Below are 57,671 nucleotides of genomic sequence, written 5' to 3'. Positions count from 1 at the left end.
AGCGTGACCCAATTTTATTGAGCAGGCTGTGGTTGTGATTCGGAATCACTTTGGCCACTGTCTTTTCTTCTCTTCTCTTTAACATCCTGGTCTCCTTGAATTACACCAGCAAGGTTCTGTAATAGGTTTTCACATGCTCAGAGAGCTGATAACCCTTGGCTTTTTTCTCAGTGCCTTCAGCAGCCGCTTGCTCTGCCACTTCAGGCTGTTTGCTAACCACCAGTGCAGCACCGGCAGCAGCTACGCCCACACCAGCGCCTACCAGGAATTGGCGTCTTGCTAGCTTGGGTTGGTCTTGGCTTGTTATTTTCTTGGTCATCTCATCACCTCCAATCAAACGGCACTTTCAAAATCGAAAGACTGTGTTTCAACATCAAAGAACACGCGAGCCAAGCGGCCCACGGTTTTATAAAAATCGGTATTGGCTGCTGCCTCAATGTCATCGGCCATCTGGGTGTACCAAGTGGCCATGTGGGCATGGAAGAACGCGCGCTGCTCGGGAAACGCAACGGGCGGATCATCGGCCAGAATCAGGTAGCGCATTACTTCACACAAAAATGCAATGTGGTCTTCTGTCTCAACCAAGGCTTCGTCACGGGTCAGTCCGAACTTGGCCAAATCGTCGCGTAGCAACACAAGCGGCTTTTCGTTCAGAAAACCAGACATGTAATAAGAGCCATACAACATGACTTCAGGACGACCGACACCAATAAAATTATCGACAAATTCCTGATTGATTTTCTTGGCATCGAATTGAGTAACTGCGCGAATCAGCTCAGAAAACTCAAAACCCAAGGGGGTTGTGATATCGAGGGTCGCGCGATCTATTTCACGAAATTTGGCCAAAAATTCGTCGGTCACATTGCCAGAAAACAATTGCGAAAGCAGACCGTAAAAATCGGCGCGGGCCCAGTCTTCACCAGCAATCAGGTTGTCGTCTTGTTGCGCTGGGGCGATCATTTCTTCACCTCAAAAATGGTCATTTCGTCTTTGGCGCTGTACATGTCGGTAACACGGCAATCGGCGCACATTTTCAGGCGATTGGCATTGCGTTCAAACATGCTGTGTGCGCTCAATTTGGCGAACATGTTGTCAATCATGTGCTTGGTGCCAAAAGCCTTGCCACAGCTAATGCAGTGGAAGGGTTGCGATTCATTCAACACACGCTTTTCACGCGCAGCCGGGCCTAGTAACAACTGGGGCACCAGCTCCATGGCATTTTCAGGGCATGTTTCAACGCACAGGCCACACTGGACGCAATTGCGTTCAATAAAGCGCAATTGCGGCATTTCAGGATTATCGATCAATGCAGACGCCGGGCAAGCGCTGGTACAACTCATGCACAGGGTACATTTGTCTTTGTTTACCATTACTGCACCAAAGGGCGCTGCAGCCGGCAAGGCGATAGGCTCTGCGAAACTTAAACTTGCATGCTTTTGTGCATGTTCCGCAAGGTGATCAACTGCAAACTCCATGCGAGTGCGCTTGTTCGATGACATCTCGAAGCTTGCAGGCAAAACCCCCGTTGCGTTTAACTGACTTGGCTCAAACAATTGTTCGGTTTGGCCAATATGCAACAAACGCACACGACGCTGCAGGCCAATGGATTCAAGCAAGGTGTTTACCCACTCCACCTGCGCGCTTAATGGCTCGCTATAATGGCTGGCTTCCACTGCAGACTGCATAATGGTGATTCGATCTGCACCAAAAGCCAACGCAGACAACCAGAGGTCTGGCCCGACACTAGCGCTGTGATTCAATTCAAGGGGCAACAGGCTGAAATCTGAGACAGGTGTTTTGCTTGACGCTGGCTTGCTGGCTTTTTTGGCTGCTTCAAGCCAATTGTGCTCAAGTTCAGGACCGTGAAAAACCAGTTCCAACTTCTTCCCTTGATTGGCGCGAAATGCCTTAACCGCGGTTTTTACTGCACGCCCCTGAATGGTGGCTGGGCTTAATGCAAATTGAATCGCACCTGTTGGGCACACGGTGGTACATGCGCCACAACCCAAGCACAAATGCGGGTTCACTTCAATTTTTTCACCGGCAGACTTTATCGCCTTGGTGCTACAAGCATCAATACAGTTGTTGCAACCGTCTTTGTTGGATCGGCTGTGTGCACAAATGCCCTGCTTGTACTCGAAAAACTTGGGTTTTTCAAACTCACCGACTGTTTGCACCGCATCCAGCATGGCTTCAAGCATCAGTTGCTCGCTGTCGCCCACATGCCAGTAGCCCAGGGGAGCTTGGCGGTCTGCAAACAAACCCGGCATGGTGCAATCGATCACCATGTCATATTCACGGGCCGATACCGAATTCATGTCACCAAACGAAATGGCTTTAAATTCGCCGCAAGCCTTGATACAAGCACCGCTTTGGTCGCAACTGTTTAAATCGATGGTGAATGAATCTTTTGAAATGGATCCAGTTGGGCAGGCATCGACACAAGCGCCACAACGCGTGCACATTTCCATGTCCACAGGGTTGATTTTGCGTGTGGAAAGTGAAAAAGCACCCAAATAGCCTTCAGCGGACTCAACGCCCAATGCCAGCACATTCAAGTTACGCTTGCTGGGCAAGACCACCCCGGTAGGGTCTGCGGTCAGCAGGTCTACGGTCAGGTTGTTGGCAAGGGTCTGAGCATGGTGCAGCTGTTTGTCATTCTTGGCCACAATGGCCACGCGGCCTTGCGATTTAAACAATACCGCAGGAACAGGCTCAACCTGAAAATCAGTTTCATATGCAGCAAGAGCGGCCAATGTAGCCACCGCGTCGAGCGATGACTGTGCAGAGGGCTGTCCGCGCATTAAGCCGCGAAGATTAACAAACTCGATGTTTTGAACCGCAGCACCTTCAGCAACCGATTCGAAGACCGCTTGCTCTTGGGTACAACCGACGAAACAGCGGGCGCCGCTGGTTTTGTTCTTGGAATCAAGGATTGTGGTGATCCCGTCGCGACACGCGCGCTGGGCAGACAAAAAGCGTATACCGTCAACTTTGGCGTTTTGCAACGCCTTGTCAACCATTTCGCCACTGCCCTGGCAACCACACACAAACACATCCGAGTTGGTCATCTGCTACTTCTATTTTGGTTATTTGTTATTAAATTGCAAAACTTGTGCCAAGCAACGCCCAGAAATTTTCTTATTTAGAATCATTGCACTAGAGAGCCGCGCTTGCGCCCAATAACTAAGGGTGGTGCATTTTGTCTGTATCGATCTGGGCAAAAGGTATGACAAAATGTACCAAATCAACGTGGTTTTTGCTCAAGGTTTTCAAACGATCGTTCTTCTATTAATTGTTCAGAATCAGCCACTTGCAAACCATCAGGGATTACCCTAGGCCCTTCTGGCTCTTCATTCTCGGCCACTGCCAGTGGCTTCTCAACATTCGGTTTGTCCAGCACATTCTCATCCACCTCAACCGGGTCTTGAACCGTCGAAACCAACTCTTTCACCTTGGTTTGTATGTCTTCGGTATTCAACACATCCAAGTCAGGTCGACTTAAAAGCTGCTTGGAAAGAGTCATTTTTCCAATGTCTTCCTGGGTAAGCGGCGTGAACTTGTTGTAGTCATCGATGTAGATATCAAGACCATCCATCACATTGAACTCTGGTCGAGAGAACAGGGCCTTGAAGGCCTTGTTTCGGAGCTCTGTGGACACCTTTTCCACCATAAATGCTTTGATGTCCCCACCTTGTTCCACCGCCAGAAGGTCCGCCTCCGTTGGCAAGGGCAATTCCGGTGGCGGGGTAGCCTGCAGCGACTCGGTGTCGACTACAGCATCATCGGCGGGTAACTCGGCAAGTTGACGGGCCTCGGTGACTTGTTGCAAGGGCGAGGACTCGGCAAGTTTTTCCTGCTCTCGCGCTTCCAGCTTTCTCTTAGACCAACGGCTTAAAAAATTGTCACTCATCGCTTATCCACGCTCTTCGGGTTTCAGAAAGGATTGTGGGCGCCGCCGTTGTTTTGGCTCAGGCTGGTATTTTGCCTCCACCAACTCGCCCAACCAGCGCGCAATGGGAGCGGGCATGGGCAACGTTTGAACTTCCTCATTTGAATCCATCAGCCGTGCAGCTTCGTCGTAGCTCAAAGTTGCTTCGAAAACAGTGGGCATTAAATTTTTGTTGTCCTCCGGATAGCGCACACCAAAAAAGACGAAAGGTGTGTCGTTGTCCAAATTCAAGAAGTAACCTTGCAACTGGTCTTGGAACACCTGTGCGGTCAGCGTTTGAACGCCCTCTTCCTCAGCTTTGGGCATTGGCACATCTGCGGGTCCCATTTCAATAACCTGCCAACGAAACGGCTGCCAAGGCGACTTTTGCGCAACCTTGCCTATTTTTACATTCAAAGCCAGTTCAGCCAGCACCAAAAAATTTGCACTCAAAAAACACCTCTGCGAGTTGCCCGTGCCCGTCAGTAAGGGCACAATTCATGGTTAATAGATTAGAAGATACAACACAAGTATCACAATAGGAGTTTGCCCCATGGGGCGAGGGATTGAACGATGACAGACCGAGTTATTCAACTGGTCCAAGACAATTCGCGCGTAATTCCACTGAATTTCAGCGAACCGCACAATCAAGAAGTACCCGCAAAAGATCATTTCAATCGCAGGCTTCATGACTTGCGCATTTCTGTCACGGACCGCTGCAACTTTCGCTGCGTGTACTGCATGCCCAAGTCAATATTCGACAAAGACTATCAGTTTCTGCCGCACAAGGATTTGCTCAGCTTTGAAGAAATCGAGCAAGTGGCCCGCCAATTTGTGGCGCTTGGCGTCGAAAAAATTCGCCTGACCGGCGGCGAACCCCTGCTTCGCAAACACATTGAAATTTTGATTGAACAACTTGCGCGCCTGCGTACACCTGGCGGCAAACCAGTTGAAATCACCTTGACCACAAATGGCACCCTGCTTCGAAAGAAGGCCAAAATCCTGAAAGAAGCAGGTCTGACCCGTGTCACGGTAAGCCTCGATGCAATCGATGACGCAGTGTTCAAGGCAATGAATGATGTGGATTTCTCGGTTGATGAAGTATTGGATGGCATTGAAGCGGCCTATGAAGCCGACCTGGGCCCGGTGAAGGTCAACATGGTGGTAAAAGGCGGCATGAACGATGACCAAGTGCTGCCCATGGCCAGCCATTTCAAGGGCAGCCCACACATATTGCGCTTCATAGAATACATGGATGTGGGGAGCAGCAACGGCTGGAAAATGGACGAGGTGGTGCCTTCAGCACGCATCATCAACATGATCTCGCAGGGGCTTTCACAACTGCAAATGGTGAACCCCAACTACACCGGCGAAGTGGCCGAGCGCTGGAAATACAGCGATGGCAGCGGTGAAATTGGTGTTATTTCCTCAGTTACCCAGGCGTTCTGCAAAGACTGCTCGCGCATTCGTTTGTCCACTGAAGGCAAGCTGTACACCTGCCTGTTTGCGAGCAAAGGCCATGATCTGAAACCCTTGATTCGGTCCGGTTCCGAAGCGGCGCAAATTGACGAGCAACTGAACCACGCCATCCGGAATTTGTGGTCTGTTCGCGCAGACCGGTACAGTGAAATTCGTACCGGAAACACAATCCAACCCAAAGACAGAATTGAAATGTCGTACATCGGTGGTTAAAGGCATGGCAACACACATTCAAACCACCGACGCGAGCATACCCAGCACAGTCGAAATTACCGCCACCAACGAACGTGGCGAACAAGTGTCAGTTCAAATTTCAGGTGAGCATCCACTGACGCTTTATTTCGACAAAAAAGAGCTGCTTACCATCATGACCCTGGGCGCACAACCGGAAGCCTTGGCCTTGGGCTGGTTAAGGAATCAGCGCCTTGTTGCAGACCCTTCTGAAATTGCCGCAATTCATGTGGACTGGGAAACGGAAAGCGTTGCAGTCACTTCAACTGTGCTGAAAACCACGGGCCAAACGATTTGGGAAACTACAGAGAAAGCGCAGAAGCTGGAGAAGAAAACGACCACTTCAGGCTGCGGGCAAGGTACTGTGTTTGGCGACCTGATGGAAGACCTCGACAAGGTACAACTAAGCAACGCATACAGCTTGTCGCAAGACGTGTTGTACGGCGTGATGGACCATGTACGAAAACACGAATCGATTTACAAGCAAGCCGGTGCGGTGCATGGCTGCGCGCTGTGTTCCAACAGTGGCGAAAATCGCGGAGAAATTCTGCTGTTTGTTGAAGATGTTGGGCGTCACAATGCAGTCGATGCAATTGCAGGCCAAATGTGGTTGCATGGCATGACTGGCGAAGACAAGATTTTCTACACCACCGGACGCCTAACTTCCGAGATGGTCATTAAATGCGCGCAAATGGGCATACCCGTTTTGGTGTCGCGTTCAGGGCTTACGCAAATGGGCTACGAAATTGCTCAAAAACTAAACATCACTATGCTGGGGCGCTGCCAAGGCAAACATTACCTGCTGTACACCGGGGCGCATCGGTTCAACACACTTCACGACACACTATACGCATGAGCATTTCTTTAGACGATATAACCGGGGTAATTCTGGCCGGCGGCATGGGTCGCAGAATGGGCGGCATTGACAAAGGGCTGCGCAATTACAAAAACGCGCCATTGGCCTTGCACGCCATGATGCGCCTAAGTAACCAGGTTGGCAGCATCTGCATTAACGCCAATCGGAATATCGGTGTTTATGAAGGGTTCGGGGTCGAAGTGGTGTGCGATATTCAACCCGACTATGCAGGGCCACTGGCCGGCATGCAGGCGGCATTAAGCAATGCAACAGTACCGTTTCTGGTTACCGTGCCCTGTGATGTCCCCGCCTTCCCGACTGACTTGGTGAAAAAGCTCAGCGAGCCATTCGAAAACAATGTGAGTTTGATGTTGACTGTGGCGGCGACCAAAGGCCGCCATCACCCGGTGTTTTGCTTAATGCGCACTGAACTGCTGCCCAGCCTGGAAGAATTTCTGCGCAAGGGTGGAAGAAAAATTGATGCGTGGTATGCCAACATTCCTCACCAGGCGGTTGAGTTTGGTGATGAAGCCGCATTCCACAACGTAAACACCCTTGAAGAACTCAAAGAACTTGAACAGAAATCCTGAGTGGTAAAAGTAAACAATGCAAACTGATTTTCAAACCGTTGACCAGGCCCGGCAAAGTATTCTTGATCAACTCAAGCCGATCACAGGTACACGCACGGTTGCAATTCGCGAAGCGCTTGATCAGGTTTTGGCCTTTGATGTCCTTTCGCCAATTAACGTACCCGCACACGACAATTCAGCGATGGACGGCTACGCCTTAAATGGCACCTGCATTCAAACCGCGGGCATGACTTCCCTGAAAATGGTGGGCACAGCCTATGCAGGCAAGGCCTTCAACGGCACATGCAACACAGGCGAATGTGTGCGCATTATGACGGGCGCGGTAATGCCCCCCGGGTGCGACACTGTGTTGATTCAAGAAAACGCGACCGTGAATGGCGACACCATCAGCTTTCCGCCGGGCGCTGTGAAAGCAGGCGACAACCGCCGATTGGCAGGCGAAGATTTGACCGTGGGCAAGCCCGCCCTGCCCGCTGGCAAAGTACTTCGCCCCGCTGATTTGGGCTTGCTGGCCTCATTGGGTATTGCGGAAATTGCGGTACGTAGAAAGTTGCGTGTGGCGTTTTTTTCAACCGGCGATGAATTGCGTTCGCTGGGCCAGGCGCTGGACGAAGGCTGTGTGTACGACAGCAACCGATACACCCTGTATGGCATGCTGACCCGCCTGCGCTTTGTCGAATTGCTCGACATGGGGGTGGTACATGATTCCCCGGAAGCACTTGAACAAGCCATGCTGCAGGCCATGGAACAAGCCGACGTAATTCTTACCTCGGGAGGAGTTTCAGTCGGCGAAGCCGATTTCACCAAAGAAGTGATGGAAAAGCTGGGCAGTGTGAATTTCTGGAAAATTGCAATGCGCCCGGGTCGCCCCATGGCTTTTGGTCAGGTTCAAAATAAAGCCAATGGCGATTCCGCCTATTTGTTTGGCTTGCCGGGCAACCCGGTTGCGGTCATGGTGACCTTTTACGCTTTTGTGCGCGATGCCCTTTTCAGGCTGGCCAGTGCACGCAGCTTGCCGGTGCCCATGGTGACCGCCAAATTGGCTCAGGATGTGCGCAAGCGCCCTGGCCGCACGGAATACCAACGAGCACGCTTGACAATGGAAAACGGGGTGCTGACCGCACACATGACTGGCTCGCAGGGTTCGGGTATTTTACGCAGCATGTCGGAATCGGATGGCCTGCTGGTGCTGGAACATGCACAGGGCGACCTGAAAGCTGGTGAAACGGTTCTGGCCTTGCCCTTTGAGGGTTTGCTGTAAGGCTTGGACTAATCGCATAGGGTGATACCCCCATCAGGTGGAGTGAACCAAGTGAGTGATTTTCAGGGCTGAATGCAAACGCTACCATGGGCGCTCTTGATTTCAGGCCCCTGACATGCTCCAAGATCCACGCCCAATAAAACCGCTGCAACACGCACTGTGCGAGGTTCTGGAAAATCTTGGCATTGAATTCCTGCCCAGCCAGTGGCAAATGCAGGAAGCATTGCTTGAACCGGCTGAAGAAGCCGAGCTCGCACAACTGCAAGCATATCTAAAGGCTTGCAATATTCCCCACCGTATTTTCAATGGTGTGGAACCCCAGGAAATTCAGCACTTGGGGCCCAATACCATTGCAATGACCCACACTGGGCAACCCGGATTGCTCAAGGACCTGGAAAGTACCGGCAAACCGACAGTGTCATTGTTGTGGGCACTGCAAATTGAGAGTGGCAACACCAAAAAGCAACCCTCGAAACAGGCAATTTTAGAAGAACAGGCACCTGCAAGTTTGTGGGACTTCTGGCGCAAATTGCGTGAAAGCAAATGGCTGCGTGAAGCACTGAATTTTGAAAATGGCAGCTTCAAACCTGTTATTTATGCATCCCTGTTGATCAATATTCTTGCGCTGGCCGGCCCGCTTTTTTCATTGCAGGTGTACGACCGAATTATTCCAAACCAAGCCTATGCATCCATGGCCGCCCTGCTGCTCGGCGTTGCAATTTGCCTGGGCTTTGAACATGCACTGAAACATGCCCGCCACCGTTTAATGGAAATTGCGGCCACATCCATTGATACGCGCTGCACTGGGCGCCTGTCGCAATCGTTGCTGAATGTACCGATTCACAAAACCGAACCCACCATACTGCTGCAACACCTTCGATCGTTTGAACACCTTCGGGAATTAATTACCGGTGTGTTTTTGCTGGCACTCATCGACCTACCGTTCCTTGTGCTGTTTCTGGCCGTTATTGGTTTGATTCACCCTTTGTTTCTGTTGCTGGCAGGCGGTGTAATTGGCCTGACCTTGCTGTTTGTAGTCAGCTCACACCGCAGCCTTTCCCGCTTGGGGCAAATCCAGATGAAGCAATCGCGTGAAACCCAAAGCCAATGGCTGGATTCACTTGCGTGCCTGGACAACATTCAGGCCCATGGTGTGCAGCAAGCGCACAGCAAACTGCTGAACAAGCTCCAATTGAAAGCGCGCATGGGCGGCAATGCGGTGCGCGATCAATTGTTTCTGGTCAACCAGCGCATTCACCTGCTGCAGCAAGGCAGTTGGGTCATCACGATTGCCATGGGTGTTGTTTTAATTGTTGAAAAGCAAATGACTGTGGGTGGCTTGATCGCTGTGTCCATGCTGACCATGCGGTGTTTTGCGCCAATTCAGAAACTTCAGGGCCACTTGGTTCAAACCCATTCAGCACAGGCAAGCTTTGAAGAACTTGACAAGTTTTTGGGGCAGGAAATTGACACTGCCAATGCGCGCTCAGCACTTCCTTCGATTGAGCATTTGTCGCTGGACTCTGCCAGTGTATTAAAGCCCGGGCACACAGCGGAATCAGGTCAAGCTTCAAGTTTCATTTTGCGCTCGGTCAGCATGAATTTGCCTGCAGGTAGCCGCATCGGCATTATTGGCCCCACTGGTTCAGGCAAAACATCGGTGTTGAAAGTACTTGCGCAGCAGCTGCAATGTGACCAAGGCACTGTTGCGGCCAATCACTTGTCGATCGATCACTACCACCCCGGTGAATACAGCAGCAAAGTGGGCTACGCATCACAACCCCCGGTATTAATCAAAGGCAGCCTTTTAGACAACATTCGTTTCATGCGCCCACAAATTGACACCACCAATTGCTGGAAAATTTTGCAAGAACTTGGACTAAAGGATTGGGTAGAACAACACCCCGATGGCCTGCACATGCAAATTGAAAGCCAAGGCAACAATTTATCTTCTGGCCAAAAACAGGCCGTGTCGCTGTGCCGCGCACTGGCTGGCGAACCACAACTTGTACTGCTGGATGAACCTACAGTTTGCCTTGATCAATTCATGGAAAACAAGCTGGTTCAGTACCTTCAAAAACTTGGGGACAAAACCATTCTGGTGTTCACCACGCACAAGCTTTCTTTGCTGGCCTGCGCTAATTCACTGGTGTTGATGAATCAAGGGCAAATTCACAGCCAGGGCCCCAAACCGCAGGTGCTTCATGATGCAAATGCACTTGCCAAAAACCGTGAACAGAAATCGCAGGCCTAATCATGAAAATCAAACCTAAATTAAAGCAAGTCAAAAACTGGTTCATGGGCCGAAGCGGTGAATATCACATGCCCGCAGAAGCGTCTCTGGATCAATCACGTCTGTGGGCAGAGCAGCAAGTACTCACCAAGCGCCTGGTGCACTGCTGCGCCTTCACCCTGCTGGCACTACTGGCTTGGTCAGCGATTGCCACAGTTCCCCAAGCAGCGCATGGGGAGGCACGCGTGGTGCCCTCTCAGCGCCTGCAAGTTATTCAAGCAGTAGACGGCGGCATTATCAATGATGTCTTTGTGCGTGAAGGCCAACTCGTAAAAGCAGGCGACAAGCTGGTGCAAATCGACATCACGCGTTTTTCTTCCAGCCTGAAAGAAAAAGAAGCAATTGATGCCTCATTCAAGTTTCGTGAAGCGCGCCTGTTGGCCCAACTCAACAAGACCGCACTGGAACTTCCTGAAGAACTCAGCAAACTATTCCCGGAAATGTACTCGCAAGAATCCAAGTTGCTTCAAAGCAAGATGCAGGAATGGGACGCTCAAACTCAGATTTATGAACAACAACTAGACCAGCGGCAACGGGAACTTGATGAAGCTCAAAGCAATGCAGCCGCGGCCAAGCGCAGCTTGGTAAGTGCTGAACAAGAACTGGCCAGTATGCGGCCTTTGTTAAAAAGCGGCGCTGTGTCGCCCATTGAAGTACTTCGGCTTGAACGGGATGTGTCAAAGGCGCGTGGCGACTTCGAAGGCAGCAGCGCACAAACCAACCGGTTGTATTCTGCAATTCGGGAAGCCCGGCAGAAAATTGAAGAAACCCGACTGAAACAGATTAACGAGGCGCGCACGGAATTGTCTGAAGTTAAGGCAAGGCTCGCCAGTCTTGAGCAAAACCAGATCGAACTAAGTGACCGAGTAAACCAAGCCACCTTGAAAACACCTGTGGATGGGTTGGTGCAGCGCATTTTGTACAACACGCGTGGCGCTGTAGTGCCCGCTGGTAAAGAAGTAATCGAAATTGTGCCAATTGATGAACAATTGGTATTTGAAACCCGAATCAACCCCAAAGACATTGCCTTCATACGGCCGGGTCAAAAAGCCAACATTCGGGTTACCGCGTACGACTATTCAATTTACGGTGCACTGGAAGGCACTGTAGACAGTATTTCTGCGGACAGTTTAATCGACGAATTCGGTCGCCCCTACTTCAGTGTCAAAGTGACTGTGCCACGCTTGGAAGTGAATGAAAAAGTGCGACTGATGCCAGGCATGGTGGCCAACGTCAGCATCGAGACTGAAGACCGAACCGTGCTGTCGTATCTCACGAAGCCGATCGTACGCGGCTCGATACAAGCTTTTACGGAACAATAAAATATCTCGGCTTGGGTTCCATAACTACAAAGAGTTAACTCTGCATCCTCCTGATCGAATCACCTGTTTTGCGCACAGGTAATTTGGAACCAAACTCGCGAGTCGGTCACTTATCAATGACACCGCACCCGAGGATTACGAGGATTAGTATGAGCGAAAAGCCAGTTGTAAATGCCCAAGAATGTGACCCAAGTACGCTAGGATTGGCCAGAAAGCCACGCCCTGCGATGAAGCGCAAGCCGCAAACTGAGGTGGTTGTTCAACTTGGCCCCTTCACCGAAGGGCAAATTACTGCGCCTGAAATGGTACGCCCGCTTGAGGGTCCGACTGAATGGTTGATTAATCCCAAAACCGGCGAGATCGTTCCTTTCGATGCAGGTACGCCCCCGGAAAAAGATGTCATTCGCAAATACATCACCGTCGGCGCACAAGACAACGACGTGCCCGAAGACCTGCCGAAGCTCAGCGAAGGTTATGTGATCGAGCGTGTAAACCAGGAGCCATTGCCCAGCCTGGATGGTACTGTCGGCGAAAATGGCGTGGATACAGTGCGCGTGGTTGAGAGAGAAGGCCCGGCAAGCGTCGATTGCGAAAGCACACCACCGACTCCACCAGTCAATGAAAATGAAGAACCACCACCCGTTGAACCTCCACCTGTCGACCCCCCTCCCCCGGTAGATCAAGAGGAGGACTGCGAATGCCCACCCCCCCCATATTGCCCACCACCTGCTGAAGAACCCGAGGTTTGCGACCCCCCCCCCCCATATTGTCCGCCGGTGGATGAGCAGGAAGAATGCGAAACGCCTCCTGAAACACCGCCGGTGACACCACCTGTAACGCCCCCGCCCATGAATCCACCCGTGGACGAACAGGAGGAATGCGAGCCGGTCCCACCCCCTTATTGCCCTCCAGTGAATGAGCAAGAAGAATGCGACACACCCATTGATGCAGTAAACGATTGCGCCACGACGCAGAAAAATTGCCCAGTGACAATTGACGTGATGCAAAACGACATTGGTTGCGGCGACATGGAAATTACTGAAGCTTCAGCAGAAAACGGTTCAGTTGAAATTAAAGACGGCAAATTGCATTACACGCCCAACGAAGGCTTCTGCGGTGAAGACGTAATCAGCTACACCATCGGCGATGAAAACTGCATGACTGACACAGCACACGTGTACATGACTGTTGAGTCTGGTTACAACTCGGGTTCAGACAGTGTTTGTGATGATATCGCCGGTGAAAACTCCAATGCAGATTGTCCCACCGACTATTCCCAGAACGACGGCAAAACCAATATGCATGACCACGAGTATTCGTCGGAATCCTACGAGTCATCTAGCGACTCACTTTTCGCAGATGCCAACAGCAAACTGCAAGAGATTCTTGACAGGGTCAACAACGTAACAGAAAGCAAGGCTGGCTGGAGCAGTAACTTCGGCCCAAACAGCATGGAAGCTTCTGCCTGTGCACCTGCTGAAGAACCAGCAGCAGTTTGCTGATGCAATTTATTAGACGAGTCAACATGAACAAACGCACCACACCCAATACATCCTTGAAAATCCTGCCCTCGGCGATTTTGCTGGCGCTGTGCGCCTTCAACATGCCATCAGGCTGGGCTCAGGAAAGCCAAGCGATCCCTGAAGTACAAACACTGTCTCCGGTGGAAAACACACCTGAACCAGCCGCGGCAAGCACGGATCTCAACCCACTGCAACAAAGCGTTATAAGGGGTTTGCAAAACAGCCCCTCGCTCGATGCAGACGTGCATGCACTGGAAGCACAAATGGAAGAAGCGAATGTGGTGTATGGCACCCTGCTTCCAACAGTTGATGCCCGTGGCTCGACAGGTCGTGAACGCACTACCATCGATGACACAAATTCACGTACCTACAACGCCAATTCCTACGGTATTGAAGCACGCCAGAACCTGTACAACGGCTTTGCATCGCATGCCAGGTACTTCGCGGCGCATTCAGGTGCCATGCAAAGCTACTACCGCTACCTGAACAAGGCCAACCAGGTTGCTTTTGATGCATCCAGTTCGCATGTGGATGTATCTAGGTTTCAGGCGCTAACCCGCCTTTCGGAAGACAACCTGAAGTACCACCAAGAATTGATGAACCGCATCGAAGAAAAGGTGAAAAGTGGCGTTACTCGCCAGTCTGACCTAGAACAAGCGCGCAGCCGTTACACATTGGCACTGGGGAATTTGGCCACCGAAAAGGCAAATACATTTTCGTCGATGGCCAACTACCAGCGAATTACTGACAGCGTATGGCCGGTGAATGAGGCTGGTGAATATGTGGTCAACGCCAACTTCGAAGTTGAAAACAAGGAAAGACTGGTTTTCGCTTTGAACAACCACCCCTTGCTAAAAGCCTCGAACGCATCAATCAGTGGTGCCAAACAAGAGATAACCGCCGCCAGTGAGGGCTTTCACCCCCGTATCGACTTGCGCGCAAAAACGGACATGTACAGCAATTACCTGTCAACTTTCGATGAACGCCAAATATCATCAATTGACCTGCTGGCCTCGATCAACCTGTACCGCGGTGGCGCCGACACTGCCTCGCGCAACGCTGCAATCAAACGCCGCATGCGCAGCCTGGATGACAAACTTGTTGTGTGCCGGGCAATTCGTCAATCCACGCAAACGTCTTTGTTCGACGTGGTTAGCTCACAGAAGAAGCTGAACTACTTCCGTGAACAAGCGGCAGCAATTACCAAAGCACGTGCAGCTTACGAGCAGCAGTTCGCAGTAGGCCGCCGTAGTTTGCTTGACTTGTTAAGCGCAGAGAACGAGTACTACCAAGCTCAGCGCGCGTTGATCAATATTGAGGCTGACTTAAGTATTTCAAAATTGAAATTGCTTGCGGCAACCGGACAACTGATTACGCTTTTTTCTGTGGATGAATTGGTGAATGCCGATGAACCCACAAAGCGCAACGTTTTACTTTACAAGCAACAAGCTGAAAACGGTGCGGAAGCTGATGGCTGCCCGGCAAGCTTAATTAATCTTGAAGACTTCGATTTGCCAAACATCGGATTTGATGAGGCTTTGAAATCAGTGGATGCCAGCCAAAGCCTTGCACCCATTGAATTGGCGCAGCTTGATAACGGCGTTGCAGGCCAAAAAGTTGCTTCGTTTGGAGATCCTGCTGAAGTATCAAAAAGCCTGATCGACAAAACAAATTCGTGGGCGAAAGCGTGGGAAAACAAAGATGTGAACAGCTACATCGCTTTTTACGCACCGAACTTCAAACCCGAAGAAGGCAGCTATGAGTCTTGGGTCAGCAACCGCAGGGAGCGAATTGCCAAAGCCCAACAAATTAATATCGACATTGCTGACCTGCAGGTCGTGCCGAGCTTCGACAAGCCGGATGAGTATGAAATCAGTTTTGTTCAGGACTACCGTGCGAAGTTTTATCAGGAACGATCAAAGAAGGTGTTGACCTGGAAAGAAAGCAAAGGGGTTTGGCAGATTATTCGCGAACAGAACATGCCCATGAGCGCCATGACAGGTCCAAACAAGAAAAACATGAATTTGGCTGAAGCGCCAACTGAGTAAATAGTCGACTAAGCCTGACGGCAACGCACTTTAAACTGAAAGGCTGTGGGCCAAAACCCGCAGCCTTTCATACATCACGCATTTGGAAAGGCTCAAACTGCCTGCCTCAGAAAAAATACCGAAACCGGGTTTGTTCACACCTTCCCGAAAGTTATCCAATGCATCAAACTCACCGCCCTGTTGCACGCCACCAGCACTGACACGGCTTGCACGTACTACACCAACTCCGTTTAACAGCAATCGGCGCAACGCCGGTACACATACATCTGGAATGTTTCCATGCCCAGGGGCTGCAACTACCACAGACGCTGGCTTTCGGTTCAACAGGTCATTCAATTGACGCAACGCCGCATTGCCGGGCGTGCAATACACCACAGGTACTTCCATGGCTTCAAACAAAGGATGTTGGCTGGCATTTGATTCGAATAACAGTGAGTACTGGCCCTGCAAGCCCAGGTCGTCGGGTGAATTCAAACCAGTCCAGTTGACAAGCCATTGCGCATCAGCGGGCACTGAATAAGGACCATCAAATACATCCAGGCCCGAAGTGCTTTGTTTTTCAACACAATGCGCTGGTGTAAAGAGACCCTGCATGACCAAACCGAATGGAATTTCGTTTTGGCTTGCTTCCACACATTGAATCAAAAAATCAAGGGTCTTCCCAATGTTGGAGGGCCCATCGGCCTGGTCATGATCGGATGGCAGCATGGCGCCAGTGAATAAAACCGGTTTATTCATCAAGTGCGAGGGCAGCGTCAGGTGCAGAAAATACAACGTGTCTTCCATCGTATCGGTGCCATGGGTCACAACAATTCCGTCAACTTCGGAAGACTCTAGCAGACGAATCAGTACTGCTCGCAATTGAAGCATGTGCGCCAACTCAATGTTTTGGCTGCCAATGCTGAAAGGCTGTTCGAAATGCCACTGCGCGCGGCGCAACAAACCGGGAATGGCCATGACCAAACTTTCACCGCTGCGCCTGGCTGAATCGTAGGCATAGATATCGCCCGCGGCACTGGCCTCGGTCAATTCACCCGCGATGGTACCGCCAGTGGCCACAAAAGCCACTCTTGGCAAGGAATCAATTGTTTGCGGTCGCATCATCGTCATCCAGCAGGTCTGGCTTTGAGTCTTTGAATCCTAGAACGCTGAGCGCATCTTTCTCGGGCAATTCGTCCACACCCTTCAACTTGCGTTGCATGGCGCGGGAACGTATTTCGGCACCTTCAATGTTCTTGGCTGCTTTCTCGAGCGTGTCGCGGGTTTTGGCCAGAATGTCGCCAAACTTGCTGAACTCGGTCTTCACGGCACTCAGCACAGTCCACACCTCGCTTGAACGCTTTTCCAATGCCAGGGTTTTAAAGCCCAGCTGGAATGCATTCAGCAGCGTGGTCAAGGTAATTGGGCCAGCCACAGTAACGCGGTGAACGCGCTGCAAATCGTCAACCAGGCCGGGGCGCTTCACCACTTCGGCATACAAGCCTTCGGTGGGTAAAAACAAAATACCGAAATCGGTGGTGTACGGCGGGGCAAGGTATTTGTCTGCAATGGTTTTGGCTTCCGCGCGGATGGCCATTTCAAGGGCCTTGGAAGCCACGGCCACGCCGTCAGCATCCGCGCGGTCAAAACACTCCTGCAAGCGTTCGTACTGCTCTTTTGGGAACTTGGAATCAATGGGCAGCCACACAGGTTGATCTTCTTCTTTGCCGGGCAGGCGCACTGCAAATTCCACGATGTTGTTGCTACCCGGCACGGGTTTGATGTTGCGGCCAAACTGCGAGGGCGTCAGCATTTGCTCAAGCAGAGCTTGCAACTGAACCTCGCCCCAAGTGCCGCGACTTTTTACGTTGGTGAGTACGCGTTTTAGGTCGCCCACGCCAGTGGCCAGGGTTTGCATTTCACCCAAGCCTTTGTACACCTGCTCCAGACGCTCGCTGACCTGCTTGAACGATTCGCCCAAACGGGTTTCAAGCGTGGCATGCAATTTTTCATCCACAGTTTTGCGCATCAACTCCAGCTTGCTGGCATTGTCTTCTTGCATGTCTTTCAATTTTTGCTCAACCGACAAGCGTATTTGAGTGAGCTGGTCTTGAATTAGCGTATTGGTGCGGTGGAGAGTTTCAGAGAATTGGTTCAGCTTTTCAGATTGCAACTGGTTACCTTGGGTGAACTGCCCCACGATTACCTGTTGCAAACCGTGCGCAGCCTGCTGGCTTTCCGTGCGGGCCTGCGCAAAAGTTTGTTGCAATAACTCGGCTTGCTTGCTTTGCCTTGATTCAATGTCCTGGTTCAACAAACGCAACTGTTTACCAAGTTCTTCAGAAACAAAACGTTGCTGCACCTGGGTGTCCATCACTTCGTCCAGATTGGCCAACACTTGCTGGCGAAACTGGGCAAATTCAGCGGAGCTCTCTGCGGACATCTTTCGATACACCGCCCACAAACCCAACAACACCAACACGAGCAATACCAGCACAGCCCAAATCAAAGTACTTTCAAATCCGCCTGCCAATGAAGCCTCCATGAACTTATTCGCCCTTGATGGAAATGGTGCTTAGGCCCTTAGCGCTGCCCTCGGGGTCGGGCTGGTTTCGCATCCAGTCGGCGGTGCGGAAAAATGAAAGCATCAAGCCCTCGATTACTTTTTCAGGCAATGCCATGGCGCGCAGGGCATTCACCATGCACAGTAGCCATTGATCGCGGTCTTCGCTGGAGATGGGAAACGGCATGTGGCGCATGCGAAGGCGCGGGTGACCAAACTGTGGAGAATACAAATCGGGGCCACCCAACCAGCCGGACAGAAACAAGTAAAACTTTTCGCGGGAATGATCCAGATGCATGGGGTGTAACTTGCGAATACGCTCGAAGTTGGGATTTTGGTCCATCTCGTCGTAAAACAAATCCACCAGCTTGCGCACACCCACCTGCTGGTCTTCTGGCGTGTTGCCGAAGTAAACGATGGGTGCAACCGGTGATTGGGGTTCCGCGTCGTTGTGTGTGCTGGTGGAATCGTTGTTGCTCATGGAATTGCCGGCCTGAATGTCGATTGGGATAAAGCGGATAAACAAGTCACATTGTAACCGTGACCTGCCCTGTAATATCCGCTGTTACCCGATTAGGCGCTGGCTTGCCTAAGCGTTTGCATGACTGGCGCGCGGCACACCTTGTTCACCGACCAAGCCCCGAAAAACACTGACACCACTGACCCAGCAATAACGCCTGCAACGATGTGCATGGGCGACAGGAAATACTCAAATTCGAACACGAAGTGCGCCACACCCCAGCCCAAGCCTTGCGCCGCAATGGCGGCCACCAAACCCGCCAGTGCACCCAAAACGGAAAGCTCGAGCCACGCAGCGCGTTGCAACTGGGCTGTGGATGCGCCCATTGCGCGGTAAATTGCAGCTTCTCGAGTGCGAACCCGTGCCCCTGTCATGACGCACGCCACCACCACCAAGCCGCCTGCGGCCACGGTAAACAGGAAAACAAATTGAACCGCCTGACCCACCTGCCCTAAAATTTTACGCAGTTGGGTAATTACCAACTCAGTATCGAGCACTGTGAGGTTTGGGTATTCGCGCACCAGTTCGCGCGACACAGGCACGGCATTGTCGCTCTCCAGACTGACCGATGTAATCCAGGTTTGCGGGAAGGTTTCCAGCACCTTGGTTGGAAACACCATGAAGAAATTTACTTCCATGGAATCCCATCGCAGTTCGCGAATGCTGGTAATTTCTGCGGTGAGTGGCGTGCCTGCAATGTCGAATGTCAACTTATCGCCAAGAGTAATACCCAAGCGCTCGGCCACTCCGTCTTCGACAGACACCTCGGCCTTCACCTGCGTTTCATCGAACCAGTTTCCGGCTGCAATCGTGTTGTGCGTGGGCAGTGTATCGGCAAAGCTTAAATTCAATTCGCGTTCTACGGTGTTGCGGGCGCGTTCGTCAACAAATGTTTCAGCGGTAATGATTTCCCCGTTGATGGCGCTTAAGCGCCCGCGCACCATAGGATACAAGCGAACCGGGCTTTGGCTTGCAGTGTTCAATGTTTGTTGAACGCCCTGAACCTGATCAGGCTGAATATTGAATACAAAACGATTGGGAGCATCGTCGGGTACGGCTTCTTGCCAACGATCGATCAAATCGCCCTGCACCACCGCCAGCATCAACAATGCGGCCAAACCCAAGGCCAAGCTAACACCTTGCAAAACCAGCGTGCTGGCGCGTTTGGACATACTTTGGAACACGGCAATATTGGTTCCTTTGCTGGCGCGGCCCTTGCCGATGAACGCCAAGCCTTTCAACAAGCCCCAGAACAGCAAGGCGAACACCAAAGATGTACCCACAAAACCTGCAAACAGCAGCAGCGCCAGTGTGATGTTTTTCACGATCAGCAAGCACACGGCAATGGCAGTAAACACGCCAAACAAAACCGACAACACCAACTGCCCGCGGCTGCTTTTCAAGGTTTGATGACGAATCACCGCGATTGCGGGGGCGCGCAAAGCATACCAAGTGGGCACCGCCGCAAAACCCAACAACAACAGGGCCGACAACAACATGCCCATGGGCAGATAATGCAAACCAGCCATGGGCAAATTAACACCGACCAATTCCGCCAGCAATGCCAATAAGCCCCAATGCGCGGCCCAGCCCAGCGCCACACCCAGCGCACCTGCGCCCAAGGTGAGCATGCCCATGCCAACGGCCCACATGCGCAACAATCGCTTGGGTGTGTAGCCCAGGCTTTTCAGCACCGCCAATTCGCTGGATTGTTCTTTGGCGAACAAATGCGCAACCAGCGCAATACCCACGCAGGCCACCATGGTGCCAATTAGAGCAGCCATGGCCAAAAAGTCGTTGGCACGTTCAAGTGTATTGCTGACTTCCGGGCGGCCATTTTCAAGTGTTTCGATTTCTTCAACGGGCGACAGCACGGGGGTTAGCTCGGCGATCAGTTGATCCACCACTGGCTGCTCGCCGGTGAAGTAAATGCGCCAGGTGGCACGGGAGCCCAAACCCAGCAACTTGGATTCCTCCAGGTCGGCGGTGTTCATCATGACGCGCGGCGCGAAATTGACAAAACCACCACCACGGTCGGGTTCTGCCAAAATGACACGGGTAACCGGGCGTGTAATTTCGCCCACTTGTATATCGTCCCCCAACTCAACATCCAGAGAACCCAACACGCCTTGATCTACCCACAACTCGCCTTGGGGCGGACCGCTGTCAAGGCGTTCATCTTGGCCCTGGGCATCACGCACGGTGAGCTGGCCACGCAAAGGGTAAAAATCATTCACTGCTTTGAGCGACACCAACAGGTCTACGCGCTCTGAAGGCACCACGCTGGGAAACACCACGCTTTGCGCCTGTTTGAGGCTTGCGTATTCTGGCTTATCCAGTATGGGCAGCCATTGGGCGCCGGCCACATTGCGTTTGGACTCAATCACCAAATCGCCACCCAGCATTTGGCTGGCGTCGCGCACCAAGGCTGCTTCAATGCGCGCAGAAAAAACGCCCACTGAGGAAATGGCCGCCACGGCCAATACCAAAGCCACAAACAAAATGCGGAACGACGAGCGGCGGGATTGCCGCGCCCAATACTGGAAAGACTGCATGAAGGAAACGCTTGCTGGATAAAACACCAGTTTAGGACAAAGCAAAGGGGTACAGGTTCCCTTGTATATTGCAGCGCAGTAATTTCTTCACGAATAAAACACGCAAAAAACCGACCGATCGTGCTATTTTGAGGTCTATTTGAGTGCCAACCCAAACAATAAAAATTACTTTTAAGTAACATAAGTAGATACATTACAAAAAACGACCGATTTTTAAGGAGACGGTAACGTGCCTGACGCATTCCCCCATTTGAATTCTCCGCTCGACCTGGGTTTCACCACGCTGCGCAACCGCATCATGATGGGTTCGATGCACACCGGTCTTGAAGACAAATACAAAGAATTCGACAAATTCGCAGCCTACTTTGAGGCGCGCGCCAAGGGCGGCACGGCGCTCATCGTAACCGGCGGCTTTTCACCCAACCTGGAAGGCTGGCTGTATCCATTTGCATCGAAGCTCAGCAGCAGCGGCGCGATCAAGCACCACAAAAAGGTTACCGAAGCCGTGCACAAGCACGATGGCAAAATTGTGATGCAGCTGTTGCACGCGGGCCGTTATGCTTACCACCCGCTGAGTGTTTCGGCATCGAATGTAAAATCGTCGATTAACCCGTTCAAACCCCGTGAAATTGGTGACTTCGGCATTCGCCGCACCATTGCGGCATTCGCACGTTCGGCAAAAATTGCGCAAGAAGCGGGCTACGACGGCGTGGAAGTGATGGGTTCGGAAGGCTATTTCCTGAACCAGTTTATTTGCAAACGCACCAACCACCGCACCGACCGCTGGGGTGGTTCAGTGGAAAACCGCGCCCGTTTGTCGGTGGAAATTGTTCGCCGTATTCGCGAGACTGTGGGTGAAAAATTCATCATTATTTACAGACATTCCCTGCTGGATTTGGTGGAAGGCGGCAACACCTGGGACGAAGTCAGCTACATCGCGAAGGAAATTGAAAAAGCCGGCGCCACCATGATCAACACTGGTATTGGCTGGCATGAAGCCCGTGTACCAACCATTGTAACTTCAGTGCCGCGCGCAGCTTTTGCGGAACTGACTGCACGCCTGCGCAAGGAAATCAAGATTCCGGTTATTGCATCGAACCGCATCAACAAACCTGAAGTGGCAGAGCAACTTCTGGCCGAGGGTTCGTGCGACATGGTGTCCATGGCCCGCCCTTTGTTGGCTGACCCAGAATTTGCCATTAAGGCGAAGGAAGGCCGTGCTGATGAAATCAATGTATGCATTGCCTGCAACCAGGCCTGCCTGGACCACACTTTTAGCCTGAAGCGAGCTTCCTGCCTTGTGAACCCACGCGCCTGCCACGAGACCGAAATTGTAGACAAGCCACTGGAACGCAAAAAGAAAATTGCCGTAGTGGGCGCAGGCCCCGCAGGCTTGGCAGCCGCCACTGAACTGGCTCGCCGCGGCCACAAGGTCACTTTATTCGACAAAGCCGGTGAGATTGGCGGTCAGTTCAACATGGCCAAGCAGATTCCAGGCAAGGAAGAATTCCACGAAACCATTAGCTACTTCAAGCGCCAACTGGAATTGAAGAAGGTCGATGTACGTTTGAATACGGTTGTGGATGCCGCGCTTGTGTCCAAAGAAAAATTTGAAGAAGTCATTCTGGCCACAGGTATCAAGCCCCGAACACCCGGCATTGAAGGTATTGACCACCCGAAGGTGCTGAGCTACATCGATGTGCTGCTTCACAAAAAAGAAGTGGGCCAAAAAGTCGCTGTAATTGGCGCGGGTGGCATTGGCTTCGATGTGTCGGAATATTTGACACACGACTTTGCCCACCCTTCCCCCACGCTTGATCTTGAAAGCTGGAAAAAAGAATGGGGTATTACATTTGATCCAAAAAATGCAGGTGGAATTGATGGCGTACGGGCCGAACCACCCAAGCCCGCGCGCGAGGTGTGGCTGTGCCAGCGCAAAGACGAACCCTTGGGCAAACGATTGGGTAAAACTTCAGGCTGGGTGCACAAGGCCAGTTTGAAAAGCCGCCGAGTTCACTTCATGCAAGGCGTGGAGTACCTGAAAATTGATGATCGTGGTTTGCATGTAATGAGCGCGCACGGCCCTCACATTCTGGAAGTGGACAATATTATTGTGTGCGCTGGCCAAGACCCCTTGCGTGAACTTGTGGAACCCATTGAAGCACTGGGCGTGCCTGTGCACCTGGTTGGTGGTTCATCAGTGGCAGCAGAACTTGATGCAAAACGCGCAATTAACCAAGCCACTCGACTGGCTGTAACCCTGTAAAGGCAGACCTAAAAATGACACAGAAATCAATGCTGCAAAAGGTGTACGCGCAAGTGGACAAACTGCCCACACCTTTGAAAACCCGCGCTTTTACACTGCTGTTTGGCCGTGCCGTGAAATACTTCAAAACCAGTGGCCTGAAGTTTGAATGGATTGAACCCAACCACTCCATCGTGGTGATTAAGAATCGCCCAAGCGTTCAAAACCACATTGGCACCGTGCATGCAGTGGCCATGATCATGATTGCAGAATCAGCCACAGGTGCGCTGGTGGGATTGAACGTGCCAGCCAATGCTATCCCTGTGATCAAGCGCATGGAAGTGGATTATCGCAAACGCGCTACAGGCGACATGAAAGCCGAAGCAATGCTGACCCAGGAACAAATCACCATGATGCAAACCGAAGAACGTGGTGAAGTGGATGTGGCAGTCACCATTACTGACGGCGAAAGCAAAGAACCGATCTTTGTTCGCGCAATCTGGGCCTGGACACCCAAACGCAAAGCTTAAAATACAAGAAAACAGCAAGGAGACGCGAGCATGGCCCCATTCGAATTCAGAACAGTGAACCGCATTGTGTGCGAATCAGGCAGCTCAGTACGAATGGCGGATTTGCTGGCCCCCTTGCTGACACAGCATGGCTTGAAAACAGCACGTGTGTTCATGCTGGTTGACCCCTTCATTGCAGGCACAGCCACGTTCAAAACCATATGTGAAAACCTGGCGACAGCTGGCCATGCCGTGCACAGTTGCAACGATGTGGAACCCGATCCGCCCGAGGCACTGGTGCACCGCGTAACCGCACTGGCCATGGAATTCAAGGCCGATGTGGTGGTGGCCATTGGTGGTGGTTCCACACTCGATGTTGCCAAGCTGATCGCCATTCTGGCACGCAGCAAACAAGAACTTCAAACCATGTACGGCGTGGGCAATGTGCACAGCGATCGCCTGCCCTTGGTGTTGGTGCCTACCACAGCGGGTACTGGCAGTGAAGTGACCCCTATTTCAATTGTGACTACGGGCGTCGACACAAAAATGGGTGTGGTGTCGCCCGTGCTGTATGGTGACTTGGCCGTGCTGGATGCTGACTGGACCCTGAGCCTGCCCCAGCATGTAACAGCTGCCACCGGCATTGACGCCATGGTGCACGCGATTGAGGCCTACACCAGCAAACGCCTTAAGAACCCCTATGCCGATTTTCTGGCCTGCGAGGCATTGCGCCTGCTGGCTGCCAACCTGCACACCGTGTGCAAAGAACCCACCAACCGCGAGGCACGCCAAGCCATGATGCTGGGTTCATGCATGGCTGGTCAGGCCTTTGCAAATGCGCCTGTGGGTGCCGTGCATGCTTTGGCCTACCCGATCGGCGGAATTTTTCATGTGCCGCATGGCTTGAGCAATTCACTGGTGTTGCCCCATGTATTGCGCTTTAATTTGCCCGCTGCAGAACAACAATACGCTGAGCTTGCGCAGGTGTTGAAGCTTGGCCACCACGGAGACAACACAGAGCAACTGGCCCAAGCCTTCATCGACTTCACAGCAACCTTGTCACCGTCCACTGGCCTGCCAGTTGGGCTTCGCGAGGTGGGCATTGGCGAGAAAGATTTGCCCGTGATGGCCAGCGCAGCCATGCTTCAAACCCGCCTGCTGAGCAACAACCCACGCGATGTCAGCGAAGCTGAAGCCTTGGCGATTTACCAAGCCGCCTACTAAACTCATTTCAATTCTGATCATGACCACATTGGCTCAATACCCCCTGCACCAATCGGTGCAAACTCGTTGGCACGACAACGACATTTACGGTCACGTGAACAATGTTGTGTACTACAGCTACTTTGACAGCGTAGTGAACCGCTTCCTGATTGAAGAAGGTGGACTGGACATTCACAACGGCACGGAAGTGGGTTTTGTGGTGGAAAGCCAGTGCAAATACCTAAAGCCATTGGCTTACCCGGAACCGGTAACCGCAGGGTTACGCGTAGGCAAGCTGGGCAACAGTTCAGTGCGGTATGAATTGGGATTGTTCAATGCCAAAGGCGAGCTGTGTGCAGAAGGCTATTTCATTCACGTGTTTGTGACCAAGGCTGACAACAAACCAACACCGATACCCGAGGGCATACGCAGCAAGCTGGCATTGTTGTTGGTGTGAAAGGCTGGCGGTTACTGTCAGGTGTCGTATTGAGTCCGCATTTGTCTCGCAACTTCCAGCAAACCAGCCGGCGACAAATCATTCAGTTCAATCAGCGGAGATTGGTCAATCTTCGGGTATTCACGCAAAATTGATCGCCGGTAGGCTGGGTCGTAGTGGTTCCTCATCAGGCGCTCGAACAACTCCGGCATTTGGCCTTCGTCGGCTAGTTTTACCCATTCCTCATATTCCTTGCCACCCACCAGGCTGCGAATAAAACGCAGGCGTTCAAGCATGCCCTGCGGATCTTCTTCGAAGTGTTTGTAATCCTGCCTCCACAGTTCAACGCGTTGTCGCATGTCGGCATGCACGCGAATGGTTGTGCCCTTGCGCATGGAATCGAGCAATGATGCAGGCAACTGCACGTTGCCAATTTTTTTGCTCTCGGCTTCTACCCACAACGGCCGAGCTGGGTCGCACTTGGCGAGTTCCTCCAACAGCAAGGTGTCGAAATACTTTTGCGAGGGTTGGGGCGAACCAGGTACTGCACCGATAATGGAGCCACGGTGGCAAGCGATTTCTTCCAGGTCCACAACCTGACAACCCGCTTCCCGCAGGGCACACAACAAGCGGGTTTTACCGCAACCGGTGGGGCCGCTTAACACGTGGTAATTGAATTTTGGGGGCACTGTTTCGAGTTGCTCGTTTACCCAGCGACGGTAGGCTTTCCAGCCACCCTGCAGCTTTTGAACATCGTAGCCAATGGTTTCGAGGGCATCGAACCACAACTTGCTGCGTTTCCCGCCACGGAAACAATACACCAGTACTTTGCCATCTTTCGGGTATTTGGGCAGGTCTTCACTCAAGTGCCGGGCGATATTGGCCAGCGAATAGCGTACACCGATGCTGTAAGCACCCATTTTGTCGGTGCGGTGAAGGGTTCCAACTTCAGCGTATTCATCGTTGTTCACCACCGGCATGTTGACCGCGCCCGGTATGTGATCTTCGGCGAACTCACGGGGAGAACGGGCATCAATAATCAGGGAATAACAGGAAAAATCATGCATGGGAACAACTTCAAAACAAACTATTCAAGCGGGCAGGATAACGCAAAACATGGCCTTGAGCGTGGTACTGAATGGATACTGGGTGGTCACTGAGTTAGTCACTCGGTTAGCAACTAAGTCGGCAAATTCCGGCCCGGTAAGGTTTTAAGTCCGTTGGCAATTGTTTTGACCCCTCGCCAATCAGTGGCTTTGCGCTTTTGAAGCATGGGCCACAGTTTCATCAGCAATTGCGCGGTCGCCAGCACATCGGCGGCGGCCTGGTGACGTTGTTCGCACTCAATAGCATAGCGCTGCATCCACACATCGAGCGGCAACTGGTGGTCTTCTTTGTGCAGCACTGCAGCCAAATGTTCAAGGTCAAGCCAGTGCTTGTGCGTAGATCGGCCCAATACTTTGCGCATGGCTTTGTTGATCAAAATTTCATCAAACCAACTGTGAAAAGCGATCAACGGCGAATCGCCCACGTAACTCAGAAATTCAGACAAAGCCACTTCGGCTTTAACCCCGCGTTGTTGTTCGCCAATGCCAATGCCGTGAATCAAAATATTGGTTTTGTCGATAGCCTCAAATTCGATCATGTCGACGATTTCCGGTGGCTGTTTGATCACCACTTCAAATGTGTCGGTTAATGAAATGCGCGGCCTGCGTTGGACATCAAATTGAATTGCAGTGGCTGCAATTGAAATAAGCCTGTCCCGTTTTGGGTTTAGACCAGACGATTCAACATCGACCACCACCCAACGATCGGGGTTGGGGTTTGAAAAATCAACTGATTGAAGCAAACGATGCTTGAGGTAAGCAGCCCAGCCTTGCGGTGGCAACAATTGTCCGGATGCGGCGGTGCTCAACGCATGTGCTCCGTCTCAATGCGCTGCTGCAAACGCCGTCCCACTCGAAAACATTCTTTCAGAATTCGACGGTCAATGTTATCCAGCACATCATAATTCACTACGTTCGGTTGGTCGGGCAGATTGGGCACGGCCACCCCTTCGTCAAGCTGAATGCGCAAACGCATCATCTGTAAAAATTCAAAAGCGCTGACCCATGCGTCGCGTCGCTGTGCTTCAACACTTAAACGCTTGGCCACAGCTTCAAACCGGCGGCGGGTGTTTACTTCATCAATACCAAACGCCAATGAGAAAAACCGCGCTGCATCCACAAACACGGCGGTGCCATGCTTCTTCAAATCAAGCGTACGCACGTCTTCAATTTCAGTGGTATCAATGCTGCCGTGCCAATTCAAGGGCGGGCGGAACCGCATTATGTTTTCAGCCAACAAGCGCAGAAAAATTGTCGACTCCTTGGCTCGGGTCACAATGTAGTCCCGCAGAGGTTGGGCCAATTCCTTGTTGCCAGCCAGCGGGCGCAAGTCAAAAAATATATTCACACGCAACAGATTCTCCGGAGTGGCTACATCGATCCACTTGGCAAATTTGTTCAGCCATTCGGCCGCGGTCATGCAGCACTCTGGGTTGCTGGCCATGATATTGCCCTTGCACTGCGGATAGCCACACAGGTCGAGTGTCTGGTTGACTTCCTTGCCAAAGGCCAGCCAGCGTGGTCGGTCCACGTCGGGCTGATCGCTGATGAACAACAAGCCATTGTCCTGGTCGGTCGCAATGGTTTGTTCTGATCGACCTTCCGACCCGAAACTAAGCCAACAATAGCTGCTGGCGTTGATTCCCATTCGGTTGCCCACCACCTCCAGAATTCGTTCGGTCAGTACATCATTTAAATGGCTGATTAGCTCTGTCAGCTGCTTGGCCGCAATGCCCTGACCCAACAAGTTCTTTGCGAAGCTGCGAATATCATTGGCGCATGCCCTAAGCATTTCTGCGTCTTGTGCCGAACGAATGTTGCTGCTGATCTGTTTAAGCGACAAACGCTGCATGGCGAAAATATCGCGTTCAGACACAATTCCACTGAGTTTCCCATTCCGTGTTACCGGCACATGGCGAATACCAAACCGCGACATCAAAAGGGCGGCGTCTTGCGCGGTGCTGCTTTCATCCAGCGTGTGCACGGGCGTATTCATCACTTCTGAAATCAGGGTACTGAGTGGCTTTTCGGTCATGGCAATTCGCGAAAGCACATCCTGACGGGTCAGTATGCCTTCAACATGCATTTGATCATCCACCACAATCATCGAGCCAATTCGGTGCTCGTGCATCACTTCCAACACCTGCTTCAACGGGGTGCTGGCTGAGCACGAAAAGGGCTCGTGACGGCACACATCGCGCAGCGGTTTCTCTAGCGTTTGTTCAGCCAGTGTTTGCGACGAATAAGCCATTTGAATTGCTTTTCTGGACAAGTCCAAAAACTGCATGGTGCGGCGCGTCAGGTAATCAGAAAAAACCGGGCTTTTGCGGGCCAGAGCTTGCACGGAATCAAAGGTGAACATCAGGCAAAAGGTGTCTTCCCGAGCGCTGTAGGTGGCTGTAACTGCGCGCTTGGCCAAAAAGGCATTCACGGGAAACATTTCGCCAGCTTCGTACTGAAACCCGGTGGAAGACAAATCAGCCAAGCCCTTTCGCCCAACGGTAGAGCCCTTTTCCACATAATACAAAAAAGGCGGGGGACCATCTTCGGGCCGAACAATAACTTCATTGGGGGCAAAATAGGTTTCGGCACACCCTTCTAGCAAACAGTCCAGGTCGCGAAGTGGTATTTCACTGAAGGGAGCATGTTTGATAAGGCGCTGCTTGATGTAGTCCAGCATTTGCCCAGACGGGCTGGTGTTCGCCTGGCTTGCTTCAGGGGCGCCAGCCCCCAAATCGGCCGCAGGCGCGGCATTCGGTCGATTCACAGTCTCTCCACTCGCTTGGCAAAATGGTTTTTATAATGGTTTTCCCTATTGTAGCCTCAGGACCTTACAAAAAGCTTGTTTCTTCGAAACGACGGGTCTTGAAAATAGTGCTTGCTTTGCCTCAGGGCTGGGAATATATTCGCGCAACTCCCCTGATGGCTGTTCTTTCCCGAGGTTCAATTGCAGTCAAATCCAACCACTGTCATTGTTGATGGCCAAGGTGTTGAAGCCCTTTGCCAAAGTTGCGGCGTTTGCTGCTCGACTTTTCGAATCAGCTTTTATTGGGGCGAAACCACGGCTGCAGAAGGTGGCACTGTGCCTGTTGAGATGACAGAGCAAATGAACCTCTACCGCAGTTGCATGAAAGGTACTTCGCAAAGCAAACCGCGCTGTATTGCCCTTGCTGGCAACATTGGAGAGTCGGTCACCTGTACCGTATATGAAAACCGCCCATCGCCCTGCCGTGAATACGATGTATTTGATGCGCAAGGCGAACTGAACCCACGTTGCAACCAGGCCCGTGCGAAACATGGATTGGCTGCACTGGACGTTCGCTTTGTGCCAACCGTGGGCATGCCTGCTCACATTGGACTGCCGATAAAGGAAATCGGTCCCAAGTAAATGAGCTTAATTAGTCTGCGCCGCTGAACGCGTCTTGATCGTGTTCGGTGACCGCTTCACGCACAGCCTGCGCATTGGCAAGGGCTTGGGGGGTGTCGCCATGAACACAAAGCGTTTGCGCCATTACCACCCGGCTTGAACCACCCAAGCAGATCAAAGGGCCTTTTCGAATGATTGATAGCGCTTGAGCCTTCACCTGTTGTGGTGCTTCTATCAGCGCACCTGCTTCGCTTCGTGGGGCCAAGGCCCCATTGGGCAGGTAAACCCGGTCGGGAAAGGCTTCTTCAACCACAACAACACCGGCCGCACGTGCCAAATCTACCAACGGGCTTTGGGCCAAGGCCACCAACTTCAAGTGCGGATAAGCTTTCGCCAGATGAATGACAAGATCCGCCTCGGCCTGCAAAAAAGCCGCGTCATTGTACAACTGGCCATGGGGCTTGAAATGCGCAGTGCGGCAGCCAAATTGCGCAGCGATGTTTTCAAATAAATCCATTTGCCGTTCCAGTTCATCCAACAATTGAACACGTTCAATTTGAGGCTTGTTGCGACCAAAACCTGCACGGTCTGGATAGCTGGGGTGCGCCCCCACTTGCACGCCGTGTTCAAGTGCAAGTTCACAGGCTTTGCGAATGCTGCTTTCATCGCCAGCATGCCCACCGCAGGCAATATTTGCCCAATCAACAAGTGCGAACAATGATTCGTCGTTCGCGCAACCTTCGCCCAAATCGGCATTAATCAACATAGTTTTCGGAATTGTTTGATTCGATAGCATGGTGGTACCGCCTTGTTTCTTGCTCGTGCTGTAGCTGCAAGCGTGTGGCCTGTGCAGCATCAACCAACACCCAGTGTACGCCCTGGCCACCCCCCAGGTGTGCAAACTTCCAAAGCTCGCTGGCCAACACACTGGCAATGCGTGGGTAGCCGCCGGTAACCTGTGCATCCGAAAGCAGCACAATCGGTTGCCCACTGGGTGGCAGTTGCACCATGCCAGGGTGTACTGCATTGCTTCGCAGTGACAAAGGATGTTTCATGCTTAAAACCGACCCAGCACTTTCAAGTCGATAAGCCATGCGGCTGCTTTGTTGGCCCAGCATAAAAGCCTGACTGACAAAAACCTGTTTCGATTCTTCCGTAAGTGCATCAAATTCAGGACCTGCCAAGCATCGAACCTGCAAACATTTTGTTGGATCCAACGATGCAGTCGGCAAACCCAACCGAACTTCCGATACAAGTGTGGCAGTGAATTTGTCGCCAGCGTGAATTTCATCGCCAACCTGCAAGGCACGGCCAAGATACCCACCAAAACCTGCGGGCAGACAGGTGCTGCGAGATCCCATGACAAGGGGCACATTCACACCGCCCTGCACGCACAACATATTCCAGAACCCAAGCCATGGAGGTTTGGTGCGCAGTAAATCACCTTCCTGCAACTTAAGTACACGGCCGCCCAATACCGGTTTGTTGTTCAACAGAGCTTGCGCACCACGGTTGGCCAAAAACACCTGGCAGGGCTTGCCGCACACAAAATCGAACTGCCCCATCAGTTCCAAACAGGCGGCATTCTCAGGATTTCCAAGCGCCAGATTGCCTACAGCAAATGAGAATTCATCAAGCACTCCGCCAACAGGAACACCCTGATACTGGTAACCCCAACGCCCTTTGTCGCTAACAATTCCCTGACCCTGTGCCTTAACAAGTTTAAGCATATTGGGCCCGTACAAATTGAACGGTGTCGCCCGCCTTGAAAAGCGACTGCCCCTGTGCGTCAGTGTGATCGGGGTTAAACAACACCTGCTCGACATGGCCCAGCAAATGCCAGCCACCCGGGCTTTCCCAAGGGTAAACCGCGCAATAGTGCGCGCCAATGGCCAAGGTGCCTGCGGGTACTCGCGAACGCGGGCTGCTGCGCCGTGGAAAATGCAGCGCTTTGGGCAAACCGCTAAGGTAGGCAAAACCGGGCAGAAAACCCAAAAATTCAACGGTGTACACCGAACTGCAGTGCAGGTCGATTACGCCTTCAATACCCAAGCCTGTTTGCTCAGCCAGCCATTGAAGATCTTGCCCTGCCGGTCCACCATAATTTACCTCAACCACATGGCGCCGCGCGTTAAGAATTCGTTTAGTGGCCCTGGTGTTCAACATTCCAAGCGATGATTCAAGCTGAAGAACTATGTCCCAAATGCTGAACGGGCCACCCGGAGGTTTTGCGAAAACAATGGACACGGAACAGTCCGCCTGCACTATTTGAAATTCAGGCCAATGTTTGCTACCACCATGCTTGACCAAGGCTTGCGGGAAGGTTGCCAATTGCCCTGAGGAAGGAACATTGGAGGAAGTCATGGGCCAGTCGATTTGAATGGCTCTGTCGGAAACACTATAAATTTTCAGCATGCTTAAGCAAGGTTGCCTGTACAACACATCGATGAGCAAGCAGCGTGGCAAGCTGGTAAACAGGCGCAGACTGCGCAAATCCGGGTGCCAGCTCGATGATTTGTAGCCTGTACGGAATGCTGCTGCCAGTTCGTCTTAGCAAGTAAATGTCCTCGCTTTGGATCGGCACACTGTCAGGCCAAACCGCAAAGGCTGCGTTTTCAGACCAATGAATCGGCTGATACGTTGAATCGGCTTTTCTAAGCGCTGCCAACTCCGCTCCTTGGGAGTTTTGCCGAAGTAATTGCACCCGCTGACTGGGCACAATGCACTGCACACCCTCATGCTCTGCAGACACCACATTCCAGCCCTGCTTCGCATGGGCGGGAAGCCACTCGGTGGATGACCCCAGCCGGCGCACTGTGCCCAAGGTGCTGGTGTCCTCGCTGCGGGCGGTCAAAAGTCGCCCCAACGCTGCTTTAACATCTGCCAAACCGTCAATCGATTCGCTGGCCAGCAACCATGCGCCGCGATAAGGCCCACGTATGGTTTTCATGCTGCCGTTTTCCGCCACCACAGTAACAACCCCGGATTTTGCTACGCTAAGCACAGCATCAGCCTGCAATAGGGTTCCTGCAGGTAGGGCTTTCACATTCGATTCAAGCACCACTGCCTGCATGCCCCATGCAACAGGCTGGAACAACAAACATATGAAGCCAAAAGCCACCCCAAGAAAACCGCGCAAGCCCGTTTTTAGCATTTTCATTTGTCCTCAAGAACAATGGGCGAGTGTGCCAAGGCTGCCGAAAGCCGAGTTCGCTGAAATAGCACCAGCTTGGCCAGCTCGGTTTGATCTGCTTTCATGGTTTCAAACAAATTCACTGCGGTCTGGGTATCGCCAGCGCGCAGTGCGCACATGGCGATTTCATAATTGGCCACCTCTTCCCGAGCGGTTGAGTCAGTGCATGGAATCGTAGTAAATACCCGCAATGCATTTGTTTTGCCTTTCAACACCACCTTTGCCACTTCACAAAGTCCCAATTCAAAACGAACTTTCTCATCAATTTCATGCACCGTGGTTTCGCCCACACACACACGGGTGTGCAAGTATTTGTTCAAACCCTCCAGCCGCGCAGCCGTGTTCATGGCGTCTCCCACCGCAGTGTAGTCAAACCTGTTTTTACCACCCATATTGCCTACGGTCACATCGCCGGTGTGCACGCCAACTCGGGTTTCGCCCCAGTGCAGGCCTTGAGCCTGTGCGGTTGACATGAATTGCTGTGCAAAAACGTCCAGCTCAATCGCGCACTGCACGGCGTGCCTGGCATGGTCAGGTACATTCAACGGCGCATTAAACAAGGCCACTACTGCATCGCCGATGAATTTGTCGACAATGCCATGGTGCTTGGCAATAATTTCGCTCATGCCGTGAAGATATAGGTTCAAGGTGTTTAAAAGTAGCGCGGGCTCTACCCGTTCAGACAAACTTGTGAAACCAGCAATGTCTGTAAAAATCATGGTGAGTTGCCGACGCTGCCCACCCAACCGCAACTTTTCCGGATGCTTTTGCAAATCACTTACTATTTCCGGGGCTACATAATGTGACATCGCATTGCGAATAAACAGCTTTTGGATGCGGTGTTGCCGGCTTGCAATAGCAACCCCTACCGATGCCGCCAACAAAGTACACATCAGCGGGGTGATCACAAGCGTTATCAGTTGCACTTGCAGCATCAGAAAATGCCCTGCTGCCCAAAACACAGTCAATGGCATCAAGATCGTAATGAACTTGAGCACCCAATGCCAATCGCTTCGCCCCACCAACAATGCCAACATGGCAAGTACGAACAAAGCCGGCAAATGGCCTGCAAATTCGAGCCGGCGATAATCGGTGTTGTTCATCAAATTTGACATGGCATGGGCATGTATTTCCACACCAGGCCGTGTACCCTCTTTCAAACCCAGCAAGGCTTGAAATGAGGTGGGGTAACGGTCTTGCATGGGCAGGCTTGCACCAATCAACACTTTTTTTCCGGCAAACCATTCGTCGGGCAAACTGGCCACGTTGTGCGCTGGATAAATCGGGAATGCGGCAAGTGAACCCGTTGCATCGCGCTGAAGCGACAAAATTTCAATGCTGCGAGAACTGTTCGCCAAAGCATTGGCAAGGCCAGACAAGCCAGTTGAGTTTTGTGCCAACACAGAACGCACCACACCATCGATTGAATCGCGTCGCAAGTTCACCAAGGCACGTTTACCCTCGGGAACAAATGCATTCAAATAGGCCTGCTGAGACTCAGTTAAATTGTCTTGAAGGGTGGCGTATGCGGCAAACAGCGGTGTATCCAGTTGGAGAATCACCTCTTTCAAGCGCTGGTCTTTTTCAGGCTCAGTGGCTTGATCAAGCAACACATCAAGACCAATCACCAAAGCGCCGGCATTGTCGACGCGTTCAAGCACATCGGCCAGCAAACCGCGATCCACAGGTTGGCGGTAAGTCAGGTTGGCCAAGGTGTCTTCGGTAATTCCAACAATCACAATGTCACTGGCCTTCGATCTCATGGGTGCCAACGCCGCAACACGCACGTCAAGCAGCCAGTTCTCGACCTGCGCCAATGGGGAAAAATAGGCGGACGCGAACCAGCATGCACTGGCCAATATCAAAGACAAAAGCGCCGCACCAACAGTTTGAGCGTTTACCAGCCTCAAGGTGCCACCGAGTGCAGCGTGTATCCGTTCAATACAAATGCCGCGTACACAGCTGGTGGCTGCCCCGCTTTCTTGCTGGCTTGAACAGCCCGGCTTAAAGCCACACCGACGCCACGTGAAAGGTTGGAATGAAACACAGCCATGAAGTCTCGCACGCCCTGATCAGACACGGGCCATAGGGTATTGACCACCTGATTCGCACCGTTCATGTAAAAACTTCGTTGCAAACCCAAAATATCATTGTCTTCCAACACTTGACCCACGCCAGTTTCACAGGCGGACAACACCACCAGGTCGGCACGTACGGGTCGTTTAAAAATGTCTTCAGCAGTCATTGGCTGCGCGCCGCCCTTGCCCGCCTCACCACTGAAATACAGGGCAGATTGCAATGGATTTCGATAATCAAACACGCCGTGCGTGGCCAAATGCAGAACGCTCAACTTTTTCTGAGCTTGCGCAACAATTGCCGCCGCAGTGGCCTGTCTGCCCATCAATGGATTGACCCGATATTGCTGAGAAATCCGTGTGACCTCGCTGCGTGCACCCGGCAATTGGGGCAATTCACCCGCAAAATCGGGATCACCGACCACCAAGTAGGTGGGTGCTAATTCAGTCTTCCTTCCCTGACGCAACAGCCAACTGCCATTGGGTAACACCGACACCCATTGACCCAATTCCAATCCAAACCACGGAACAAAATGCAGTTGCTTATTGGGTACCACGTAGAATTTGCTTGCTTTGGGCCAAGCTTCAAGTTCAAGCGCGGCTTTTATCTGCTTGAGCGATTTGGCTTGCAAATCACTGTTACCCAAAGCGATTGCGTCGGTGAAGTCGAGCAAAGCGCTGTTCAAGGTCAAGTGACCTTTGGGCAGGTGTTTAATCGATGACTTGGCGCGTTGCACAAACATCAAATAAATATCGTCTGCATTACGCCCCGACACGGCATACACCAACATTTCATCTGGGGCCAGCCTTGCTTGCACCTGTGCAAGCGTGGCGTATCGAACACTGTAGGCCGCTGACCATTCGGTGTTGATCGCGCTTAACTTGTCCATCAAGGCGCTTCGCTGGGTCAGCAGTGATTGAATTTCGGCTGCAATTGGAAGACGGCTTTCCGATCGCTTCTGCAGGCTATGCTGCAAACGCAGCTTTCGAATTTGCACGTCCAGACTTCGAACCATTTGGTTGGTTTGCAGGTCATCGCTCAAAGTTAGTTCTGCGTCAGTGAGCAAATCCACGAAGGCACGCGCGCGACCACGTTCGGCATCTTCGAACAGTTGGGCAGTGTTATTGGCAAGCACATCAAAGTCGACCAGGTGTGCTAGGATTTCTGACTTCCCTACGCCAAATTGTTGCTTGGAACGGTCACTCGCCAGGCTGCCGTTGACCAAATCCACCGCGGCTTGTGCGCCTCGAAAAGCATTTTCAGCCAGATCCATTTGTCCGGTTTTTAAATAAGCCTTGCCCAACAGTAACTGCGCGCGCCAAATTAAATCAGGCAAATTCAAATGATTGGCAAGCTGAACAGACAAATTGCCCATTCGAATTGCTGTTTCATACTGCCTGGTTTCAAAGGCCACATAAGCCTGCATGGCCAAGCTGTTGGCCAAGCCGGGTGGGTTACCAGCTGCCAGATAAAGCTGTTCAGCATTTTGAAAGTTTTGCGAAGCCAGTTGTGAATTTGGCTCTTGAACCGCCGTGCTGGCAGCAAGAACAGTCAGGTTGTTCGCACGACCCAACTGATTGTCGACGTGTACTTTGAAATACCGTTGGTATTGGCTGCTGACCGCCAAGTCATGAATAGTCGAATACACGGCTTCTGCCCTATTTGACCAATCTTTGGCCAAATCAAACTGGGCATTGCGCAGTGCCAAATTGGCCAAGCCGGAATAGGCCCTGGCTTGCGCATGACTGCGATGCGAAAGCCAGGGCACATTGGGCGTTTCCCTGTAGCTGGTCGGCAAGTCCCAGTTTTCGAGGGCCTGAGCCACAGCGCTAAATTGTTGGCTGGCTTGTCCGTAATCCTCTAACTTGATCCGGGCTTCACCTTGAATGGCTTGCGACAACAGCGCAGTTCCAAAAAGTTGAACTTCAGACTTTGCCGTTTGCTCCAAAATATCGAGTGCATCCGAAGCACGTCCCATTTGCATAAAAACTTCAGCACGAAGCAGTTGCCCAAACCATTTTCGATGAGCAGTGTCTGTCTCGCTGGATTCGTTTAAAGCCGCAAGGGCTGCATCTGCGTCACCAGCCACAAAGGTGCTGTAAGCTTTTTCCAGTGGTGCATCTACCAATATGCCGAACGCATTCATCTGGCCCTGTGCGGGCAGCGACAGCGCGTGTGCAGGGGGCGCATTCCCCAAGCCGACACACATAAGCGCAAGCTGCAACAGAACTGCTCGAAAGGCGATTGTCATGTCCGCGCTTTTAATAATTGTCCATCGGCTAGTTTAAACACAAAAAAAGCAGCACAAGGCTGCTTTTTTTGCTGATCAACGCTGATTCATACAGATTCATCAGGCTGCGGCTTGATCGTGCCCTTCTGATTCAATCGTGCGCAAGTTGGTCTGGCCAATAGGAATGCGGCGCGCCTTCATTTGCTCGGGAATAACCTTGAGCAACTCGACCACCAACAAGCCATTTTTCAGATTAGCGCCTTCCACCTGCACGTGATCAGCCAAGTTGAATTTGCGCTCGAAGCTGCGAAACGCAATGCCCTTGTGCAGGTACTGCTTGCCATCCTCGTCTGCCTTTCGGCCACGCACGGTGAGCACACCGCGCTCTACTTCAAGCTCTAGCTCTTTTTCATCGAAACCCGCCACAGCCACACTAATTTGGTAGCGGTTTTCTTCCAAAGCCTCGATGTTGTAGGGTGGGTATCCTGTGGAGGTGTCGACGCGCATTGCGGCATCCAGAATGCTAGCCATCCGGTCAAAGCCAATGGTGCTGCGGTACAGGGGTGTTAAGTCGATTGTTGCCATGATTCATTCTCCTAAGAAGCAAAAAATCAGTTGTTGAACAAATTGGGGAAACTCTCTCGGAGACATTTCCCACGACACTGATTTATGAGCCCACCAAAGGAATTTCAAGGGATAACTTTAAAAAAATTCAATCCTCAAACAAGTCGCCATCCACATAAAACCAATGCCCGTTTTCCCGCGCAAAGCGGCTAAGCTCATGCAATCGGCTGGCAGGGCCAGCCTTGGGTTTGTAGCGTGCCACGAATTCCACTTCGGCATTGTCGCCTTGTTGGCTGTGTGCTTTAACCGAGAGCCCCAGCCATTTTCCGTTGGAAAGTTCTTGCTGCAAATCAAGTAGTTGCGCTGGGCGTGTTGTCGTATGCCAGGTGCGTTGAACATACTCACTTAAACCCAAGGCATAAGCGCTGTAGCGCGAACGCATCAGGGCCTCTGCGGTGCATGCAACTTCCCGCCCTGCGTGGAAATTTTCGCAGCAAGTTGTGTACTTGCCCTTGCCACAAGGGCATGCGAGAGGTTGCGAAGCGAGTTGATTTTTTTGAGCCATGTGGTACGGATGCATTCGGTTTTGCGGGTTTTTCATTTTAGACTGAATGCAGAGACAGCCAACCCAATACCAACAACAATGACCAGCAAACCAACACAGGTGCACGCCTTCAATCAAGATGATGCACTGGGCCACCACGATGCTGTGGGCTTGGCCGAACAACTGCAAACCGGGAAAACCAGCGCCACTGAGTTGGTGCAAGCCGCCTACAAACGACTTGAACAGGTTGACCCCGAGCTGCATGCCACTGTGTGCTTGCAGGAAGAATCTGCCTTGACCCAGGCCAAGCTGTATGACGAACTGGGTAATTTTCGTGCATTTCAGGGCATACCAAGTTTGCTGAAAGACAACCTGGATCTTTTGGGCTTACCAACCCGGCATGGCTCAGCCGCCCTTCCGGCCAAGCCCAAAAAAACCAATAGCGCAGTGGCCCAGCAACTGATCGACACTGGCCTTGTTTTTCTGGGCAAAACCAAACTGCCTGAATTCGGCTTAACCGCAACCACGGAATACAGCCAGGCTGAACCAGCCCACAACCCTTGGCACACCGGGCACAGCACGGGTGGTTCCTCCGGGGGCTCGGCTGCATTGGTGGCTGCTGGCGTGGTGCCCATTGCGCACGCCAATGATGGCGGTGGGTCTATTCGAATTCCAGCCGCTTGTTGCGGGTTGATCGGTCTTAAACCCAGCCGTGGCCGCTTGGTCATGAATGAAATGGCAAAAAGTCTGCCAATTAATATCGTTAGCGATGGTGTAGTCACGCGCAGTGTGCGCGATACAGCCGCCTTCTTTGCATTGGCGGAAGAACACTACAAAAACCCAACCTTGCCGCCCTTGGGCCACATCACCACCCCTGGGCGCAAACGCCTGAAAATCGGCATGTTCACCCAAAAAGTATCGGGCCATGCCACCGACGCAGCTTGCGTGGAAGCCGTGCACAAAGCCGCAGCCTTGTGTGAAAGTTTGGGCCATGAAGTGCGGGAAATTCAGATACCGATTGGCGAACAATTTGCCGACGACTTCTTGCTGTATTGGGGCATGCTGGCCGCTTCTATTTCGCATCTGGGCAAATGGGCAGTGGATCGCGATATGAATACCGGCAAGCTGGAACCCTTGACTTACGGCTTGGCGGGTCACTTCACCCGCAATCTGTGGAAGTTCCCGTTCACAATGCGCAGGCTTTATCAGTTCGAAGCAGAATACGCCACCGCTTTCAATGACCTGGACGTGTTACTAAGCCCCACACTGGGCCAGCCTGCGCCGCCCTTGGGCCATCTAACGCTCGATTTGCCTTTCGACGAAGCTCGCCATCGCCTGGTGAACTTCGCATCGTTTACCGCCGCTCAGAATGTGGCTGGCGCACCAGCAATCAGCCTGCCGATGCACCACACCGAAGAAGGCATTCCGGTGGGTGTTCATTTCGCGGCGGCCATGGGGCATGAATTCAGGCTGATCGAACTCGCGCTTGAATTGGAACAAGCGCAACCATTCAAGATGCTGGCATGAACGCCAAATGGGCCTTGTAAACCAGCGAGGCCCTGTCAACCATTGGGCAGTGCCCGGTGTTTTCAAGCATCACGTCATGAATGGCCGGGTTGGCCTGCTTCAACGTCGCCAAGCCACTGGGGTGAACCAGCTGGTCTGAATCGCCCCACACCACCATCAGCGGCACCGTGGTTTTCTCAACCATGTCGTTCAAACTGACATTGGCATCTGGGTTCACAAACTCCATGAATACCTTATCCAGCAAGCCTTTGTTTTCAATGGACATGCGCCCAAAGTACTTGCGCATGAAGGTGGGCATGGCAGGCGGCTTGCCGCTAAAGCAAAGGTCGATAACCTGCTCGTATTCCTTGAAATTGCTGGGAGCAAGAATAATTCTGCCTTCCTCTGCGAACGAGCGGCCTATTGCCGTGTGCTCAGTGCCTGCTACACCCGCTGGGTTCAACAGGCATGCGCTGAGCACCCGGTTCGGAAAATTCGCTGCCAAAGCGCCTGCCATGTAACCACCCATGGAATTTCCAATCACATGAAAACTCTTGACGCCTACTGCATCCAGCCAGCGCACCACGCGGTCAGATTGCTCTGCGATATTAAATCTTGCGTTGCTGGGGCGGTCTGATTCACCAAAGCCGATCAAATCGGGGATCCACACCGTGTAATGCCGCATCAATCGGGGAGCAAGCGCAAGCCAGTTTTCCTTGTTGGCACCAAAACCATGAATCAATACCATGTCGGGCCCTTGTCCGCCCTTGAAATAAACCGTGCGGCCGTCAACTGTGTCTGCAGTGGACCTTGCCAAACCCATTTGCTTGCACTTGGAATCGATCAGTTTTCGGCACAGCCAGTTCATAAAAGCATTGCTCATTGTTGTTCACCCCATCTTTTTGTCTGGTTTTTCCCTACACCATCATAAGCTGCTCGCTGATCTCGCTTACAGCAAATGGATGGCTTAGTTATTTTCGCATTTGTTCAACAATACATTCACTGGCTTCGATGTCTGTGGGAAGCGCCGAAACCAGCCTGAAAAGATTGCTCGATTTGAATAGGAGGATGTTCAAAATGAAAGCAAATGAACTACTGGAACAAATTCGCGAAGCCAATTTATCTTACCTGCTTCTTGCCAAACAACTCATCAATGAAGACAAAGCCGAGGCCATCATTCGCCTGGGTATTGATGAAAACACTGCCGACCTTCTGAATCAACTGACCACCGCACAGGTTTTGCGTATTGCGGCAAGCAATATGCCGATGTGCAGTATTCGGTTTGAAGATCCGGCTGTTTGGAAACTACTCTCCGACCACGGAAAAGACCGCGCCATTTCTGGCATGCACGCCGCCATCCTGATGGCAGGCCGCAGTGCACAGATTTCCGCTTAAAAAAAAACCGTCGCAAAACGTGCCTGCTGGCACACCGGAGAACAACATGTCCAAGATTAAATCATTGGTGGCTGAAGCTGCCCAGATCAAACTCGCCTCAGAACTGATCAAGCTGGACGCCCGCTTGCAGGTGCTGGAAAGCGAAACCCAGTTGTCACGTGAACGCTTGATTCGCTTGTACAAGGAAATCAAGTTCAAATCGCCACCCAAAGGCATGCTGCCCTTCTCCACCGACTGGTTCATGACCTGGCAGCCCAATATTCACTGCTCGCTGTTCATGAATTTTTACTCGGCCTGCATCAAACACACGGACATGGACGATGGCGAATGCCTGGTGAAGTCTTACAAGCTGTACCGTGAACAAATTACTGCCTTGGGCCTGCCTGAAGTGTTATCACTAACCCGCGCATGGCGCTTGGTGAAGTTTTTTGATGCCGGCATGTTGACCACAACGGGCTGCAAAACCTGTGAGGGCAACTTCGTTGTGCACACCTACGACCTGGTAAACGACTATGAATGCGGTTTGTGCAATATGCCTTCCCGCGCAGGCAAAACCAAACAGAATGCCGCAACACGGTTCTTCAATGAAGAATCTGCGATGGAAATTGCCTAAAGAATTGATTGGTAGTGCCGTAGTACAGCTGTAGCTTGTTTTTGTCTCTCTCCCCAGTCCGTAGTTCAAGGACAATTCAATCGCCTGTGAGATTTAACTCACAGGCGTTTTTTTGCTCAAGCCATGAAACGGGCAAGAATCTGCCTGCTGCGGGCATCCAGCGCGAATAAATCATCAATGATGAACTGCATGCCGTTGGCATGGGTCAACACCAAACTGTTACCGGCCAGTCTGCGAATGCTTTCATCGCTTGGCAACTCGAATTTGCAAGGGCCCCTGTCTGTTTCAAGCATCCAGATGCTGGGGGTTGAATAGGTTGAAACCGAAGTAATTCGCAACACTTTGGGCCTGAACTCACGCAAGGCCAGGTAAGCCTTCACAGCAGCCTGCGAATCTGCATCCAATTGATCCATGCGGTCAATCCAGGCCATTTCCTTGCTGTACTCATCCACAATGGAAATACTTTCTTCGGGCGCAGAAAACGGAAATGCCAACACCGGCATGACTTGGTCGGCCACAAGGGTCTCGCATTGAAAAAGTGCCAGCTTCCCTTGTGTGGACTCGCGTAATCGCCAATCAGTCATAGTGGGCCTGCTCCTGCTTAAGTTTTTCCTGGGCCTGGTGCAAATGCCAGAAGTGGGATTTGGCAGCCAGCAGTTTATCGTGTGGCCCCTCTTCCACAACCTTACCCCGATCCATCACCACGATTCGGTCTGCCTTGCGCAGGGTCGAAAGCCGGTGGGCAATTGCAATGGTGGTTCGACCCTGTACAAGATTGTCCAGTGCTTTCTGAATTTCCTTTTCGGTTTGTGAGTCGACCGAACTCGTGGCTTCGTCCAGAATCAGGATTTTGGGGTCGATTAACAAAGCGCGCGCTATTGAAATACGCTGGCGTTCACCGCCAGATAAACTTTGCCCGCGTTCACCCACCAGTGAATCGTAACCATGCTGCAGGCGCAGAATAAATTCATGCGCGTGTGCAAGCCTTGCTGCGGCAATAATTTCTTCACGTGTGGCGTCGGGGCGGCCATAGGCAATGTTCTCGGCAATGGTGCCAAAAAACAAATAAGGTTCTTGCAGCACCAGCCCAATATTACGGCGGTAGCTGGCCATTTCGATTTGGCGAATGTCAATGCCGTCGGCCAACACCTGACCGTCGCTAACGTCATAAAATCGGCAAAGCAAATTCACCAGTGTTGACTTGCCTGAGCCACTGTGCCCGACCAGGCCCACCATCTCGCCCTGCTTTACTTTCAGGTTCACGTTGTCCAGTACCTGCCTGCTGCCGTAGCGGAATGACACATTGCGCAATTCCAGTTCACCCTTCAAGTGATCAATATTCACCGGGTTCACTGCTTCAGGCACAGAAGACTTGTAATCAAGAATGTCAAAAATTCGTTTGGAACCCGCGGCTGCCTTTTGGGTGACTGACACAATCCGGCTCATGGAATCTAGGCGAGTGTAGAAGCGGCCAATGTAGGCCAGAAATGCAGTCAGCACACCCACCGTGATTTCGTTGTTCATGATCATCCAGATGCCCGAGGCCCAGATCACCAAAATACCCAACTCGGTCAAAAAACTAACTGTGGGTGCGAACAGCGACCATGTTTTGTTGATTCGATCGTTCACTTCCAGATTGCGCAGGTTCGCATTCAAAAAGCGGTCTGATTCGCGGCGTTCTTGTGCGAAAGCTTTCACCACGCGAATACCGGGAATCGTGTCAGTCAAAATATTGGTCACTTCACCCCACACCCGGTCCACTTTCTCAAAGCCGGTGCGCAGCTTTTCGCGCACCATGTGGATCATCCACGCGATGATGGGCAGTGGAAGCAAAGTGAGCAAAGCCAGCTCAAAATCAATGTTCATCAAGATAATCGCGGTCATCACGATCATGATCACATCGGTGATGAAATCGAGTGCATGCAAAGACAGAAACAAATTAATGCGGTCTGTTTCAGAGCTGACACGGGCAATCAAATCACCGGTTCGCTTCGCGCTGAAGTAGTCCAACGACAAGCTCATCAGGTGATTGAAAGTGGTGGTACGCAAGTCGGAACCAATTCGCTCTGAAACCAGCGCCAGCAGATAGGTTCGGGCCCAACTTAAGGCCGCCGCCACCACTGCAGAAACTAACAATGCACTTAAATAGAGGGTCGCCAACTCGGTGTTCATTGGCTCGCCATTCTGGAAGGGAATTAACACTTCATCCATCAAGGGCATCGACAAATAGGGCGCAACCAAGGTGGCCGCTGTCGACATCAAAGTCAGCAACAAACCCGCCAGCAAACGCCAGCGATACGGATGCGCGAATCGCCACAGGCGCAACAAAGCCCGAGACGAAACTGGTTCCTCGAACCCAGCTTCCTCAAGATCTTCGTCAGCCAACAACTGAGGAACCGGGTGCTGAATCTGGGCAACATGGGCTGTACCGTGCTCAAATTCACGCACAGCCGCTTCCAGAAGCCCTACAAATTCCTCAAGCGCGCGATGCAAACTGAAGCTGGTATAAAAACGGAATACCTGACCTGACGTTACCTGCACCAAAACCGTAGAAAGCCCGGAATGATCCGACATTGAAATTTTCTCAATGGCCGAAAAAGGAGCCTTAAAAACAGGCACTTCCGATTCCTTGTCTACCACAATTAATTCATTTGCGTTAAAGGCTACAAGGCTTCTTGAAAACTCACATCGAGTGTTCATGTCAGCCACAAACACTGCTTGGGTTGGTGAATTTGCGGCCCATACCTCTGAGAGGCGTTGTACCTCGTTTTCAGACGGTGAAAATCCAACGATTTTCAATGAGATTACCCCCTCAGTTCACGAATTCGCTGATGTTACACCACTATTTCCAGCGACACGGAGTTAACATTGACTGAAAAACCAATCCTAGAAACTAATCCTGCCGATGCCCAGCTTATGACGCAAAAACGCCTTGTAATACTCCGAACAATGTGGCTTGACGGCCCAAACATCTGGACCTATCGAAGTTGTATTGAAGCGTTGGTGGATATTCAAGAACTGGAACAATTCCCTTCTAACCTGCTGCCAGGTTTTTATGAACGATTAACGACTTGGCTACCCGGTTTGGTTGACCACCGCTGTGGAATCGGGGAACCAGGCGGATTTTTGCTCCGGGTACGTGAAGGCACCTACGCCGCCCACATGCTGGAACACATCGTAATCGAGCTTCACACCCAAGCGGGCCTGGAAGTGGGTTTTGGCAAAGCACGAATGACCAGCAAGGAAGGTGTTTATAAAATGGTGTTTCGCACGCCCGACCCGGTGGTGGGCATGGCCTGCCTGGAAGCGGGCGTACGCCTGCTACACGCCGCGATCGAAGACACCGAATACGATTTACAAGCTGAACTTAAGACAATCAAGCGCCATTGCGACATGCACGGCCTGGGCCCAAGCACCCAACATATTCTTGATGCCGCCTATGCACGCCGCATTCCGATTGTTCGCCTGAACGATGGCAACCTGGTGCAGTTGGGTCATGGCGAGCAGCAACAACGAATCTGGACTGCTGAAACCTCCAAAACCTCGGCAATTGCTGAAGGCATTGCCTCGGACAAAGATCTGTGCAAAGACCTATTGGCCCAGTGTGGCGTACCAGTCCCCGAAGGCGAATTCGCAAAAACTGCAGAGCGGGCTTGGGAAATTGCTCAAGAAATTGGACTGCCTGTGGTGGTTAAACCAGTGGACGGCAACCAGGGGCGCGGCGTTTCGCTTGAACTTGATAAGCAAACGGACATTGAAAAAGCCTGGGCGTTGGCCTACGAGGAAAGCTACAGCGGCGTCATTGTTGAGAAATTCATTCGTGGTGTTGAGCACCGGGTTTTGGTGGTGAATTACCAGGTGGCAGCCGTGTCACGTGGCGAACTGGTTTGCGTACACGGCGATGGACAATCAACATTGCAAGCCCTGATCGACCAGCAAATTAATACCGATCCTCGCCGTGGGGAAACTGAAATCACACCGCTTAAAACCATTCGAATTCAAACCAATCCAGTGGTTTCCCTGGAAGTACAACGCCAGGGCTACACCGCAGATTCAGTGGTGCCCGCCGGTGCACAGGTCGTAATTGAACGCAACAGCAACGCGTCAGAGGACGTCACAGACTTGATTCACCCCGAAATTGCGCGCCTGTGCTGCACGGCAGCGCGCGTGGTGGGTCTTGATGTTGCTGGAATCGACTTGGTGTGTGAACACATCGACCAGCCGCCCAAAACGCAGTCGCTGGCTGTGGTGGAAGTCAATGCAGGCCCCGGCTTACTAATGCACATCAAACCCGCCAAGGGTCAGGCGCGCAACGTGGGCAAACCCATCATCGAATCCCTGTTTCCTGGCGAAGCAAATGGTCGAATTCCTACCATCTCCTACTCAGGTGGCGATGAAATTCTTGGATTTGGCCCCGAATTAACTGAGATTCTGCAAGATCAAGGGCACCGCGTGGGTTTGGCTTGTGACCAGGGCTTGGTGATGAATGGTCGGGTGATCACCATCACACCCTCTGCAAACTGGCAAGCTGGACGAAACTGCCTGATCAACAAGAACCTGGACACGGTGGTGATGCAGGTCAAGGCAAGCGCAATTTTGTCTGAAGGCCTGCCCTTTGACCGCTCCAGCCTGGCCATCATCACCAGCCTGGGCTCGATAAATGGTCTCGACGAATGGGACATTTTGAATAGGGAACAACATTTCAACGTGATGCGCACAGTGATTGACCTGGTGCTAAGCAGTGGCCATGCAGTGATCAATGCCGATGAAGTCAGCCTGTTGCCCTTGAAGGAACTGTGCGACGGCAAAGTCATCTGGATCAGCGCGATAGCAGACAATCCAGTTGTTGATGAGCATGTAAAAAACGGTGGCATGGCGGTTGTTTGCCAAGGCGACAGCATTCACTTCAAAGGCAACCGAGCTGAAGCGGAGGCCCGCACACCAATTTCACTGAGGCAGCCCCCGCTCAACCTGATCAAGACACTGGCACTGGCAGCGTCTGGATGGGCCATGGATGTTCCTCACAACCTGCTGCGCGCCGACATTCGGCAACGCTATTGAATTCATGCCGACGTATCAACAAGGTAAACAAGAATCATGAAAATTGAACGCATCCGGGCCCTGCGCGGCCCAAACTTGTGGAGCAAAAACACCAGCATGGAAGCGCTGGTGTTTTGTGAGGAAAATGAGCGGCTTTATGACCGCTTCGCCAACATTGAAATGCGGGTACGCAGTGCGCTGCCCGGTATTGGTTCACTGCGTGCCACAGGATTCGAGCAAAGCAACATTGCACTGGCGCACATTCTTGGTCGTACCGCTTTGCGACTTCAGGTGGAGGCGGGTTCACAAGTCACCTTTGCCCATGTTTCCGACAACATCACCACGGGCTACTTCCGTGTGGTGGTTCAATATGAGGAAGAAGACTTGGCACGCGTCGCTTTTGAAGAGGCCCATCAGCTCATTTTGGCAGCCGTGGCCGGCGAAGAATTTGATGCCAAGGCGGCCATCGACAAGTTGAAGGACATTTTTGAAAGCTGCAAGCTTGGCCCAAGCACAGGGTCGATAGTAAATGCTGCCCTGCGCCGCGGAATACCAATACGCCGCTTGACCCAAGGCAGCCTTGTACAACTGGGCTGGGGGTCCAAAGCACGCCGCATTCAAGCAGCTGAAACTGACACCACCTGTGCTATTTCTGAAGAAATTGCGCAAGACAAAGACCTCACCAAAACAATTCTTTCAGCTGCTGGAATTCCAACACCCAAAGGCAAACTGGTTAAAACCTTCGACGAGGCACTAGAAGCATTCCGTGAGCTGACCAGGATTACAAAAAAAGGCGTGGTAATCAAACCCAGCGATGGCAACCAAGGCAAGGGCGTCACGGTAAATATTGTGGATGAGGAACACTTGAAAGTTGCCTTTGATGCCGCCAAGAAATACGGCAGCGGCGTGCCAATTGTGGAGGAATTCATTCCCGGCCACGATTACCGGTTTTTGGTGGTTGGCGACAAACTGGTGGCCGCTGCGCGACGCGAACCGCCCTCCGTGGTTGGTGATGGCGTACACACCATTGAAGAATTGGTGGAAATCGAAAATAGAAACCCCTTGCGTGGCGAAGGCCACGGTAGCGCGCTCAGCAAGCTTCGACTTGATGAAATTGCAATTGCCCGAATCAAGAAGCAAGGATTCACCTCGCAATCAGTGCCTGAACAAGGCGTGCGCGTGGTGTTGCGCAATAATGCCAACCTAAGCACTGGCGGCAGCGCTACCGATGTTACAGACAATGTGCACCCCGCAATGGCAGAAATGGTGATTCAGGCTGCACAACAAATTGGCATTGAAGTATGCGGCGTGGATGTGGTGTGTGAACGGGTAGATGAATCACTGGAAGCCCAAGGCGGAGGCATTGTTGAATTGAATGCGGCACCCGGCTTGCGAATGCACTTGGAACCATCCATCGGCAAAAGCCGGGACGTGGGTGCTGCGGTCATCGACCTGATGTTCAAGAAAGACGAAAACGGCCGCATTCCTGTGGTCGCGGTGACCGGAACCAATGGTAAAACCACCACAGTGCGCTTGATCGAACAAATTTTGCGTTATCACAACCTGCGTGTCGGCTTCACCGGCACTGAAGGTGTGGTGGTGAATGGCCACCTGATCGACACCGGTGATTGCAGCGGCCCAAAAAGTGCGCACAAGGTGCTGGTACACCCTGAAGCCGATGCTGCTGTGCTTGAATGCGCACGCGGTGGTATGTTGCGCGAAGGGCTGGGCTTTGACATGTGCGATGTGGGCATCGTTACCAACATTGGCGAAGGCGACCACCTGGGTTTGAATTTCATCGACAGCGTAGAAGACCTCGCGCTGTTAAAAAGCGTTCTGGTACAGAACGTGGCTCCAAACGGGCTTGCAGTACTCAATGCAGACGACAAACACGCCGCTGGCATGGCCAAGCTGACACCGGGGCGTGTTCTGTTTTTTACCAGCAACCCAGACAACCCGATTGTGGCTGCTCACAAGGCCAAAGGGCGCCCCGTGATTATTCATGATGGCCGAGTGATCAACATCAGCTACGACGGCATTGAAAAAACCGTGGATTTAATGGATGTGCCCTTGACCAACAACGGCCTTTTCACCTTCCAGGTTCAAAACGTGATGTGCGCAATTGCCGCAGCGCTAGGCCTGAATGTGCCCTTCACGACCATACGGGCCGCACTGGGCAGTTTTCAATCGACACCCGACACCGTACCTGGCCGGTTTAACTTCTTCAAACACAAAGGTGGCTCGGTCATTGCTGACTATGGGCACAACCCCGATGCGGTGTCTACACTGGTGAACACGCTGAAAAACATCCCCGCAATTCGACGCACTGTCGTGATCAGTGCGGCAGGCGATCGACGCGATCAAGACATCATTGAACAAGGGCGCTTGGTCGGCGGTTTCTTTGATCACATTATTTTGTACGAGGACGCCTGCCAACGGGGACGGCCCGACGGCGAAACACTTTCCCTGTTGCAGCAAGGCATTGCACTGGCCACATCAGAGAATAAACCGAAGGTAGTCGAAGTGCGCGGGGAATTCAAAGCCATTCAAATGGCACTGGATGAAACCGTTGCTGATCATTTGGTGTTGGTGTTGATCGACCAGGTGAATGAGGCACTGCAATACCTTCAAGACAATACTTCGGGTGAAACTGCACGCGTTTAAAGCTGCAAACGTTTCAACATGCGGTGAAAGTTACCGGAATCGAGCCCCAGTTGCCTGGCGGCTGCGGCACGATTTCCGTCATGTTGTTGCAAAACCTGCTCAACTAGACTTTTGGAAAACGAATCAACAGCATCGCGATAACTTAGCCCCCCCATGGGCTGAAACAGCCCGAGAGATGCCTGGCTTTTTTGAAGCTGCATCGGCTCGTCGTTGTGCAAATCCAGGTGCTCAAGTTCAATGGTCACCATGGGCCCGGGCTCGTCTCGCCTGGCTTTCAGTGCAGCACGACCTAGCGTGTGTTCAAGCTCCCGAACATTGCCGGGCCAGCCATACCGCTTCAAAGCGGCTTCGCAACCACGGCCCAGCCTCAAATTTCGCAGCCGCAACCGGCTGCGGTTCTGTTCAAGATAATAGCCAGCCAGCAATACCACATCATCCCCGCGTTCACGAAGGGGTGGAATGTGTAGGGGGTACGCGCACAGGCGATGGTATAGGTCCGCTCTGAATCGCCCTTCTTTCACTTCTTCCGACAAATTCCGGTTACTTGCGGCCACAATTCGCACGTCCACCCTGTGCTCTTTGTCACTGCCCACGCGTTGCACTTGCCCGCTTTGCAGCACTCGAAGCAACTTGGCTTGCGCCGACGCACTCAATTCACCCACCTCATCCAAAAACAAGGTGCCGCCATTGGCCAGTTCAAACTTTCCCAGGCGTTCCCGGTCTGCCCCTGAAAAGGCACCTTTGACATGACCAAACAATTCGCTTTCGATGAGCTGATCGGGCAACGCCGCACAATTGATGACGACCAAAGGCAAACCCGCCCGATTTGACATGGCATGCAAAGCTTGCGCCACCAATTCTTTTCCCACACCGGTTTCACCATGCACCAACACGGCCAACTGGCTGTTGGCCACGGTCAAAATCTCCTGCTTTAAATTGCGGAGTACCTGACTGTCGCCGATCATTTCACGGCGTGCAACCTGCAAGCCCTCCAGTGAAACAAGCCCAGCCGATTCTGCCGCCTGAACCTTCCATGTGGCCGACTTTTCCGAAAGTGAAGCCACATGCACCACAGCCTCACCAAGACGCGCAAACATGGCCATAGCCCTTTCAACCCGCGCATCAAACACCCCAGCTTTCAGGGAGTCCAGGGTGATTGCTCCCCAAAGCTTGCCATTGACATACAAAGGGCAACCCATGCAGTCGTGCACATTCAAATCACCCACATGCACGCCTTCCAGCAAACCATCATAAGGATCGGGCAATGTCGATTTGTTTGGAAAGTGGGTCACACCCCGGTAATTCACAATGGCGTTCAAACGAGGGTGCTCATTTAATTCAAAGCGCCTGCCCAGGCTGTCTGGCGTAAGGCCACGAACAGCCAATGGTTTCAGTGCGTTGCCCTCTTTCTTGAGCAGTGCGCATGCGTTGCCAGGAAGCGCAGCGGCCAAAGTATTCACATAACGGGCATAACGTGTAGGCTGATCAAGATCTGCACCCAAATCTTCGATCACCGACAACACAAAACTGGACAACTCCATAGCTTGTCATTTCCACAATTTATTGTAAAAAAGACAATATTCTTTAATTGTCCAAAACACAATAATTAATTTGCTCAATACTTTTTATTTAAACGCAAGCCATTGTTTATATTGACAAATATAAACGGATAGGTGCATGGCATGAAACTTGATAACAACAATCATTAAACTTTTCGACAAATATCAAAACCCGAAGAAATAAGGAAAAAATCATGGCTGTCAGCACCGAGCAAAAGCAATGGATCAAGGCAACCATTCCTGCACTTGAGCTAGGCGGTGAAACACTAACCACCCATTTCTACAAACTGATGTTCAGCAAATACCCGGTTACCGCCACATTCTTCAACCCCACTCACCAACAGAAAGGCACGCAGCCCCGTGCTTTGGCCAATGCCGTGTTGGCTTATGCAAAGCACATCGACAACCCCGCCGTGTTAATGAATGCGGTTACTTTGATTGTGAACAAACATGTCGCTTTGGGGGTCAAGCCCCAGCACTACCCCATCGTGGGTGAATGTTTGCTGCAAGCAATGAAAGAGGTGCTCGGCGCTGCGGCCACGCCAGAAATTATCGACGCCTGGGCAGCCGCCTATGAGCAATTGGCTGACATGTTGATTAACGCTGAAGCCACTCTGTATGCCAAGCAAGCCATGTCCACCGGAGGGTGGGAGGGCCAACGCGCCTTCAAAATTACCGCCAAAGAGCAAGAAAGCGAACTGGTCACATCCTTTTATTTGCAGCCGGTCGACGAAAAAGAATTCATGCTGTTCAAGCCCGGACAGTACATCACAGTGCACCTTGAAATTGATGGAAACAAAGTCACGCGAAATTATTCGCTGTCCGATTCACCAAATGGGCAACATTACCGCATTTCTGTAAAACGCGAGGATGGTGGCGTGGTGTCTACCTTCCTGCACAAGAATGTGAATGTGGGAGACACCCTTAAGCTCGGCCCGCCTTGCGGTGAATTTGTGCTCGACAACAGCATCGACCCGGTCGTGTTGATTACGGCCGGGGTGGGGCTTACTCCCGCCATTTCCATGTTGAAAGCGGCAGCGGGCAAACGCGACATCCGGTTCATTCATGCCTGTAAAAACAAGGCACAACATTCCTTCGCAGCCTTGACGGAACAGTTAAGCGCTGAATACTCCAACCTGGAAACTGTCTACATTTATGAAAATGTGGAAGGGCAAATCAAGCAACATCACATCGAAAACCATTTATCCAACGATGCACAGGTCTATTTTCTGGGCCCAATCGGGTTTATGAGTACGGTGAAAAATATAGTGGGGAAATTGGGGGTGCCCGCAGAACGCCAGCACTTTGAATTTTTTGGCCCTGCACAGGCCATTTAAAATCAGCCAAGACTTTTAGAGCGTGAGGCTTTTGGCTTTGCCAGACGCTTCCGCTTGAACAAACTCAAGCAACTCATCAATCTGGAATGACTTGTCGAAAAAGGCTTTCGCTCCCAGGTTCAAGCACCGGTGGCGAATAATCAAGTTCGAGTAATTGGAAAAAATAACCACTTTGACATGCTGATCTGTGTCCAGCTGTTCAGACAATTCTTTCAGAAAACCCAAACCGGTCCCTGTCGCAAGCTCAAGGTCCACGATGGCCAAATCTGCACAACATGCCTTAAGGGCTTGTACCGCAGCCGCCTGATTGTCCACACTGGCAACCACTTCCACACTTGGAATTTCATTCAGCATCGCGCGCAGCAAAACCTGCAAATCCATAGAATCTTCCACCACAAGTACTTTCAATACTGGCTGGGTTGTTCTTTTCTCGTTCAAGATTGTCACCTTCAACTTCCCGTCAGTTGGCAAACCAACGGGAAGTTGCATTGCGAGTGTTTACAAACTATTTAAGATTTTGGCTTCAGCTCAATCATATTTGAAACTGACTTCACGCCTTCGACCTGTTTGGCCAAAACTTCAGCGCGTTGAATTTCACCTTCTGTTTTGGCTTCGCCAGACAACACAACCACGCCCTGCTTGGTTTCAACTTCAACACGCATGGCGCTAACCATTTTGTCTTCAGCGTGCTTGGCTTTCACCTTCGCAGTAATTGTGCTGTCGTCCACATACTGGCCAACTGCCTTCATGGGTTCTCTGTTTTTCTCTGTGGCATACACAGGGGTCAATGCAGACACTGCAAGGCTGGAAGCAATCAATGTTTTAGCGATTAGTTTATTCATGGTTCTACTCCTAAAAAGTTATTGAACTGACTACTTACAAGAAATCTGGATCTAGGTATGTACTGATCAAGTTTCATGCGTTCAATAGTACGGAGTGGCAATTTATTGATCTGTCCGACAAAGATGATTTATTTGTAGGAATAGTCTGGCCTTCCCCTACACCTCACAACAGCAAAAGGAACCACCCATGATTCGATTGGCTATTGTAGACGACCATGCCATAGTGCGAGCCGGCTTTCGGGAAATGCTCAATGAAGAACTGGGCATGTCGATTGAATTCGAAGCGGGCACCGCTGAGGAAGCACAACAACTGCTGCGCCAGCATCCCTGCGATGTACTGATGCTTGACCTGTCCTTGCCAGATCAAAACGGAATCGATCTGCTGCGCGCGGTGAAACAAAGACACGATGACACGCAGGTATTGATAATCAGCAGCTTTTCTGAAGAGCGTTATGCCCTGTCCATGATTCGTAGCGGCGCAAGTGGCTATCTTTGCAAAGACTGTGACCGTGGCGACTTGATCAATGCCATCCACACCGTGGCACAAGGCAGGCGCTACATTTCATCCAATACGGCTGAATTGTTGGCACGTGAAATGACCGGCGAAAGTGACAAACCTCCGCATGAAAGCTTGTCTGAACGGGAAATGCAGGTGTTTATGAGACTGGTCAAAGGTGAAACCGTGTCCGTCATTGCCGAAGCCTTGCACTTGAGTGTGAAAACTGTCAGCACGTACAGATCTCGGCTGCTCGATAAACTGGTGGTGTCCAGCAATGCAGAATTGGCCACTTACGCCCATCAGCACGGGCTGTTGCTCAGCTAAGCATCCAGCTCTGACGTAAAGGGCATGTGTACCTCCAACAGCGTGCCCTTGCCTGGCGCCGAAGTAAGGGTCAAATTCCCACTGAACATTTGTGTGCGATGTTTGATGCCAGCTATTCCATGTCCGTGCATTTCGACGTGTTGAGTATCGAACCCAATGCCGTTGTCTTGAATACTCAAGATCACTTGCTCAGCTTCTCTAAACAAACTCATTTTCACCTGTGTCGCACCGGCATACTTTCGAACATTCGTCAGCGATTCCTGAGCGATCCGGAACAGTGCAAGTGACTGTGACTGCGGCAGGGGAAGTGCCTGTTCCGGAAGTTCCATTTCGACGGGTATGTCCATCTGAAATTGTTCGCCCAAAGCGCGAAGTGCTTCGACCAAACCCAAGCCTTTTAATAAGGGGGGCTGCAGATCATCCACAAGACGACGAGTCAGTGTGATTGTGGTGCTTATGCTTTCAATCAAGCGCAGGATGCGTTCCTGAATATCATCACTCACCTGCGAACCGAGTGAACGGCGCAACCAGCTTGCATCCATCTTTGCAGCGGTCAGAGCTGACCCCATTTCATCGTGCAATTCCCTGGCGATGTGATGGCGTTCTTCTTCGCGTGCGTTGGTCAAATGACTCGCCAAATTGCTCAACTCGAGTGTGCGCAAAGACACCTTGGCCTCGAGGCGAGAATTTTCCGTTTTGAGCAAATCATGAATCCGCGCGCGCAACGCCACTTGTCTTTGTTGCACCATGAACAAACTGACAATCAATAAAAGCGAGGCAAGGCCCAAAGCGTACCCAACGTACTGAATATTTTCTGCACGCTCCAGGTACATGTTTTCCAGGTCTTTGTGTGCTTTCTCACGGCGGGTCTTCAACACGGCCAAGCGAACGCGTATTTCATCCATCAACTGCTTACCAAGCTCACCGTGGTCTTCCGACAAAGCAACAGGCACCCTGCCCTGACTCAGCATTTCGCCAAGGTATTGAAACTTGGCATCCACCAAGCGCTTTAGAATCTGCAAATCTGCATGATCTTCCGACTCAGGCGGAATATCAAAATTCATTGACGCCATCAAGGGCTCTAGTTTTGCAGCAGCGCTGCGGTAGGGCTCCAGATACATGTCGTTGCGCATCAACAAAAACGACAATGCACTGGCCTCGGCATCGACCAAAGAAACCCACAATTGATCCAGTCGATCAATTCGCTTCTGGTTGACTTCAGACATGGCCACCACATCAGAATTCATCCTGGAATGGGTGTAGGTGATAACCAGCAAAGCCAACACCATTCCACAACCGAACGCGAACAGCCAATATGGCCGACTTTTCCGCAAACGGCTGCGTGCAAACTGAATTGAATATTGTGCAGAGTTACTCAAATTGGCCTAAGCAAAAAACAATGGGGACCCCCCTAAAGGGGCCCCCACTGCGACGATAGAATCCTGACCAGTAATTTACGGTTTGGATTTTATCAAGTTATAAATAAAGGTGATCGCAGCAAGAATGATGAAAATGAAAAACAGCACTTTTGCAATTTCCACCGCACCGGCTGCAATGCCACCAAAGCCGAATAAGGCGGCAATCAGCGCGATCACAAAGAAAACAACGGCGTAGTGCAACATATTCAACTCCTTGGATCGTTAATTGGTTGACTGCTTAATGGTTCTGCTTTTCCCAGCTCTGCAAATGCTTTTCAGCTTCGTCTTTGCCGTAGCCATAACGTTCCTGCAGTTTGCCAGCCAGTTCAGTGCGCTTGCCGTCAATCAAATCAAGATCATCGTCGGTTAATTTGCCCCACTGCTGTTGAATTTTGCCTTTCAGCTGCTTCCAATTTCCTTCGAAAATGTCTTTGTTCATGATTTTTCTCCTGATCGTAAATTGACAAAGGTGACTAAGAAACATCACAACTTCACTTTAATTGGCGACAGAAAAAAAGTAGGTCAGCGAAGGCCGAATGTGATGTGGGCAAAGTCCTACAAGGTAATCGAAACCTGGAGTTCCAGAATTTTCAAAATCATGATCAGAAATTAACCATTTTTGACAGTCTATTCAGTAGTTAAAAATGCCAATAACTTGTTAGTCTGATTTCTTACCCCACGACCCCAGCCAAAGGGTATCCCATGGCCTCCACCATTAACACCGCCGTTGTAACGCAGCAGGAAATTGACACAGTGGCTATTCTCATGACGCCGGCTGTAGACCGGGCCGAAGGTCTTTATGAAAGAAAAGACCTATGCCCTGACATCGTGCTGATCATTGATGACGACCCAGAGGTATTGCAGGCGCTTCGCAAAGAATTGCGCAAACAAAACCTGACTGTTCTTACCTCACTGGATGCCCGCGAAGGCGTTTCACTGGCCAAGCGCCACAAGCCTGGCGTGGCGATCTGTGACATCCGAATGCCTGAATTAAACGGCATTGAAGTATGCGAGGCCATCGGTCAAGTTACCCCCGACACCGCGCGAGTCATGCTGACGGGGTTCAGTGACCTAGAATCGGTGATATCAGCGATCAACCTAGGCCATGTCAACCGCTTTCTTTGCAAACCCTTGGATGCCGACGTGTTGCAACTCACCATAGCAGAACTGGTGGGCGTCAGTAAGGTACGTCTGGAGCGGTCGAAATCGGCTCGGGAACTAAGCAATAAAGCGGCTGAACTGGAGTTGTTGAATACCTCGCTCGAGCATTGCATCAATGAAAGAATCAGGGAGTATGAGCAAGCAAAACTTTTTCTTGACATGTCGCATCGGGAACGAAAGGCGCAGTATTTCAGCGCCATCAAAGTATTCTCTGGCTTAACTGAACTGCGCTCACCCCAGCTTGGGGCGCACAGCAAACGGGTTGCAGAACTGGCCAGACTAATGGCCATTGAACTGGAATGCCCGCCAAATGACATCAACGAGATCTACATTGCAGGCCTTCTTCACGATGTGGGGAAAATCGGTTTATCGGATGAAGTCCTTTTCTCACCTGTGGGCAGTTTAAGCAAAGAACTGAAAAGCGAATTAATGAGCCATTGCGCAAAAGGCCAACAGCTGTTCATCGGTCAACCCGACATGGAATCAATTTCCACCCTGATCAGGCACCACCATGAACGCTTCGATGGCGAAGGCTATCCAGACGGAATATTGAGCAAAGTCATCCCCATGGGCTCTCGAATTTTGGCTGTGGCGGAAGATTACGACGAACTACAACAAGGCTGGCTGGCCCCCAAAAAGCTGAGTGAAGAAGAGGCCATGTCTTTTGTTTTAAAGTCGGGCGATACACG

51 protein-coding genes (2 of these 51 cut by a window edge) are annotated in these 57,671 nt (G+C 51.7%); 21 read left to right on the top strand and 30 right to left on the bottom strand.

The annotated features are described in order from the left end of the window. From NSP04_RS09540 to NSP04_RS09515, 6 genes are all read right to left on the bottom strand, one after another. Positions 1–85, bottom strand: partial view of a molybdopterin-dependent oxidoreductase gene (locus NSP04_RS09540; protein WP_257512098.1) — the 5' end (the start) only. Its footprint begins 2,855 nt before the window's first position; only the first 85 of its 2,940 coding nucleotides appear in the window; its start codon is at positions 83–85; its stop codon lies off the left edge, out of view. Between the two features lie 15 nt (positions 86–100). Then, complete coding sequence (locus NSP04_RS09535) at positions 101–319, bottom strand: twin-arginine translocation signal domain-containing protein (protein WP_257512097.1); 219 nt, start codon at positions 317–319, stop codon at positions 101–103. A 14-nt stretch (positions 320–333) separates the two neighbouring features. Beyond that, a complete protein-coding gene (locus NSP04_RS09530; RefSeq protein WP_257512096.1) occupies positions 334–960 on the bottom strand; it encodes a TorD/DmsD family molecular chaperone in 627 nt (208 codons plus the stop codon). Continuing rightward, complete coding sequence (locus NSP04_RS09525) at positions 957–3,071, bottom strand: 4Fe-4S binding protein (protein ID WP_257512095.1); 2,115 nt, start codon at positions 3,069–3,071, stop codon at positions 957–959. Before NSP04_RS09525 ends, NSP04_RS09530 begins: the two co-directional genes overlap by 4 nt. Before the next feature lie 176 nt (positions 3,072–3,247). After that, positions 3,248–3,913 (bottom strand): DUF3306 domain-containing protein, encoded by a 666-nt coding sequence (locus tag NSP04_RS09520; protein ID WP_257512094.1) that lies wholly within the window; start codon positions 3,911–3,913, stop codon positions 3,248–3,250. 3 nt (positions 3,914–3,916) lie between these two features. Beyond that, complete coding sequence (locus tag NSP04_RS09515) at positions 3,917–4,384, bottom strand: DUF3305 domain-containing protein (RefSeq protein WP_257512093.1); 468 nt, start codon at positions 4,382–4,384, stop codon at positions 3,917–3,919. A gap of 120 nt (positions 4,385–4,504) precedes the next feature. Here NSP04_RS09515 and moaA point away from each other — a divergent pair, with 120 nt between their 5' ends. The 8 genes from moaA to NSP04_RS09475 all read left to right on the top strand — a co-directional run bounded on the left by moaA (position 4,505) and on the right by NSP04_RS09475 (position 15,534). Beyond that, positions 4,505–5,623 (top strand): GTP 3',8-cyclase MoaA, encoded by a 1,119-nt coding sequence (gene moaA, locus NSP04_RS09510; protein WP_257512092.1) that lies wholly within the window; start codon positions 4,505–4,507, stop codon positions 5,621–5,623. A gap of 4 nt (positions 5,624–5,627) precedes the next feature. Next, the gene (locus NSP04_RS09505; RefSeq protein WP_257512091.1) at positions 5,628–6,497 is read left to right on the top strand and encodes a formate dehydrogenase accessory sulfurtransferase FdhD; all 870 of its coding nucleotides are present in this window, start codon (positions 5,628–5,630) and stop codon (positions 6,495–6,497) included. Continuing rightward, positions 6,494–7,087 (top strand): molybdenum cofactor guanylyltransferase MobA, encoded by a 594-nt coding sequence (gene mobA, locus NSP04_RS09500; protein ID WP_257512090.1) that lies wholly within the window; start codon positions 6,494–6,496, stop codon positions 7,085–7,087. The genes NSP04_RS09505 and mobA overlap by 4 nt, the downstream gene beginning before the upstream one ends. 16 nt (positions 7,088–7,103) lie before the next feature. Beyond that, positions 7,104–8,348: a molybdopterin molybdotransferase MoeA gene (moeA, locus tag NSP04_RS09495; RefSeq protein WP_257512089.1), complete on the top strand. Its 1,245-nt coding sequence runs from the start codon at positions 7,104–7,106 to the stop codon at positions 8,346–8,348. Between the two features lie 115 nt (positions 8,349–8,463). Then, positions 8,464–10,602, top strand: coding sequence for an ATP-binding cassette domain-containing protein (locus tag NSP04_RS09490; protein WP_257512088.1), 2,139 nt, complete (start codon positions 8,464–8,466; stop codon positions 10,600–10,602). Positions 10,603–10,604: 2 nt separating this feature from the next. After that, positions 10,605–11,963 carry an HlyD family type I secretion periplasmic adaptor subunit gene (locus NSP04_RS09485; RefSeq protein WP_257512087.1) on the top strand — a complete coding sequence of 453 codons (1,359 nt, stop codon included), beginning with the start codon at positions 10,605–10,607 and terminating at the stop codon, positions 11,961–11,963. A 149-nt stretch (positions 11,964–12,112) separates the two neighbouring features. Further along, positions 12,113–13,465 carry an Ig-like domain-containing protein gene (locus NSP04_RS09480; protein WP_257512086.1) on the top strand — a complete coding sequence of 451 codons (1,353 nt, stop codon included), beginning with the start codon at positions 12,113–12,115 and terminating at the stop codon, positions 13,463–13,465. Positions 13,466–13,488: 23 nt separating this feature from the next. Beyond that, complete coding sequence (locus tag NSP04_RS09475) at positions 13,489–15,534, top strand: TolC family outer membrane protein (RefSeq protein ID WP_257512085.1); 2,046 nt, start codon at positions 13,489–13,491, stop codon at positions 15,532–15,534. Positions 15,535–15,564: 30 nt separating this feature from the next. On the opposite strand, the gene NSP04_RS09470 is transcribed toward NSP04_RS09475, so the two are convergent. The 4 genes from NSP04_RS09470 to NSP04_RS09455 form a co-directional block, all read right to left on the bottom strand. Next, a complete protein-coding gene (locus tag NSP04_RS09470) occupies positions 15,565–16,638 on the bottom strand; it encodes an asparaginase domain-containing protein (RefSeq protein WP_257512084.1) in 1,074 nt (357 codons plus the stop codon). Then, positions 16,616–18,058, bottom strand: coding sequence for a DNA recombination protein RmuC (locus NSP04_RS09465; protein WP_257512083.1), 1,443 nt, complete (start codon positions 18,056–18,058; stop codon positions 16,616–16,618). Before NSP04_RS09465 ends, NSP04_RS09470 begins: the two co-directional genes overlap by 23 nt. Before the next feature lie 4 nt (positions 18,059–18,062). Continuing rightward, complete coding sequence (locus NSP04_RS09460) at positions 18,063–18,557, bottom strand: group II truncated hemoglobin (protein WP_257512082.1); 495 nt, start codon at positions 18,555–18,557, stop codon at positions 18,063–18,065. Positions 18,558–18,649: 92 nt separating this feature from the next. Then, on the bottom strand, positions 18,650–21,151 hold the full coding sequence (locus NSP04_RS09455; RefSeq protein ID WP_257512081.1) for an ABC transporter permease: 2,502 nt from the start codon (positions 21,149–21,151) through the stop codon (positions 18,650–18,652). A 229-nt stretch (positions 21,152–21,380) separates the two neighbouring features. On the opposite strand from NSP04_RS09455, the gene NSP04_RS09450 reads away from it, so the two are divergent. Genes NSP04_RS09450 through NSP04_RS09435 form a run of 4 tightly spaced genes read left to right on the top strand, consistent with a single transcriptional unit; the run spans position 21,381 to position 25,565 of the window. Next, positions 21,381–23,417 carry an FAD-dependent oxidoreductase gene (locus NSP04_RS09450; RefSeq protein WP_257512080.1) on the top strand — a complete coding sequence of 679 codons (2,037 nt, stop codon included), beginning with the start codon at positions 21,381–21,383 and terminating at the stop codon, positions 23,415–23,417. 14 nt (positions 23,418–23,431) lie between these two features. Further along, positions 23,432–23,926, top strand: coding sequence for a DUF4442 domain-containing protein (locus NSP04_RS09445; protein ID WP_257512079.1), 495 nt, complete (start codon positions 23,432–23,434; stop codon positions 23,924–23,926). Positions 23,927–23,956: 30 nt separating this feature from the next. Further along, the gene (locus NSP04_RS09440; RefSeq protein WP_257512078.1) at positions 23,957–25,129 is read left to right on the top strand and encodes an iron-containing alcohol dehydrogenase; all 1,173 of its coding nucleotides are present in this window, start codon (positions 23,957–23,959) and stop codon (positions 25,127–25,129) included. A gap of 19 nt (positions 25,130–25,148) precedes the next feature. Then, the gene (locus tag NSP04_RS09435; protein ID WP_257512077.1) at positions 25,149–25,565 is read left to right on the top strand and encodes an acyl-CoA thioesterase; all 417 of its coding nucleotides are present in this window, start codon (positions 25,149–25,151) and stop codon (positions 25,563–25,565) included. A gap of 17 nt (positions 25,566–25,582) precedes the next feature. On the opposite strand, the gene mnmH is transcribed toward NSP04_RS09435, so the two are convergent. From mnmH to NSP04_RS09420, 3 genes are all read right to left on the bottom strand, one after another. Next, positions 25,583–26,611: a tRNA 2-selenouridine(34) synthase MnmH gene (gene mnmH / locus NSP04_RS09430; protein WP_257512076.1), complete on the bottom strand. Its 1,029-nt coding sequence runs from the start codon at positions 26,609–26,611 to the stop codon at positions 25,583–25,585. Between the two features lie 113 nt (positions 26,612–26,724). Then, a complete protein-coding gene (locus NSP04_RS09425) occupies positions 26,725–27,459 on the bottom strand; it encodes a 3'-5' exonuclease (protein WP_257512075.1) in 735 nt (244 codons plus the stop codon). Continuing rightward, positions 27,456–29,417, bottom strand: a complete 1,962-nt coding sequence (locus tag NSP04_RS09420; protein WP_257512074.1) for a DUF294 nucleotidyltransferase-like domain-containing protein — start codon at positions 29,415–29,417, stop codon at positions 27,456–27,458. The genes NSP04_RS09425 and NSP04_RS09420 overlap by 4 nt, the downstream gene beginning before the upstream one ends. Before the next feature lie 180 nt (positions 29,418–29,597). Between NSP04_RS09420 and NSP04_RS09415 the strand changes: the two genes are divergently transcribed. Then, entirely contained in the window at positions 29,598–30,038 is a 441-nt protein-coding gene (locus NSP04_RS09415; RefSeq protein WP_257512073.1) for a YkgJ family cysteine cluster protein, read from the top strand. Between the two features lie 10 nt (positions 30,039–30,048). Here NSP04_RS09415 and NSP04_RS09410 read toward each other — a convergent pair whose 3' ends face one another. The 8 genes from NSP04_RS09410 to NSP04_RS09375 form a co-directional block, all read right to left on the bottom strand. Beyond that, positions 30,049–30,783 (bottom strand): LamB/YcsF family protein, encoded by a 735-nt coding sequence (locus tag NSP04_RS09410; RefSeq protein ID WP_257512072.1) that lies wholly within the window; start codon positions 30,781–30,783, stop codon positions 30,049–30,051. Beyond that, on the bottom strand, positions 30,773–31,747 hold the full coding sequence (locus NSP04_RS09405; RefSeq protein WP_257512071.1) for a 5-oxoprolinase subunit C family protein: 975 nt from the start codon (positions 31,745–31,747) through the stop codon (positions 30,773–30,775). Before NSP04_RS09405 ends, NSP04_RS09410 begins: the two co-directional genes overlap by 11 nt. Continuing rightward, a complete protein-coding gene (locus NSP04_RS09400) occupies positions 31,740–32,432 on the bottom strand; it encodes a 5-oxoprolinase subunit B family protein (protein WP_257512070.1) in 693 nt (230 codons plus the stop codon). Before NSP04_RS09400 ends, NSP04_RS09405 begins: the two co-directional genes overlap by 8 nt. Then, the gene (locus NSP04_RS09395; protein ID WP_257512069.1) at positions 32,416–33,177 is read right to left on the bottom strand and encodes a hypothetical protein; all 762 of its coding nucleotides are present in this window, start codon (positions 33,175–33,177) and stop codon (positions 32,416–32,418) included. Before NSP04_RS09395 ends, NSP04_RS09400 begins: the two co-directional genes overlap by 17 nt. Further along, complete coding sequence (locus NSP04_RS09390; protein WP_257512068.1) at positions 33,174–35,120, bottom strand: adenylate/guanylate cyclase domain-containing protein; 1,947 nt, start codon at positions 35,118–35,120, stop codon at positions 33,174–33,176. The genes NSP04_RS09395 and NSP04_RS09390 overlap by 4 nt, the downstream gene beginning before the upstream one ends. Next, complete coding sequence (locus tag NSP04_RS09385) at positions 35,117–37,537, bottom strand: CHAT domain-containing protein (protein WP_257512067.1); 2,421 nt, start codon at positions 37,535–37,537, stop codon at positions 35,117–35,119. The genes NSP04_RS09390 and NSP04_RS09385 overlap by 4 nt, the downstream gene beginning before the upstream one ends. A 99-nt stretch (positions 37,538–37,636) precedes the next feature. Then, positions 37,637–38,101 (bottom strand): Hsp20 family protein, encoded by a 465-nt coding sequence (locus NSP04_RS09380; RefSeq protein WP_257512066.1) that lies wholly within the window; start codon positions 38,099–38,101, stop codon positions 37,637–37,639. Positions 38,102–38,228: 127 nt separating this feature from the next. Further along, complete coding sequence (locus NSP04_RS09375; RefSeq protein WP_257512065.1) at positions 38,229–38,645, bottom strand: YchJ family protein; 417 nt, start codon at positions 38,643–38,645, stop codon at positions 38,229–38,231. Positions 38,646–38,723: 78 nt separating this feature from the next. On the opposite strand from NSP04_RS09375, the gene NSP04_RS09370 reads away from it, so the two are divergent. After that, positions 38,724–40,151: an amidase gene (locus NSP04_RS09370; protein WP_257512064.1), complete on the top strand. Its 1,428-nt coding sequence runs from the start codon at positions 38,724–38,726 to the stop codon at positions 40,149–40,151. On the opposite strand, the gene NSP04_RS09365 is transcribed toward NSP04_RS09370, so the two are convergent. Continuing rightward, positions 40,135–41,013, bottom strand: a complete 879-nt coding sequence (locus tag NSP04_RS09365; RefSeq protein ID WP_257512063.1) for an alpha/beta fold hydrolase — start codon at positions 41,011–41,013, stop codon at positions 40,135–40,137. The genes NSP04_RS09370 and NSP04_RS09365 overlap by 17 nt on opposite strands. 194 nt (positions 41,014–41,207) lie before the next feature. On the opposite strand from NSP04_RS09365, the gene flhD reads away from it, so the two are divergent. Continuing rightward, positions 41,208–41,525, top strand: coding sequence for a flagellar transcriptional regulator FlhD (gene flhD / locus NSP04_RS09360; protein ID WP_257512062.1), 318 nt, complete (start codon positions 41,208–41,210; stop codon positions 41,523–41,525). Between the two features lie 46 nt (positions 41,526–41,571). Next, positions 41,572–42,138 (top strand): flagellar transcriptional regulator FlhC, encoded by a 567-nt coding sequence (flhC, locus tag NSP04_RS09355; protein ID WP_257512061.1) that lies wholly within the window; start codon positions 41,572–41,574, stop codon positions 42,136–42,138. Positions 42,139–42,254: 116 nt separating this feature from the next. On the opposite strand, the gene NSP04_RS09350 is transcribed toward flhC, so the two are convergent. Both NSP04_RS09350 and NSP04_RS09345 read right to left on the bottom strand, forming a co-directional pair. Continuing rightward, on the bottom strand, positions 42,255–42,722 hold the full coding sequence (locus NSP04_RS09350) for a cyanophycin metabolism-associated DUF1854 family protein (protein WP_257512060.1): 468 nt from the start codon (positions 42,720–42,722) through the stop codon (positions 42,255–42,257). Further along, entirely contained in the window at positions 42,715–44,937 is a 2,223-nt protein-coding gene (locus tag NSP04_RS09345; RefSeq protein ID WP_371825010.1) for a cyanophycin metabolism-associated ABC transporter, read from the bottom strand. The genes NSP04_RS09350 and NSP04_RS09345 overlap by 8 nt, the downstream gene beginning before the upstream one ends. A 69-nt stretch (positions 44,938–45,006) precedes the next feature. Between NSP04_RS09345 and NSP04_RS09340 the strand changes: the two genes are divergently transcribed. After that, positions 45,007–47,199: a cyanophycin synthetase family protein gene (locus NSP04_RS09340; RefSeq protein ID WP_257512058.1), complete on the top strand. Its 2,193-nt coding sequence runs from the start codon at positions 45,007–45,009 to the stop codon at positions 47,197–47,199. A gap of 36 nt (positions 47,200–47,235) precedes the next feature. After that, positions 47,236–49,842: a cyanophycin synthetase gene (gene cphA / locus NSP04_RS09335; protein ID WP_257512057.1), complete on the top strand. Its 2,607-nt coding sequence runs from the start codon at positions 47,236–47,238 to the stop codon at positions 49,840–49,842. On the opposite strand, the gene norR is transcribed toward cphA, so the two are convergent. Continuing rightward, positions 49,839–51,383, bottom strand: a complete 1,545-nt coding sequence (gene norR / locus NSP04_RS09330) for a nitric oxide reductase transcriptional regulator NorR (protein ID WP_257512056.1) — start codon at positions 51,381–51,383, stop codon at positions 49,839–49,841. The two genes, cphA and norR, sit on opposite strands and share 4 nt — an antisense overlap. A 212-nt stretch (positions 51,384–51,595) precedes the next feature. On the opposite strand from norR, the gene hmpA reads away from it, so the two are divergent. Beyond that, the gene (gene hmpA / locus NSP04_RS09325) at positions 51,596–52,738 is read left to right on the top strand and encodes an NO-inducible flavohemoprotein (RefSeq protein ID WP_257512055.1); all 1,143 of its coding nucleotides are present in this window, start codon (positions 51,596–51,598) and stop codon (positions 52,736–52,738) included. A gap of 15 nt (positions 52,739–52,753) precedes the next feature. Here the strand turns inward: hmpA and NSP04_RS09320 are convergent, their stop codons facing one another. Then, positions 52,754–53,176 carry a response regulator gene (locus tag NSP04_RS09320; protein ID WP_257512054.1) on the bottom strand — a complete coding sequence of 141 codons (423 nt, stop codon included), beginning with the start codon at positions 53,174–53,176 and terminating at the stop codon, positions 52,754–52,756. Between the two features lie 71 nt (positions 53,177–53,247). Then, positions 53,248–53,580, bottom strand: a complete 333-nt coding sequence (locus NSP04_RS09315) for a BON domain-containing protein (RefSeq protein ID WP_257512053.1) — start codon at positions 53,578–53,580, stop codon at positions 53,248–53,250. A 187-nt stretch (positions 53,581–53,767) separates the two neighbouring features. Between NSP04_RS09315 and NSP04_RS09310 the strand changes: the two genes are divergently transcribed. Further along, complete coding sequence (locus NSP04_RS09310; protein ID WP_257512052.1) at positions 53,768–54,403, top strand: response regulator; 636 nt, start codon at positions 53,768–53,770, stop codon at positions 54,401–54,403. Here NSP04_RS09310 and NSP04_RS09305 read toward each other — a convergent pair. The 3 genes from NSP04_RS09305 to NSP04_RS09295 all read right to left on the bottom strand — a co-directional run bounded on the left by NSP04_RS09305 (position 54,400) and on the right by NSP04_RS09295 (position 56,260). After that, entirely contained in the window at positions 54,400–55,782 is a 1,383-nt protein-coding gene (locus NSP04_RS09305; RefSeq protein ID WP_257512051.1) for a sensor histidine kinase, read from the bottom strand. The two genes, NSP04_RS09310 and NSP04_RS09305, sit on opposite strands and share 4 nt — an antisense overlap. Positions 55,783–55,857: 75 nt before the next feature. Beyond that, a complete protein-coding gene (locus NSP04_RS09300) occupies positions 55,858–56,025 on the bottom strand; it encodes a DUF1328 domain-containing protein (RefSeq protein ID WP_257512050.1) in 168 nt (55 codons plus the stop codon). A gap of 34 nt (positions 56,026–56,059) precedes the next feature. After that, positions 56,060–56,260: a CsbD family protein gene (locus tag NSP04_RS09295; protein WP_257512049.1), complete on the bottom strand. Its 201-nt coding sequence runs from the start codon at positions 56,258–56,260 to the stop codon at positions 56,060–56,062. A 263-nt stretch (positions 56,261–56,523) separates the two neighbouring features. Between NSP04_RS09295 and NSP04_RS09290 the strand changes: the two genes are divergently transcribed. Further along, positions 56,524–57,671 carry the 5' portion of an HD domain-containing phosphohydrolase gene (locus NSP04_RS09290; RefSeq protein WP_257512048.1) on the top strand. Its footprint extends 280 nt past the window's final position, so 1,148 of the gene's 1,428 nt are visible here — the first part of the coding sequence; the start codon lies at positions 56,524–56,526; its stop codon lies off the right edge, out of view.

It is taken from the genome of Limnobacter parvus (genome assembly GCF_024623725.1).
In the GTDB taxonomy this organism is placed as follows: Bacteria; Pseudomonadota; Gammaproteobacteria; order Burkholderiales; family Burkholderiaceae_B; genus Limnobacter; species Limnobacter parvus.
The sequence above is the reverse complement of the archived record's forward strand: the minus strand, read 5'-3'. Positions and strand labels throughout refer to the sequence as shown.

What these genes read in the sequence shown, in the direction of transcription:
- NSP04_RS09535 (WP_257512097.1), bottom strand. Translation starts at nt 319, where the DNA reads ATGACCAAGAAAATAACAAGCCAAGACCAACCCAAGCTAGCAAGACGC.
- NSP04_RS09530 (WP_257512096.1), bottom strand. Translation starts at nt 960, where the DNA reads ATGATCGCCCCAGCGCAACAAGACGACAACCTGATTGCTGGTGAAGAC.
- NSP04_RS09525 (WP_257512095.1), bottom strand. Translation starts at nt 3,071, where the DNA reads ATGACCAACTCGGATGTGTTTGTGTGTGGTTGCCAGGGCAGTGGCGAA.
- NSP04_RS09520 (WP_257512094.1), bottom strand. Translation starts at nt 3,913, where the DNA reads ATGAGTGACAATTTTTTAAGCCGTTGGTCTAAGAGAAAGCTGGAAGCG.
- moaA (WP_257512092.1), top strand. Translation starts at nt 4,505, where the DNA reads ATGACAGACCGAGTTATTCAACTGGTCCAAGACAATTCGCGCGTAATT.
- NSP04_RS09505 (WP_257512091.1), top strand. Translation starts at nt 5,628, where the DNA reads ATGGCAACACACATTCAAACCACCGACGCGAGCATACCCAGCACAGTC.
- mobA (WP_257512090.1), top strand. Translation starts at nt 6,494, where the DNA reads ATGAGCATTTCTTTAGACGATATAACCGGGGTAATTCTGGCCGGCGGC.
- moeA (WP_257512089.1), top strand. Translation starts at nt 7,104, where the DNA reads ATGCAAACTGATTTTCAAACCGTTGACCAGGCCCGGCAAAGTATTCTT.
- NSP04_RS09490 (WP_257512088.1), top strand. Translation starts at nt 8,464, where the DNA reads ATGCTCCAAGATCCACGCCCAATAAAACCGCTGCAACACGCACTGTGC.
- NSP04_RS09485 (WP_257512087.1), top strand. Translation starts at nt 10,605, where the DNA reads ATGAAAATCAAACCTAAATTAAAGCAAGTCAAAAACTGGTTCATGGGC.
- NSP04_RS09480 (WP_257512086.1), top strand. Translation starts at nt 12,113, where the DNA reads ATGAGCGAAAAGCCAGTTGTAAATGCCCAAGAATGTGACCCAAGTACG.
- NSP04_RS09475 (WP_257512085.1), top strand. Translation starts at nt 13,489, where the DNA reads ATGAACAAACGCACCACACCCAATACATCCTTGAAAATCCTGCCCTCG.
- NSP04_RS09470 (WP_257512084.1), bottom strand. Translation starts at nt 16,638, where the DNA reads ATGATGCGACCGCAAACAATTGATTCCTTGCCAAGAGTGGCTTTTGTG.
- NSP04_RS09465 (WP_257512083.1), bottom strand. Translation starts at nt 18,058, where the DNA reads ATGGAGGCTTCATTGGCAGGCGGATTTGAAAGTACTTTGATTTGGGCT.
- NSP04_RS09460 (WP_257512082.1), bottom strand. Translation starts at nt 18,557, where the DNA reads ATGAGCAACAACGATTCCACCAGCACACACAACGACGCGGAACCCCAA.
- NSP04_RS09455 (WP_257512081.1), bottom strand. Translation starts at nt 21,151, where the DNA reads ATGCAGTCTTTCCAGTATTGGGCGCGGCAATCCCGCCGCTCGTCGTTC.
- NSP04_RS09445 (WP_257512079.1), top strand. Translation starts at nt 23,432, where the DNA reads ATGACACAGAAATCAATGCTGCAAAAGGTGTACGCGCAAGTGGACAAA.
- NSP04_RS09440 (WP_257512078.1), top strand. Translation starts at nt 23,957, where the DNA reads ATGGCCCCATTCGAATTCAGAACAGTGAACCGCATTGTGTGCGAATCA.
- NSP04_RS09435 (WP_257512077.1), top strand. Translation starts at nt 25,149, where the DNA reads ATGACCACATTGGCTCAATACCCCCTGCACCAATCGGTGCAAACTCGT.
- mnmH (WP_257512076.1), bottom strand. Translation starts at nt 26,611, where the DNA reads ATGCATGATTTTTCCTGTTATTCCCTGATTATTGATGCCCGTTCTCCC.
- NSP04_RS09410 (WP_257512072.1), bottom strand. Translation starts at nt 30,783, where the DNA reads ATGTTGATTAATGCCGATTTGGGCGAAGGTTGCGCGAACGACGAATCA.
- NSP04_RS09405 (WP_257512071.1), bottom strand. Translation starts at nt 31,747, where the DNA reads ATGCTTAAACTTGTTAAGGCACAGGGTCAGGGAATTGTTAGCGACAAA.
- NSP04_RS09400 (WP_257512070.1), bottom strand. Translation starts at nt 32,432, where the DNA reads ATGCTGAAAATTTATAGTGTTTCCGACAGAGCCATTCAAATCGACTGG.
- NSP04_RS09395 (WP_257512069.1), bottom strand. Translation starts at nt 33,177, where the DNA reads ATGAAAATGCTAAAAACGGGCTTGCGCGGTTTTCTTGGGGTGGCTTTT.
- NSP04_RS09385 (WP_257512067.1), bottom strand. Translation starts at nt 37,537, where the DNA reads ATGACAATCGCCTTTCGAGCAGTTCTGTTGCAGCTTGCGCTTATGTGT.
- NSP04_RS09380 (WP_257512066.1), bottom strand. Translation starts at nt 38,101, where the DNA reads ATGGCAACAATCGACTTAACACCCCTGTACCGCAGCACCATTGGCTTT.
- NSP04_RS09375 (WP_257512065.1), bottom strand. Translation starts at nt 38,645, where the DNA reads ATGGCTCAAAAAAATCAACTCGCTTCGCAACCTCTCGCATGCCCTTGT.
- NSP04_RS09370 (WP_257512064.1), top strand. Translation starts at nt 38,724, where the DNA reads ATGACCAGCAAACCAACACAGGTGCACGCCTTCAATCAAGATGATGCA.
- NSP04_RS09365 (WP_257512063.1), bottom strand. Translation starts at nt 41,013, where the DNA reads ATGAGCAATGCTTTTATGAACTGGCTGTGCCGAAAACTGATCGATTCC.
- flhD (WP_257512062.1), top strand. Translation starts at nt 41,208, where the DNA reads ATGAAAGCAAATGAACTACTGGAACAAATTCGCGAAGCCAATTTATCT.
- flhC (WP_257512061.1), top strand. Translation starts at nt 41,572, where the DNA reads ATGTCCAAGATTAAATCATTGGTGGCTGAAGCTGCCCAGATCAAACTC.
- NSP04_RS09350 (WP_257512060.1), bottom strand. Translation starts at nt 42,722, where the DNA reads ATGACTGATTGGCGATTACGCGAGTCCACACAAGGGAAGCTGGCACTT.
- cphA (WP_257512057.1), top strand. Translation starts at nt 47,236, where the DNA reads ATGAAAATTGAACGCATCCGGGCCCTGCGCGGCCCAAACTTGTGGAGC.
- norR (WP_257512056.1), bottom strand. Translation starts at nt 51,383, where the DNA reads ATGGAGTTGTCCAGTTTTGTGTTGTCGGTGATCGAAGATTTGGGTGCA.
- hmpA (WP_257512055.1), top strand. Translation starts at nt 51,596, where the DNA reads ATGGCTGTCAGCACCGAGCAAAAGCAATGGATCAAGGCAACCATTCCT.
- NSP04_RS09315 (WP_257512053.1), bottom strand. Translation starts at nt 53,580, where the DNA reads ATGAATAAACTAATCGCTAAAACATTGATTGCTTCCAGCCTTGCAGTG.
- NSP04_RS09310 (WP_257512052.1), top strand. Translation starts at nt 53,768, where the DNA reads ATGATTCGATTGGCTATTGTAGACGACCATGCCATAGTGCGAGCCGGC.
- NSP04_RS09300 (WP_257512050.1), bottom strand. Translation starts at nt 56,025, where the DNA reads ATGTTGCACTACGCCGTTGTTTTCTTTGTGATCGCGCTGATTGCCGCC.
- NSP04_RS09295 (WP_257512049.1), bottom strand. Translation starts at nt 56,260, where the DNA reads ATGAACAAAGACATTTTCGAAGGAAATTGGAAGCAGCTGAAAGGCAAA.